The 56,917-nt window shown below is 32.2% G+C and carries 59 protein-coding genes and 1 other RNA gene (1 of these 60 cut by a window edge); 24 read left to right on the top strand and 36 right to left on the bottom strand.

All coding sequences use genetic code 11. From position 1 onward, the window contains the following. The first annotated feature begins 106 nt into the window (after positions 1-106). Both ACZ2G2_RS15765 and ACZ2G2_RS15760 read left to right on the top strand, forming a co-directional pair. Positions 107-1,642 carry a sensor histidine kinase gene (locus tag ACZ2G2_RS15765; protein ID WP_470393264.1) on the top strand — a complete coding sequence of 512 codons (1,536 nt, stop codon included), beginning with the start codon at positions 107-109 and terminating at the stop codon, positions 1,640-1,642. Positions 1,643-1,646: 4 nt separating this feature from the next. Next, entirely contained in the window at positions 1,647-2,354 is a 708-nt protein-coding gene (locus tag ACZ2G2_RS15760) for a response regulator transcription factor (RefSeq protein ID WP_101202677.1), read from the top strand. 56 nt (positions 2,355-2,410) lie between these two features. On the opposite strand, the gene miaA is transcribed toward ACZ2G2_RS15760, so the two are convergent. The 9 genes from miaA to ACZ2G2_RS15715 all read right to left on the bottom strand — a co-directional run bounded on the left by miaA (position 2,411) and on the right by ACZ2G2_RS15715 (position 12,115). Next, a complete protein-coding gene (miaA, locus tag ACZ2G2_RS15755) occupies positions 2,411-3,325 on the bottom strand; it encodes a tRNA (adenosine(37)-N6)-dimethylallyltransferase MiaA (protein ID WP_470393261.1) in 915 nt (304 codons plus the stop codon). 23 nt (positions 3,326-3,348) lie between these two features. After that, positions 3,349-4,212 (bottom strand): ion transporter, encoded by an 864-nt coding sequence (locus tag ACZ2G2_RS15750; RefSeq protein ID WP_090840510.1) that lies wholly within the window; start codon positions 4,210-4,212, stop codon positions 3,349-3,351. Positions 4,213-4,235: 23 nt separating this feature from the next. Then, entirely contained in the window at positions 4,236-6,194 is a 1,959-nt protein-coding gene (locus ACZ2G2_RS15745; RefSeq protein WP_470393259.1) for a DUF3857 domain-containing protein, read from the bottom strand. Further along, positions 6,191-7,555 (bottom strand): exonuclease domain-containing protein, encoded by a 1,365-nt coding sequence (locus tag ACZ2G2_RS15740; protein WP_090840506.1) that lies wholly within the window; start codon positions 7,553-7,555, stop codon positions 6,191-6,193. Before ACZ2G2_RS15740 ends, ACZ2G2_RS15745 begins: the two co-directional genes overlap by 4 nt. 11 nt (positions 7,556-7,566) lie before the next feature. Next, positions 7,567-8,226, bottom strand: a complete 660-nt coding sequence (locus ACZ2G2_RS15735) for a YggS family pyridoxal phosphate-dependent enzyme (protein ID WP_470393257.1) — start codon at positions 8,224-8,226, stop codon at positions 7,567-7,569. A gap of 52 nt (positions 8,227-8,278) precedes the next feature. Beyond that, the gene (locus ACZ2G2_RS15730) at positions 8,279-8,770 is read right to left on the bottom strand and encodes a hypothetical protein (RefSeq protein WP_090840500.1); all 492 of its coding nucleotides are present in this window, start codon (positions 8,768-8,770) and stop codon (positions 8,279-8,281) included. A 104-nt stretch (positions 8,771-8,874) separates the two neighbouring features. Beyond that, positions 8,875-10,113, bottom strand: coding sequence for a DUF1015 domain-containing protein (locus tag ACZ2G2_RS15725; RefSeq protein WP_470393255.1), 1,239 nt, complete (start codon positions 10,111-10,113; stop codon positions 8,875-8,877). A gap of 142 nt (positions 10,114-10,255) precedes the next feature. Next, positions 10,256-11,143, bottom strand: a complete 888-nt coding sequence (locus ACZ2G2_RS15720; protein WP_090840495.1) for a 3-hydroxyacyl-CoA dehydrogenase family protein — start codon at positions 11,141-11,143, stop codon at positions 10,256-10,258. Between the two features lie 12 nt (positions 11,144-11,155). Further along, positions 11,156-12,115 (bottom strand): Gfo/Idh/MocA family protein, encoded by a 960-nt coding sequence (locus ACZ2G2_RS15715; protein WP_470393252.1) that lies wholly within the window; start codon positions 12,113-12,115, stop codon positions 11,156-11,158. Between the two features lie 159 nt (positions 12,116-12,274). On the opposite strand from ACZ2G2_RS15715, the gene ACZ2G2_RS15710 reads away from it, so the two are divergent. Next, positions 12,275-12,916 (top strand): protein-L-isoaspartate(D-aspartate) O-methyltransferase, encoded by a 642-nt coding sequence (locus tag ACZ2G2_RS15710; protein ID WP_090840491.1) that lies wholly within the window; start codon positions 12,275-12,277, stop codon positions 12,914-12,916. Positions 12,917-13,113: 197 nt separating this feature from the next. On the opposite strand, the gene ACZ2G2_RS15705 is transcribed toward ACZ2G2_RS15710, so the two are convergent. The 6 genes from ACZ2G2_RS15705 to deoC all read right to left on the bottom strand — a co-directional run bounded on the left by ACZ2G2_RS15705 (position 13,114) and on the right by deoC (position 18,707). Beyond that, positions 13,114-15,582 (bottom strand): DUF5686 and carboxypeptidase regulatory-like domain-containing protein, encoded by a 2,469-nt coding sequence (locus ACZ2G2_RS15705; protein WP_470393250.1) that lies wholly within the window; start codon positions 15,580-15,582, stop codon positions 13,114-13,116. A gap of 204 nt (positions 15,583-15,786) precedes the next feature. Continuing rightward, positions 15,787-16,245 (bottom strand): SsrA-binding protein SmpB, encoded by a 459-nt coding sequence (gene smpB, locus ACZ2G2_RS15700; RefSeq protein WP_090840485.1) that lies wholly within the window; start codon positions 16,243-16,245, stop codon positions 15,787-15,789. A gap of 34 nt (positions 16,246-16,279) precedes the next feature. Further along, positions 16,280-16,783 carry a GNAT family N-acetyltransferase gene (locus tag ACZ2G2_RS15695; protein ID WP_470393248.1) on the bottom strand — a complete coding sequence of 168 codons (504 nt, stop codon included), beginning with the start codon at positions 16,781-16,783 and terminating at the stop codon, positions 16,280-16,282. After that, complete coding sequence (locus tag ACZ2G2_RS15690; RefSeq protein ID WP_281846697.1) at positions 16,783-17,292, bottom strand: SixA phosphatase family protein; 510 nt, start codon at positions 17,290-17,292, stop codon at positions 16,783-16,785. The genes ACZ2G2_RS15695 and ACZ2G2_RS15690 overlap by 1 nt, the downstream gene beginning before the upstream one ends. A 9-nt stretch (positions 17,293-17,301) precedes the next feature. Then, complete coding sequence (gene deoD, locus ACZ2G2_RS15685) at positions 17,302-18,000, bottom strand: purine-nucleoside phosphorylase (RefSeq protein WP_272022941.1); 699 nt, start codon at positions 17,998-18,000, stop codon at positions 17,302-17,304. A gap of 35 nt (positions 18,001-18,035) precedes the next feature. Continuing rightward, a complete protein-coding gene (gene deoC / locus ACZ2G2_RS15680; protein WP_470393245.1) occupies positions 18,036-18,707 on the bottom strand; it encodes a deoxyribose-phosphate aldolase in 672 nt (223 codons plus the stop codon). A gap of 180 nt (positions 18,708-18,887) precedes the next feature. Between deoC and ACZ2G2_RS15675 the strand changes: the two genes are divergently transcribed. The 3 genes from ACZ2G2_RS15675 (at position 18,888) to ACZ2G2_RS15665 (ending at position 21,689) form a co-directional block, all read left to right on the top strand. Continuing rightward, positions 18,888-19,505: an OmpW/AlkL family protein gene (locus tag ACZ2G2_RS15675; RefSeq protein ID WP_470393244.1), complete on the top strand. Its 618-nt coding sequence runs from the start codon at positions 18,888-18,890 to the stop codon at positions 19,503-19,505. Between the two features lie 106 nt (positions 19,506-19,611). Next, positions 19,612-21,099, top strand: coding sequence for a malate dehydrogenase (quinone) (mqo, locus tag ACZ2G2_RS15670; protein ID WP_470393242.1), 1,488 nt, complete (start codon positions 19,612-19,614; stop codon positions 21,097-21,099). 125 nt (positions 21,100-21,224) lie between these two features. Continuing rightward, positions 21,225-21,689: a hypothetical protein gene (locus ACZ2G2_RS15665; RefSeq protein WP_470393240.1), complete on the top strand. Its 465-nt coding sequence runs from the start codon at positions 21,225-21,227 to the stop codon at positions 21,687-21,689. Between the two features lie 10 nt (positions 21,690-21,699). On the opposite strand, the gene ACZ2G2_RS15660 is transcribed toward ACZ2G2_RS15665, so the two are convergent. The 3 genes from ACZ2G2_RS15660 to clpB all read right to left on the bottom strand — a co-directional run bounded on the left by ACZ2G2_RS15660 (position 21,700) and on the right by clpB (position 27,082). Then, positions 21,700-22,101, bottom strand: coding sequence for a hypothetical protein (locus tag ACZ2G2_RS15660; RefSeq protein WP_341586894.1), 402 nt, complete (start codon positions 22,099-22,101; stop codon positions 21,700-21,702). 305 nt (positions 22,102-22,406) lie between these two features. Further along, positions 22,407-24,323, bottom strand: a complete 1,917-nt coding sequence (locus tag ACZ2G2_RS15655) for a PEP/pyruvate-binding domain-containing protein (RefSeq protein ID WP_470393237.1) — start codon at positions 24,321-24,323, stop codon at positions 22,407-22,409. 149 nt (positions 24,324-24,472) lie between these two features. Then, positions 24,473-27,082 carry an ATP-dependent chaperone ClpB gene (gene clpB / locus ACZ2G2_RS15650; RefSeq protein ID WP_470393235.1) on the bottom strand — a complete coding sequence of 870 codons (2,610 nt, stop codon included), beginning with the start codon at positions 27,080-27,082 and terminating at the stop codon, positions 24,473-24,475. A gap of 266 nt (positions 27,083-27,348) precedes the next feature. On the opposite strand from clpB, the gene ytxJ reads away from it, so the two are divergent. From ytxJ to ACZ2G2_RS15635, 3 genes are read left to right on the top strand one after another with little or no spacing between them, the layout of a single operon-like run. Next, entirely contained in the window at positions 27,349-27,729 is a 381-nt protein-coding gene (gene ytxJ / locus ACZ2G2_RS15645; RefSeq protein ID WP_416381429.1) for a bacillithiol system redox-active protein YtxJ, read from the top strand. Between the two features lie 3 nt (positions 27,730-27,732). Then, the gene (locus ACZ2G2_RS15640) at positions 27,733-28,242 is read left to right on the top strand and encodes a DUF3124 domain-containing protein (RefSeq protein ID WP_090840456.1); all 510 of its coding nucleotides are present in this window, start codon (positions 27,733-27,735) and stop codon (positions 28,240-28,242) included. Positions 28,243-28,247: 5 nt separating this feature from the next. Next, the gene (locus ACZ2G2_RS15635) at positions 28,248-28,853 is read left to right on the top strand and encodes a MarC family protein (RefSeq protein ID WP_090840656.1); all 606 of its coding nucleotides are present in this window, start codon (positions 28,248-28,250) and stop codon (positions 28,851-28,853) included. 57 nt (positions 28,854-28,910) lie between these two features. Here the strand turns inward: ACZ2G2_RS15635 and ACZ2G2_RS15630 are convergent, their stop codons facing one another. Both ACZ2G2_RS15630 and fahA read right to left on the bottom strand, forming a co-directional pair. Next, on the bottom strand, positions 28,911-30,095 hold the full coding sequence (locus tag ACZ2G2_RS15630) for a hypothetical protein (RefSeq protein WP_470393232.1): 1,185 nt from the start codon (positions 30,093-30,095) through the stop codon (positions 28,911-28,913). Positions 30,096-30,212: 117 nt separating this feature from the next. Next, positions 30,213-31,505: a fumarylacetoacetase gene (fahA, locus tag ACZ2G2_RS15625; protein WP_090840446.1), complete on the bottom strand. Its 1,293-nt coding sequence runs from the start codon at positions 31,503-31,505 to the stop codon at positions 30,213-30,215. A gap of 144 nt (positions 31,506-31,649) precedes the next feature. Between fahA and glyA the strand changes: the two genes are divergently transcribed. Next, positions 31,650-32,924 carry a serine hydroxymethyltransferase gene (gene glyA, locus ACZ2G2_RS15620; protein WP_090840444.1) on the top strand — a complete coding sequence of 425 codons (1,275 nt, stop codon included), beginning with the start codon at positions 31,650-31,652 and terminating at the stop codon, positions 32,922-32,924. Positions 32,925-33,014: 90 nt separating this feature from the next. On the opposite strand, the gene ACZ2G2_RS15615 is transcribed toward glyA, so the two are convergent. From ACZ2G2_RS15615 to ACZ2G2_RS15595, 5 genes are all read right to left on the bottom strand, one after another. Continuing rightward, complete coding sequence (locus ACZ2G2_RS15615) at positions 33,015-33,215, bottom strand: YgaP family membrane protein (RefSeq protein WP_177183530.1); 201 nt, start codon at positions 33,213-33,215, stop codon at positions 33,015-33,017. 97 nt (positions 33,216-33,312) lie between these two features. Then, positions 33,313-34,866, bottom strand: a complete 1,554-nt coding sequence (locus ACZ2G2_RS15610) for a hypothetical protein (RefSeq protein ID WP_470393229.1) — start codon at positions 34,864-34,866, stop codon at positions 33,313-33,315. Between the two features lie 71 nt (positions 34,867-34,937). Next, complete coding sequence (locus ACZ2G2_RS15605; protein WP_101202656.1) at positions 34,938-35,321, bottom strand: acyl-CoA thioesterase; 384 nt, start codon at positions 35,319-35,321, stop codon at positions 34,938-34,940. A gap of 28 nt (positions 35,322-35,349) precedes the next feature. Continuing rightward, a complete protein-coding gene (locus ACZ2G2_RS15600; protein ID WP_470393226.1) occupies positions 35,350-36,108 on the bottom strand; it encodes a hypothetical protein in 759 nt (252 codons plus the stop codon). Between the two features lie 107 nt (positions 36,109-36,215). Beyond that, the gene (locus tag ACZ2G2_RS15595) at positions 36,216-37,253 is read right to left on the bottom strand and encodes a glutaminyl-peptide cyclotransferase (RefSeq protein WP_470393224.1); all 1,038 of its coding nucleotides are present in this window, start codon (positions 37,251-37,253) and stop codon (positions 36,216-36,218) included. A gap of 88 nt (positions 37,254-37,341) precedes the next feature. On the opposite strand from ACZ2G2_RS15595, the gene ffs reads away from it, so the two are divergent. The 3 genes from ffs to ACZ2G2_RS15580 all read left to right on the top strand — a co-directional run bounded on the left by ffs (position 37,342) and on the right by ACZ2G2_RS15580 (position 38,843). Next, positions 37,342-37,440: signal recognition particle sRNA small type (gene ffs, locus ACZ2G2_RS15590), an RNA gene on the top strand. A 140-nt stretch (positions 37,441-37,580) separates the two neighbouring features. Then, positions 37,581-38,381: an SDR family oxidoreductase gene (locus tag ACZ2G2_RS15585; RefSeq protein WP_470393222.1), complete on the top strand. Its 801-nt coding sequence runs from the start codon at positions 37,581-37,583 to the stop codon at positions 38,379-38,381. A 45-nt stretch (positions 38,382-38,426) separates the two neighbouring features. Then, positions 38,427-38,843, top strand: coding sequence for a hypothetical protein (locus tag ACZ2G2_RS15580; protein WP_470393220.1), 417 nt, complete (start codon positions 38,427-38,429; stop codon positions 38,841-38,843). Here ACZ2G2_RS15580 and ACZ2G2_RS15575 read toward each other — a convergent pair. Further along, positions 38,836-39,861: a hypothetical protein gene (locus ACZ2G2_RS15575; protein WP_470393218.1), complete on the bottom strand. Its 1,026-nt coding sequence runs from the start codon at positions 39,859-39,861 to the stop codon at positions 38,836-38,838. The genes ACZ2G2_RS15580 and ACZ2G2_RS15575 overlap by 8 nt on opposite strands. A gap of 232 nt (positions 39,862-40,093) precedes the next feature. Here ACZ2G2_RS15575 and fsa point away from each other — a divergent pair, with 232 nt between their 5' ends. Beyond that, positions 40,094-40,747, top strand: coding sequence for a fructose-6-phosphate aldolase (gene fsa, locus ACZ2G2_RS15570; RefSeq protein WP_090840428.1), 654 nt, complete (start codon positions 40,094-40,096; stop codon positions 40,745-40,747). Between the two features lie 89 nt (positions 40,748-40,836). Here the strand turns inward: fsa and ACZ2G2_RS15565 are convergent, their stop codons facing one another. The 8 genes from ACZ2G2_RS15565 to ACZ2G2_RS15530 form a co-directional block, all read right to left on the bottom strand. Further along, positions 40,837-41,253 carry a hypothetical protein gene (locus ACZ2G2_RS15565; RefSeq protein ID WP_470393216.1) on the bottom strand — a complete coding sequence of 139 codons (417 nt, stop codon included), beginning with the start codon at positions 41,251-41,253 and terminating at the stop codon, positions 40,837-40,839. Beyond that, complete coding sequence (locus tag ACZ2G2_RS15560; RefSeq protein WP_341586867.1) at positions 41,246-41,686, bottom strand: DUF2452 domain-containing protein; 441 nt, start codon at positions 41,684-41,686, stop codon at positions 41,246-41,248. Before ACZ2G2_RS15560 ends, ACZ2G2_RS15565 begins: the two co-directional genes overlap by 8 nt. A 35-nt stretch (positions 41,687-41,721) precedes the next feature. Beyond that, positions 41,722-42,231: a peptide-methionine (S)-S-oxide reductase gene (locus ACZ2G2_RS15555; protein WP_470393214.1), complete on the bottom strand. Its 510-nt coding sequence runs from the start codon at positions 42,229-42,231 to the stop codon at positions 41,722-41,724. Positions 42,232-42,353: 122 nt separating this feature from the next. Beyond that, positions 42,354-43,916, bottom strand: coding sequence for a protein adenylyltransferase SelO (locus ACZ2G2_RS15550; RefSeq protein ID WP_470393212.1), 1,563 nt, complete (start codon positions 43,914-43,916; stop codon positions 42,354-42,356). Between the two features lie 84 nt (positions 43,917-44,000). Beyond that, positions 44,001-44,762 carry a patatin-like phospholipase family protein gene (locus ACZ2G2_RS15545; protein ID WP_470393210.1) on the bottom strand — a complete coding sequence of 254 codons (762 nt, stop codon included), beginning with the start codon at positions 44,760-44,762 and terminating at the stop codon, positions 44,001-44,003. Positions 44,763-44,770: 8 nt separating this feature from the next. Next, entirely contained in the window at positions 44,771-45,619 is an 849-nt protein-coding gene (locus tag ACZ2G2_RS15540) for a universal stress protein (RefSeq protein WP_470393208.1), read from the bottom strand. Between the two features lie 88 nt (positions 45,620-45,707). Beyond that, the gene (locus ACZ2G2_RS15535) at positions 45,708-46,760 is read right to left on the bottom strand and encodes a response regulator (RefSeq protein ID WP_282069904.1); all 1,053 of its coding nucleotides are present in this window, start codon (positions 46,758-46,760) and stop codon (positions 45,708-45,710) included. Continuing rightward, positions 46,760-47,896, bottom strand: a complete 1,137-nt coding sequence (locus ACZ2G2_RS15530; RefSeq protein ID WP_470393205.1) for a PAS domain-containing sensor histidine kinase — start codon at positions 47,894-47,896, stop codon at positions 46,760-46,762. Before ACZ2G2_RS15530 ends, ACZ2G2_RS15535 begins: the two co-directional genes overlap by 1 nt. 126 nt (positions 47,897-48,022) lie before the next feature. Between ACZ2G2_RS15530 and ACZ2G2_RS15525 the strand changes: the two genes are divergently transcribed. From ACZ2G2_RS15525 to ACZ2G2_RS15480, 10 genes are all read left to right on the top strand, one after another. Further along, on the top strand, positions 48,023-48,406 hold the full coding sequence (locus ACZ2G2_RS15525) for a hypothetical protein (protein WP_470393203.1): 384 nt from the start codon (positions 48,023-48,025) through the stop codon (positions 48,404-48,406). After that, positions 48,403-49,482 carry an efflux RND transporter periplasmic adaptor subunit gene (locus ACZ2G2_RS15520; protein WP_470393201.1) on the top strand — a complete coding sequence of 360 codons (1,080 nt, stop codon included), beginning with the start codon at positions 48,403-48,405 and terminating at the stop codon, positions 49,480-49,482. The genes ACZ2G2_RS15525 and ACZ2G2_RS15520 overlap by 4 nt, the downstream gene beginning before the upstream one ends. Next, positions 49,482-50,744: an ABC transporter permease gene (locus tag ACZ2G2_RS15515; protein ID WP_470393199.1), complete on the top strand. Its 1,263-nt coding sequence runs from the start codon at positions 49,482-49,484 to the stop codon at positions 50,742-50,744. Before ACZ2G2_RS15520 ends, ACZ2G2_RS15515 begins: the two co-directional genes overlap by 1 nt. Further along, the gene (locus tag ACZ2G2_RS15510) at positions 50,744-51,418 is read left to right on the top strand and encodes an ABC transporter ATP-binding protein (protein ID WP_090840405.1); all 675 of its coding nucleotides are present in this window, start codon (positions 50,744-50,746) and stop codon (positions 51,416-51,418) included. Before ACZ2G2_RS15515 ends, ACZ2G2_RS15510 begins: the two co-directional genes overlap by 1 nt. Before the next feature lie 84 nt (positions 51,419-51,502). Further along, positions 51,503-51,703, top strand: coding sequence for a hypothetical protein (locus ACZ2G2_RS15505; protein WP_090840403.1), 201 nt, complete (start codon positions 51,503-51,505; stop codon positions 51,701-51,703). Continuing rightward, positions 51,704-52,597, top strand: coding sequence for a DnaJ C-terminal domain-containing protein (locus tag ACZ2G2_RS15500; protein ID WP_470393197.1), 894 nt, complete (start codon positions 51,704-51,706; stop codon positions 52,595-52,597). A 2-nt stretch (positions 52,598-52,599) separates the two neighbouring features. Continuing rightward, positions 52,600-52,896, top strand: coding sequence for a chaperone modulator CbpM (locus tag ACZ2G2_RS15495; protein ID WP_470393195.1), 297 nt, complete (start codon positions 52,600-52,602; stop codon positions 52,894-52,896). Positions 52,897-52,915: 19 nt separating this feature from the next. After that, positions 52,916-53,809 (top strand): mechanosensitive ion channel family protein, encoded by an 894-nt coding sequence (locus tag ACZ2G2_RS15490; protein ID WP_470393193.1) that lies wholly within the window; start codon positions 52,916-52,918, stop codon positions 53,807-53,809. Between the two features lie 34 nt (positions 53,810-53,843). Further along, positions 53,844-55,067, top strand: a complete 1,224-nt coding sequence (locus ACZ2G2_RS15485; protein ID WP_470393192.1) for a metallophosphoesterase — start codon at positions 53,844-53,846, stop codon at positions 55,065-55,067. A 97-nt stretch (positions 55,068-55,164) separates the two neighbouring features. Beyond that, on the top strand, positions 55,165-55,629 hold the full coding sequence (locus ACZ2G2_RS15480) for a pyridoxamine 5'-phosphate oxidase family protein (protein WP_101202637.1): 465 nt from the start codon (positions 55,165-55,167) through the stop codon (positions 55,627-55,629). 113 nt (positions 55,630-55,742) lie between these two features. Here the strand turns inward: ACZ2G2_RS15480 and ACZ2G2_RS15475 are convergent, their stop codons facing one another. Continuing rightward, entirely contained in the window at positions 55,743-56,513 is a 771-nt protein-coding gene (locus ACZ2G2_RS15475) for an RNA polymerase sigma factor (protein WP_470393191.1), read from the bottom strand. A gap of 132 nt (positions 56,514-56,645) precedes the next feature. Further along, a protein-coding gene (locus tag ACZ2G2_RS15470; protein WP_470393189.1) for a universal stress protein crosses the window boundary here: on the bottom strand, positions 56,646-56,917 show its 3' end. It continues 562 nt past the right edge of the window; the window shows 272 of its 834 coding nt (coding positions 563-834); its start codon lies beyond the right edge, outside the window; the stop codon is at positions 56,646-56,648.

The following is a 56,917-nucleotide window of genomic DNA, read 5'->3' as shown; positions in this document are numbered from 1 at the left end:
ATTTTAACGTTTTTGTTAATGTAAGGTTAAATGCAAGGAATCCTAAATGTTAAAATATTAGTTTTGGTGTGTGAATAAAAGGATATTTCTAGTATTAGTAGTTTTAATGAGTTGTTCTTTAATAGGTATTATTTTAGTACAAGCTTATTATATTAACAATTCAATTCAAAATAGTGAAAACCAATTTAACTTCAATGTAAAAAAAGCATTGAGTTATGTTTCTAAAACTATTGAAAATGAAGAACGCTCGGACCATTATTATAAGATTTCTGAACTAATTAAAGAAGGTAAAACTAAGCTAGATTCTAATGCTATTTTAAATTTTTATATTAAACAGGATAATCCTAATAGTAACCAATCTATAATTTATAGAAATGGAATTCTTGAAGAAAATTTTAAAGTATCATCATCGCTCTTTGACATAGGTTTAGATAGCTTAAATGTAAAACGAATTTTAAGCGAAAGAGAAACAAAAATAGTAGAAAACAGCACTTTAGATGGGACGCAAAATCTCACATCTATGTTATCTGAGATTGGAGTAACAACTGTCAATGAGTTTTTTCTAGAGACGTCATATTTAGATTATGCGTTTAGAAAGCCAATACATAAAAGGGTTAATACTGATCAGGTTGAAAGGTTACTGGCATTAAAACTAATTGAAGACGATATTAATATTGGTTATGAGTTTGCTATTTATAGTAATGGTTTAGCCACTAAGGTTAAGACAGAAAATTTTCATTTAGATCAAAATAAAGCGTCTACTTTTAGTGTTCCATTTTTTTTTAATGAAAACGACGATAGCAATTACAGGTTATTAGTAAATTTTCCGGAACGTAAAAAATTCATTTTATCATCAGTTTTAACGATGTTAATTTTGTCTATTGTATTTACATTAATTATTATAATTGCTTATTCAAGTGCTTTGTATCAGTTAATAAAACAACGACAGATCTCTGAAATTAAAACAGATTTTATCAATAACATGACACATGAGTTTAAGACGCCAATCGCAACAATAAATTTGGCATTAGACTCCATTAGAAATCCTAAGGTAATAGACGACAAAGAGAAGGTTTTACGTTATTTAGGAATGATTAAAGAAGAGAATAAAAGAATGCATGCTCAGGTAGAAAATGTATTAAGAATATCTAAACTTGAAAAAAATGAGCTAAACATTAGTAAGGAACGTGTAGAGTTAAACGACTTAGTAGAAGACGCTATTACTCATGTAGAGTTAATTGTAGAAGATAGAGGTGGTCATATAGAAACCCATCTTAATGCTGAAAAGTCTTCCGTATTAGCTAACGAAACACATTTTACCAATGTTTTAGTAAACGTATTGGATAATGCTATTAAGTATTCTCCAGAACAACCTAAAATTATAGTTACAACAGAATTGGCTGGTAATAATATTTTAGTACATATTAAAGACCACGGAAGTGGAATGAGTAAAGTAGCTCAAAAACGTGTGTTCGAAAAATTTTATAGAGAACATACAGGAAACATACATAACGTCAAAGGTCATGGTTTAGGATTGGCTTACGTTAAGAGAATAGTAGAAGACCATCATGGTCATATATCAGTAGAAAGTGAAAAAGAAAAAGGAAGTACTTTTACAATAAAGCTTCCCTTAATCTCGTAATATTATGGAAGAACAATTAAAAAGAATATTATTAGTCGAAGACGATCCAAATTTTGGAACTGTTTTAAAAGATTATTTATCAATGAACGATTACGAAGTTACACATGCTAAAAATGGTATGGAAGGCTTTGAAAAGTTTAAACGTGGCGATTTTGACCTATGTATTTTAGATGTCATGATGCCATATAAAGACGGTTTTACTTTAGCTAAAGAAATTAGAGAGAAAAATGCAGAAGTGCCTATAGTATTCTTAACCGCTAAGGCGATGAAAGAAGATGTGCTTAAAGGGTATAAAGTTGGTGCAGATGATTATCTAAACAAACCTTTTGATAGTGAAGTCTTATTAATGAAGATTAAAGCAATCATGCAACGTAAAGCTAACGATACAGTTGCAGATAGCAAGCAATTTGAATTTAAAATTGGAGGTTTTGATTTAAACTCTAAGCTTAGATTTTTAACATACAACGGAGGAGATCAAGTAAAATTATCTCCAAAGGAAAACGAATTACTTCGTATGTTAGCGCTACATGAAAACGATTTAATGCCAAGAGAATTAGCGTTAACTAAAATATGGAGAGACGATAATTATTTTACGTCTAGAAGTATGGATGTTTATATTGCTAAACTTAGAAAATATTTAAAATTAGACCCTAAAGTTGAAATTTTAAACATACACGGAGAAGGATTCAGATTAGTCGTTAACCAAAGTTAATAACTACTTAAGTCTACTTTTTGAATAAAAAAAATCCAGCATATCGCTGGATTTTTTTAGTTTATAATAGTTTCTAATTTAGAAATGATAGTTTCTTTTGGTGTTAGATAATCAAACCATAAAGTTTCGGGATTGCGTTTAAACCAAGTCAATTGTCGTTTTGCAAATCGTCTAGAATTTTTTTGTATTTCTGCTACAGCAAAGTCTAAAGTCCAAGTATTATCTAAATAATTAAAAATCTCTTTGTAACCAACCGTATTTAGGCTGTTAAGTTCCTTAAAAGGGAATAGTGTTTTGACTTCATCCACTAATCCATTATCCATCATAATATTGACGCGCTTATTAATTCTGTCGTAAATAATTGGACGATCAGCCTCTAAACCAATGGTAATGGTCTTAAAAGGGCGTTTATTTTTATCTTTATTTAAAAATGAAGAATAAGGTTGTCCACTACCAATACAAATCTCTAAGGCTCTAATAACGCGTTGCGGATTGTCAATTGCTATCGTATTATAAGATGTTGGATCTAATGTTTTTAGTTGTAATTGAAGCGTTTCTAAACCATCTGTCTCTAATTGTTTATTTAATTGTGGTCTAATGGCTTTATCTACTTCAGGAAAGTAGTCCAAACCTTTACTAACAGCATCTACATATAATCCAGAACCACCTACCATAATAACAACGTCATTGCTTTGGTGTAAGCTTTTCAAACAAGTTATGGCCTCTTTTTCAAAAGCACCAACATTGTAAGCTTCTGTGATTGATTTGTTGTGTATAAAATGATGTTTAGCCTGTGCTAATTCTTCAGTGGTTGGCGCAGCAGTACCAATACTCATTTCTTTAAAAAACTGTCTAGAATCGGCTGATATTATTTCTGTATTAAAGTAATTGGCTAACTTAATACTAAGCGCTGTTTTACCTATAGCTGTTGGTCCAACAATAGATATAAGATACTTGTTAGTGTGTTTCACTTTAAAAGGTCTTTAAAAGAATATTAATATAGATTGGTTCCGCAGACTTTACAGAATCTAGCATCGTCATCATGGTACTCTTCATGACAATTAGAACAACGTTGCGTGTTTAGATTTAGTTTTTTTTGTGGCGGTTGTTGTGTTTTTTCGTCATCAGACTTTTTCATGCTTCTAGAATACTCTGCAGATACAATTCCTGTAGGTACAGCAATAATACCATAACCTAAAATCATGATGATGGTTGTAATAAATTGCCCTAATGCAGTTTGTGGCGCAATATCTCCAAATCCAACCGTAGTTAAGGTTACAATACACCAATAGACACTTTTAGGAATGTTTGTAAAACCATTATCTTCTCCTTCAACCAAATACATAATGGTCCCGAAAATGACAGACGAAATTAATACTGCAAATAAAAACACAAATATTTTGACACGACTAGCAATTATAGAATCCTTTAATTGGTTAGAAGCACCTAAGTATCTAGCTAGTTTTAAAATTCTGAAAACACGAAGTAAACGTAATGCTCTTAAGGTTACCAAAGCATGAGAACCTGCAAAAACAAAAGAGATATACATTGGTATTGTTGACAATAAATCTAAAATACCATAAAAACTAAAAATGTATTTGAAAGGTTTTTTTACGGTTATGACACGTAAAATATACTCGATACTAAAAAATATAGTAATAATCCACTCGCCTATGTATAATAGCTCGTGGTATTTTGCGTCAATATGATTGACACTTTCTAGCATAACTAAAAGTATACTTGCTAAAATTAAAACAAGTAGAATGACATCAAATAGTTTTCCCGCAGGTGTGTCTGCCTCATAAATAATCTCATGAAGTTTGTCTTTCCAACCTTTATTTTGTTTTGCTGCACTCATGTGGTAAAAATACTAAATAAAGATTAGTTATTTTTTTCTAAAACTATTACAGTGTTATTTTGAATTTTAACAATGTCGTTATAAAAAGATTTTAATTCAGGATAATAATTTGTAGTGTACATCGTGTTATAAAAATGAACTCTAAAAGATAACTCTAGAATATTTTCTTTTTGTATTGGTTTAAAAACAAGTAAACCAGAATTATTAGATAGTTTATATGATTTTTCTTGAGGAGTTTCTATAATTTTATAGTTGTCACTAGATTCAATTTTTATATTGTAAATAAAATTATTTTTATACCCGAAGTCAATAGGATAGGTCCTTTTGTTTAATTGTAGCGGGTTTTTTGTGAAAATTTTAAAAATAAAGGGGTCTAAATAAATCTTGTTTCCTATGGTTGTTAATGGTCCTGATATAGACATTGTTTCAGTAAACAACGATTTGTTATTTTTGTTTATTTCAACCTCTATATCGCCAAAAGTATAATCGGGATATTTTTCTTTGAATTGTTTTAAATTATCTTGATCGTCTCTAGTATAATTCTGTCTAGCTTTTAACGCATTATAACCTGTTTTTGCGGTTGTCAAAGTTCCAGTAAATGTACCATCATCATTAAGTTTTACTATAATTTTATGCTGTATTGCTGAGCTTGTTTTTGGTTTTATATCAACCCAATGACTTCCGTTTTTAAAGTCCATTTCTCGTCCATATTGATTTAGGCATTTAAACGGGATCTCTCCAAAATTTAATGCAGAATCTGTGGCATCTAAAAAGTATGATTCGCCATCAATTTCTGCTCTCAAAATCACATAGTTGAATTCTGAAATAACAGGGTATAGTTTAGTTATAAATCCATTGTTTCTTGTCGATAATAGTACAGGGTAGGTTTGGATACCATGTTTTATTAATAGGTTATAAAGTAGCAAGTTGATTTCTGCTACGTTACCTGACTTTTGTTCAATGACTTCTTTTATGGATACATCTTTAAAAATGCGGTAATAGTTATTCCAATTGTAATTGTTTTTAACAAAGTCAAAGATGTAATTGGCTTTATCTAAATCACTTTTTTGATTTAATAATTCAGGGTCAATTAGCTTTTTTACAAGACTTTCCTTTTTTAGCTGTTTTCCAAAATCAGAATCAGTCCTTAATTCGCTATCCGTTGTTTCCCAATTTTTAGTAATGTTATTTACTGTACCATCAAATCCTTTAACAACTTTTAATTCATACTCAATTCGGGATAAATAATTTTTGGCAGAAGTCATATAATCCTCTTCTATAAAAGCAGGGATGTCTTGCATTGCATATTTTCCGACGGTGCAGTCTGCACTAGCACCATTGTTTCTTTCAACACAGCCTTTTTTTATAGTGCTTTCGTTTGCATCTAATTTAAGCTCTCCAACTAGTTTGATATTGTAGTCGTAATTACCAGGGATACTCGTGTTGTATTCGCTATAAAGTTTTGGAATCTCTTCTTGAAAGCGCCACGTATTAAATTTATAGATAAATGGACTCTCAAAAGTGTAACTATACGTTATAACGGAGCCTTCTTTAATATTTGGAAGAATAAATTTAAATATTGTGTGATTCTCGTCTGCCTTTTCTTCAAATATTTGAGAATCATCAAGTTTGATTCTAGATACCTTTCCGTCTACTATATTTGTAGTAGTGGCAATTAAATTTGTAATTTTCTCTTTATTGCCTCCAGAGTTGTATAAGTAAATTTTAACGTTGGCTTGATTGAAACCGTTACGGTTTAAAATTTTGATTTTTTTGTTATAATTTAAAATTAAATTGAAGCTTTTTTCGTCAATTTTAGCATTTCCATATTCATATAAAACTACAGCATTGGCAGTGGTATCTTGCTTAAATTCATTTAATTCTAAATCTGCTCTTGTAGTCGTTAAATCCTTGGTGTTAAATTGGTTTTGTGAGACTAAAAAATTTGTAAATAACAGGGCGATAACGACTAATGTTCTCATTCTAAATTAAGTATTTTTATGCGCTTATTTTTTCTTAAATAGCTTTGTATTATATGTTGTTGGTCTCTATTATTTTCCATTGGAGTAATAATAGATTCTAAAATTTCTAGATTATTAATTTGATAATTTAAATTGTAAAAGCCTAAACCTTTAAACACCCCATTTTGTATTAAAATAGCGCTACGCTCATCAACTTCACGACCTTGGTCTACAATAACCATGTTTTTATTTTTGTAGTTGTACTTGTCTAATAGTTTCTGTACACGTTTGTTGTAGCTCTCAGGTGTTTCTTCTTCTATACAAGCACCTTGACAATTTTTTACATCGTATTGAAAACAACTACTTTTTGTTTTATAAAGCCCGCATAATTTTTGACATAGCTCAAAATTTTCAACCATTTTTTCTAAAAAATGTTTACCGCTTTGTCTAGTGCTAAAGGTGGTAACGTGAGGCTTTCTGCCATCTGCTTTGTCTATAGTTAGATTTATGTAACCATTATGATCTATAAAACTGTACAGGGCGTGTGTAAATATACTTCTACGTAAAGCTCTGTTAAGTATAGGTTTGTTTCTCTTAATCTCTTCACTTTCTTTTAAAAGCGCTACAAGCTCGCTACCAGTAGCTTCGTAAGTCACTGTTGCGACTTGCATTTGGATTTTTTTGGATTTAGCAGTTGTACCTGTAAAATGCTGATTGACTCTATTTTTTATGTTTTTGCTTTTACCAATATAAATAATCTCACCGTCGGCTTTATGCATATAATAGACTCCGGTTTTTGATGGTAGATTTGCTATAATATCTATTAAACGCGGTTCCATTTGGAATTTTGGTTCTTTTCTAATAGACGCTTTAATTATAGTTTTATTGGTGTCTTTATTTAGTAATAATTTAAATAATTTGACCGTTGCTAGAGCATCTCCTGACGCACGATGCCTGTCTGTAACTGGTATACCAAGAGACCTAACTAATTTCCCTAAGCTATAGCTAGGCAAATCAGGAATTAAATCTTTAGAAAGTTCTACAGTACATAATGTTTCACGTTCAAACTCAAATCCAAGACGTTTAAATTCTGTTTTTAAAATGCGGTAATCAAATTTTGCATTATGTGCTACTAAAATAGTGTCTTCCGTAATTTCTACAATACGCTTTGCTACTTCGTAAAACTTAGGTGCATTACGTAGCATTTTACTATTTATACCTGTAAGATTAACCACAAAAGGTTGAATTTCACGTTCTGGATTAACTAAGCTTATAAACTGGTCTACAACCTCGTGACCATCGTATTTATAGATTGCTATTTCGGTTATTCCTTCTTCGTTAAACTTACCACCAGTGGTTTCTATGTCGACTATTGTGTAAATAAGGTGTGTTTTTAATTATAATTTCTAGCGCCAAAGATACTACTTCCGACGCGAACCATGGTGCTACCGCAGTCAATTGCTAATTGGTAATCTCCACTCATACCCATAGATATGGTTTCCAAATCTAAATGTACTGTTTTAAGTGAATCAAATGTTGTTTTTAGTACACCAAATTCCTGCTTAATTTGACCTTGGTCTTCCGTAAAAGTTGCCATTCCCATGACACCAATAACGCTAACATTTTTTAAAGCTGAAAAGTCTTCAGACTGAAGTAATATTGAAGCATCTTCTGGAGATATTCCAAATTTAGAATCTTCCGAAGCTATTTTTATTTGAAGTAAACAATCGATAATTCTATCGTGCTTTTTAGCTTGTTTATTAATTTCTTTTAGTAATTTAAAACTCTCTACACCATGTATTAAATCTACAAACTCAGCCATATATTTGACCTTGTTAGTTTGCACGTGACCAATCATATGCCATTTAATATCTTTTGGCATCTCTTGATGTTTGTCCGCCATTTCTTGGATTTTGTTTTCTCCAAAAATACGTTGACCAGTCTCATAAGCTTCCATTAAATCACTAACCGGTTTTGTTTTAGAAACAGCTACTAGTGTGACGTGATCAGGAAGGGATTGTTTTATTATGTTTAGATTTTGTTTGATGCTCATAATGTTTCCTATGGTAATATGAATTTGTTTTGAGGTTATTCACTTACTTATGTTATTCGTAATTGAAATTATTTAAGTAATATACGCCATTAATCAATAACCGATTAGCCTCATGTGATTGTTGTCGATTGTAATAAATTGAATCATTTTTTACATAAATTTCATTAAATATAGAATCTTTGTTTTTATCTATAGCCTCAGTTTTAATAAATACTAATGCCTTGTTTTTATAAAAGTATTTCTGACTAATATAAGTATCACCTTCACTTGTAAAAGAAACATAAACCAACTCATTACTTTTAATATTATGGCACTTGGTGGTTGTTTGTTTGGCGCCTGTAGTTATTCCTCTTAAAATATTTTGCTCTACACTTTTACAATCAAAGTCTTTATTTATTAATTTTTTAAAATGACTATAGTTCTTTATCTCTTTTATGTATTGGATGTTAATTGTAGTATTTGAATCAGAGTTTGTGTTTTTAGTGCTTGAACAATTAAAAAATATAATTAAAAATATTATTAGTAATAATTTAGTCGATTTCATAGCTCTAATTTAGATTCTGCGCTTTAGTCTTAATGACAAACTAAGAAATAATATAGCATCTAAATTATCTCTCATCCCTTATACCTTTTTACTACTGTCTTATTTTAAAACTCATAAATAGTAACACCACTTCTAATTTTAGGCTCTATGTATGTGCTTTTTGGAGGCATTGTTAGTCCGTCGTCAGCGATTTGTTTCATTTGATTAATTGTCGCAGGAACCATGCCAAAACCTACGATAAACTCCTTACTATCTACTTTACTCTTAAGGTTTACAATGTCTTTTTTTCCGCTAATGTAATGTATGCGAGTATCGTTACGTAAGTCCGTAATTCCTAAAATAGGTTCTAGAATTGTTTTAAAAAGGACTTGCGCATCTAATTCGTCTAAAGACGTACCAAAGTTATATTCTGTTTTTCTAAGGTATAACGAGTAAAATTCGCCATCCAAATACATACTAAAATGATGCGATTTTGATGGTTGATATGGTGTTAATCCTCTGTTTTCAATACGATATACGGTATCTAATTGTATTAAAAACTCTTCTTTAGTTAATCCGTTTAAATCTTTTACTAATCGGTTAAACTCGTGTATGCGTAATTCCGATTCGGCAATCAAATAACTCATAAAAAAGTTATATGTTTCTTCTCCTGTATGTTTTTGATTTTCGTTTTTTAGGTCTTCGCAAAGTAATTGAGACGAGGCCGATCTATGATGTCCATCTGCGATATACAGCGTTGGCATGTTATTAAATGTGGCTGTTATTGTATCTATATCTGATGGCTCTTCAATTAGCCATAAATAATGCGTGTCTCTGTAGGTTGTTGTAAACTCAAACTCAGCACGTTCTTTTTGTTTTTTTGCTATAATGTTAGAAATAGCATCGTTATCAGGATAGGTTAATAATACAGGTTCTGCATTAAAACCTACTGTTTTTAGGTAGTCTTTAAATACGGTTTCGCGAGAAGCGATTGTATCTTCATGTTTTTTAATAATGTTATTGGTATAATCTTCCACACTTGCTGCTGCAACAATACCATTAAAGACTTGAAAGTCTCTGTCTACTATTTTATAAATGTAAAAACAAGGTTTTTGGTCTTGTATAAAAACAGCATCTTCTTTAAACTCTGAATAACGGTTTTTTACTAATTTATAACGTGCTTCTCCAGAGATTTCTTTGTCGTATTTGTATCCTGGATTTACAATATGTAAAAACGAAAACGGATTATGATCCAAGCGTGCTTCTCTTTCTGCTTGTGTATAACTCTGATAAGAACGTGACGCCACTAAGCTAACTTTATCTCTAGTTGGTCTTACAGCTTTAAAGGGGAGTATTTTTGTCATGTTTTTGAGAATAAGAAGTCTTTTTAGGCAAAAGGCAAAAGGCAAAAGGCAAAAGGCAAAAAGCAAAGTAGGGAAGTAGTAAAAAAAAGGCATACGTTTTTAGCGCTATAAACACTACTAACTTATGCCTTTTTACTTTTAATTATATAAACTGTTTAGATACTTTTTCTGCTTTTCTGCTTTCTGAATAATCGTAAAAACCTTCACCAGATTTAATACCAAGTTTTCCAGCATTTACCATATTAACTAATAATGGGCATGGTGCGTATTTAGGGTTTTTAAATCCATCATACATTACGTTTAAAATAGATAAACAAACGTCTAATCCAATAAAGTCGGCTAGTTGTAATGGTCCCATTGGGTGGGCCATACCAAGTTTCATTACGGTATCAATTTCTTCGACACCAGCAACACCATTGTATAACGTTTCAATAGATTCGTTAAGCATTGGCATTAATATACGGTTGGCAACAAAACCTGGGTAATCATTAACTTCGGTTGGTGTTTTACCTAATTGCTTAGATAAATCCATGATGATTTTAGTGACTGCATCACTTGTACTATACCCACGGATAATTTCTACTAATTTCATGATTGGTACCGGATTCATAAAATGCATTCCAATAACCATTTCTGGTCTTGACGTCACAGCTCCAATTTGTGTAATGGAGATAGAAGAGGTGTTAGTTGCTAAAATAGTATCCTCACCACAAGCGGCATCTAATTGTTTGAAAATCTTTAATTTTAAATCTAAATTTTCTGTTGCAGCTTCTACTACTAAACCAGCGTATTCAACACCAGCTTCAATATTTGTATAGGTTGTTATATTACCTAAAGTTTCCGCTTTGTCAGCTTCTGTAATTTTAGCTTTAGCAACCATACGGTCTAAATTTTTGGTAATGGTATCCATTCCTTTTTTTAGAGACGCTTCGCTAATATCTATTAATTGTACTTTAAATCCTGATTGTGCAAACGTATGAGCAATACCATTACCCATTGTTCCTGCACCTATAACTGCTATGTTTTTCATTTGTATGTTGTTCTAAAATTGATCAATTATCATTGTTGCAACACGTAACGCTTCTGTACCATCATGTAATGTTACAATAGGTGTTGTGTTATTATTTATTGCATCTGCAAAAGATTCTAGCTCATCTAGAATAGCATTGTTAGCAGATATTTCTGGGTTATCAAAATAGATTTGCTTTTTAACACCTTCTGCATTTTGTAAAACCATATCAAAATCTCCAGGAGTTTCTGGCGCATCTTTCATTTTTACAACCTCACATTTTTTCTCTAAAAAATCAACAGAGATATAAGCATCACGTTGGAAAAAACGTGTTTTACGCATGTTTTTTAACGATATTCTACTTGCTGTTAAATTAGCAACACAACCGTTAACAAACTCGATACGTGCATTAGCAATATCAGGTGTGTCACTTATAACAGAAACTCCGCTGGCAGATACATTTTTAACCTTAGATTTTACAACGCTTAATATAACGTCAATATCATGGATCATTAAATCTAAAACTACTGGTACATCTGTTCCACGCGGATTAAACTCGGCTAAACGATGTGCTTCAATAAACATTGGACTATCTAATTGGTCTTTAACTGCAATAAAAGCGGGATTAAAACGCTCTACATGTCCAACTTGACCCTTAACACCATATTCTGCAACCAAAGCTCTTAAGCTTTCGGCTTCTTGTACGGTATTTGTTATTGGTTTTTCGACAAATATATGTTTGCCTTTTGCAATAGCTTGCTTGGCACAATCGTAATGAGATAGGGTAGGCGTTACTATATCAACGACATCTACAGCTTCAATTAGCCCTTCAATTGTTTTAAAATATTTGTAACCAAATTCAGCTTCAACTTTTTTACCGTTGTCGGCATCTGCATCATAAAACCCAACTAATTGAAATTTTTCTGATTGATTTAATAGTCTAAGATGAATTTTTCCAAGGTGACCAGCACCTAATACACCAGCTTTTAGCATAGTTTGTTATGTTTTATACAAAAATAAGTTTTTTTACACAGTATTTTATATGAATTTAATAATTATATATTGGATTTAAGACAAAATTATAAATTGACCGAAATCCTTTTCAGGGTTGAATTTTTGAAGTAATTTTATGCTCTAAACTAAGGACTACCATTGAAAGATACTTTTAAACATAAAGGCTTACGTCAGCAATTAGTTGCTGTTTTAAAGAATAAAGGAATTACAAACACTGCTGTATTGGCTGCTATTGGCAAGATACCTAGACATTTATTTATGGATTCTAGCTTTTTGGACCACGCGTATCAAGATAAAGCATTTCCTATTGCGGCTAATCAAACCATTTCTCAACCGTATACTGTTGCGTTTCAAACGGAATTAATGCAAGTTAAAAGAGGCGATAAAGTATTAGAAATAGGAACAGGTAGTGGTTATCAAACTGCTGTTTTATGCGAGCTTGGTGCTAAAGTGTATAGTATTGAAAGGCAACAAGAACTGTTTAAAATTACTAGCAGATTTTTACCAAAATTAGGTTACAGAGCTAAAAGTTTAATTTTTGGCGATGGTTATAAAGGGATGAAGGAAGAAGCCCCTTTTAAAAGTATAATAGTTACTGCTGGTGCCCCTTTTGTGCCAAACCCATTATTAGCACAATTAGAAATTGGTGGACGTTTAGTTATACCTGTTGGTGAAAATGTACAAACAATGACCCTTTTTGTAAGAACAGGTCAAAAGGATTTTGAGAAAACAGAATTTGGTGAGTTTAGATTTGTTCCGCTATTAGAGGATAAGAATTAGTGGTTGCTTAATTTTGGTAACACAAAAAACTTGTTTTTTTAAGATACTCGTTTTTTTTTAATATTTTATATCAGTCGTTTAACAAATTTAGTTATAATAAAGTCGTAAAGTCAAGCTCTGTATTGCATAGCAATTGATACTAATTAACTTCTATTCTAAATTAGAGAATCTTGAATTATGCATTTTGTAGGACGTAGTTAAAAGCTAAATCCAAACATAAAGGTATCGTTAACCAAACCACTTCCTTGGTAAGCACGCACATAATCTACACGTAAAAAGCGCATTTTACCCCAACCTAAATTACTTAATCCAAGCGAGTATTCGGTGTATGGTTTATTGCCATTTGTGGCTGCTGCATTAAATCCTGCAACCAAATTAAAATTAAGCTTATTTAATAACGGAATTTTGTTTAAAATATAACCCTTAAAGTTATGTTCTGCATGTATTTCGGCGTAAGCCTTATTAGTACTTAATGCGTAATACGGTAAGATTTTAAAGGCATTAATATAATTGCCATCCAGAACGACATTAGTTTGATTACCATTAAAATGGTGATAATCTACAAAAGCAATATTGTCTGCATTGTTAAAAACCCCTCCTTTTGCTAAATAGGTTAAATCCCCTTTGTTACCTAAATTTAAGCGTTGATATAGCATCCCTTTAAATTGATCAAAATTGTAGTTGGAGTTACTACTTCCAAACCCTTTTTCGTAACCTAAATATAGTGTTGGTATTTTACTATTTGGAAGGTTATATTTTCCAAAAGGATAGCTCATGTAATTTTGCCCAAAGTTAATGCGCGTGTTTACATTAAGTTTCATGATGTTGTGCGCGTCAAAAGAGGCTACACCGTTAGCTGTTGGATCTAATGGGTTGTTGCTAGTATAGTCTCTGTTGTCTTGAGGGTACCACGCCTGGTCCGTAGTGTTAAATAATGGTTTTCTGTCGTTATAACTTAAATCTGTAGATAGTTGTAAGCCATTAAGTAACTCTTGACTATAGTCTATTTGTGCAAAGGTACGATCGTAAATTTTTAAATAGTTTTTTTCTGCAGTAAGGGAATACGCGGTGTTTAGTAATTCTAAACTAGATAGGTTAGGATTAAATTGTTCTACTTTATTACCTCCCGAAAACGCTATTCTTGCTCTGTTTTTTTTGTCAAATCTATAGCTGATGTTTCCGATAGCTCTTAAGCGATCATCTGACTCGCCATAATTTATGCTAGAAGATAGTCTTAAATACTCAGGACTATCGTCCTTAAAGTATTTGCTATAGCTAGCAGATACTGTTCCATTCCAACCTTGCACAGTATTGTAAGCTAATTTACTGATAGGAGAGGAGATATTAAAATAGGTTTTTTTATAAGAGTTGTTGTAACTGTACCCTCCTAAAATATTACCGAATTTAAATTTGTTATTAACTGTGTCTACTGAGTCTAAATAGGGTTTAGACTCTCTAATTAACTGTATACTGTCTCTTCTAACATAGTCATTAGCTTCTAGATTAGTTAACGGTACAGGTCTTTTTGTGTCCCAGTAAATGGAATCTTTTTTATTGGCATTATCTTCAAAAGATAAGACTTCTCTTGTAAAGTTTTTAGCCTCAAAATTGGGGTTAAACTCGTAGTTATTATAAGCAGCAGTAAAACGTCCATCACCATTAAAACCAAAAATACCGAACTTGAAATCGAATAATTGCGTGGTTTTTATCCATGATTTTTCAGTATCGTAATAGGTAAACGTTTGTTTAATTGTAAATAAATCTACAGCAGGTATTTGTGCTTGTTGCCCAGTTAATGTAACGTCTGTACCAAACAAACTCCATTGGTCTTCTACAATATATATAAAACCACCAAATGCTTTGTCGTTTTTTCGTTTTGGGAGTAATTCAATTTTATTAATTAGATTTCCTAAGTCATCATAAAACGTTCCGACTAACTTAAACTTATAATAATTAAAGGCAAAGTCGGATATTGGAGAGACAATTTCGCTTCCTAATTGAAACGTGTTTTGGTAGAAATTAAATTCGACATCAGTCGCATTATTAAAACTAAACCCATTACTATCCCCACTTACTTTTGAAGCTATAATAGTCTCTTTGATTGGCTTAGGTGCTTGATATTCTAATTTAGATATGGTTTCCGATAAGTATACAATACCAGTTCTGGTGCTATCTAACGCTCCATCAAAATCGCCAACATCTTGACCTAAAACTTTTTCGGGTACGTCTACCATTTTTAATAGACCTCTTGAGTAAAACTCTGCTCTAAACGCTTTTAATTTATTAAGATTGTCTTTACGTTTGGCTATGGTCTGCCTCATGATGGCGTTAGCAGGATTCTCTTCTGAGTTAATCACAACCTCGTCCAAGTTGATGTCTTCTTCTGATAATACAGCATCTAATACAAACGGAAATTTATCAATAGTGACCTTCTTTTTTAAGGTTTTGTAACCTAAATATTGAAATGTAACAGTATAGTCTCCTGTTTTAGAAACTTCTAATAAATAATTACCATCATTATTTGTGGTGGTACCCGTGTATGTGTCTTCGATAAAAATATTGACGACAGCTAGAGGCGTGTTATTGTCAGATGTTACAGTACCTGTAATTTGAGAAAACGCAAAAGTGCTAACTAAACTAAATAGCGTAAGTAGAGAGTATTTCATTTAAAGTTGGTTGTTTATTAGTATAGACGCTTTTTTATTAAAAAAGGTTGCCTGCCTTCAAACATATAACTTATTGAAATTGAATATTGTTATAGAAATTATAAAGTTTTTTTTAAATAGAAAACTAAAGCTTTTGCTGTGTACCGTTTTTGTTTTAGTTGAAACCAAAGCATAAACAGGAAGCAGATTAAGAAAAAGAGGTGTTTAGTTAAACGATTTTTTAATACGATCTAGATCACGTTTGTTATCTCTATCCTTCATTGTTTCGCGCTTATCATACAGTTTTTTACCTTTTGCTAACGCAATATCTAATTTGGCGAAACCTTTTTCGTTTAAAAATAATCGCAAAGGAATGATAGTTAAACCTGAGGTATTAACTTCTTTAAGCATTTTTTTAAGCTCTTTTTTGTTTAAAAGTAACTTACGTTCTGCTTTTGGTCTGTGGTTGTAATAATTACCATATGCATACTCTTGGATATTCATGTTAATCACAAATAGCTCACCACGCTCATTAAACTCGCAAAAAGATTCGGCGATAGAGGCTTGACTGTTTCTAATAGATTTAATTTCTGTTCCGGATAAAACGATTCCAGCAGTGTATTTATCTAAAATTTCATATTGAAATTTAGCCTTTTTATTAAGTATGTTTATCTTTTTTTGCATTGGTGCAAAGCTAATAAAATTGAAGTTAAAGTAATTATAATTGTTTAGTCATTTTATGCATCCCTTTAAATGGGTCCATAATTAATTCAAAATCCAACGCATAGGAGTCTACAATTTTAAAGCCACATTTTTTATAAAAATTTAAAGCTTGTAATTGTGTGTCCATAGCTTCTAACCAGATAGAGGTGGATTGATTTGCTTTTGCGCGATTTTCTGACAGTTGCATTAGTTGTTTTCCTAGACCTAATCCTTGATAATCGTGATCTAGATACAAACGGTGTAATTTGGTTGTTGCCTCTGGTATTTGATGTACCAATCTTAAAACACCAATGGTTTTAGTATTGTATTGGATAAAAAAGTAATCGGTGTTTTTAACGTCTAATTCTTTAGTGACATGTTTAAGGTTGTATTGTGAGTTTATGTACCAATTGCAATCGTTGTTTTTCCAAAGCTGTCTGTAGGCTGGTGGATAAATACGTTGCATTAATTGCAGCAATACCTCATGCTTAGCAACGGTAACAGGACTTAAGTTTAGCATTATTTAAGATCTATAACTTGATCTGTAATTTTTCCATTAGTAATGGTTACTATAAACAGTTTGCTATTTATAGCGTCGTCAATATCTTCGTATTTTTCTTGATTTATTATGGCGTTTACAAATCTTGGTGTTGTATTACTGTGTCCAACAATTAAAACGGATTGCCCTTTGGTTTGTTTTTTAAAATCGTCATAATCTATAGCGTTTGGATTGTATGCAATTACAGGTAATTTTTTGTTTGTTGACGTCGGAAAAGCAGTTCCTAAAGTGCGTTTGTAGTTAGTAGAGTAGATGGCGTCTATCTGTATTTTTTTAAAATAACGTTTCCATTTTCTTGCACGACGTTTTCCTTTTTTAATTAGTTGTGGATTATGGTTTGTGGCATCGCTTCTATCTTTTTCTGCATGTCTAATAAAATAATACGTTGTGGTTGACGTGTTATCATCTTGTTGTGCTTGTACAGAAAAGGTAAAAAGGAATACTAAAAATAGAAGTAGTAGTTTTTTCATAAGTCAATATTAGGCTAATTCTAAAGCAATGTTTATCATGTCTTTAAAAGTGGTTTCTCGTTCTTTACTAGTCGTTTTTTCTCCTGTAACTAACGAGTCTGATATAGTACATATCGTTAATGCATTTACATTGTGTTTGGCAGCTACGGTATATAAACCAGCAGTTTCCATCTCTACACAAAGCACACCAAATTTACTCCATTTTTTGTAGGACTCAAAATCATCCGTATAAAACTCGTCAGAGGTAAAAACATTACCTGCTTTAATGGCTATGTTTTTGTTTTTTGCAGCGTCCACCGCTTTTTGAAACAATTCAAAACTAGCAGTAGGTGCATAATCGGCACCTCCAAATCTAAGCGTGTTTACTCCAGAATTTGAGGATGCTGCCATAGCTAAAACAACATCTCTAATCTTGATATGTTCTTGGTAAGAACCAGCACTACCAACACGAATCAGGTTTTTTACACCAAATTGTGTAATTAACTCATGCGCATAAATAGAAATACTAGGCACGCCCATTCCTGTACCCATTACAGACACGCGTTTACCTTGATACGTTCCTGTATAGCCAAGCATGCCTCTAACGTTATTAAAGCAAACAGGATTTTCAAAGAAGGTTTCGGCAATCCATTTAGCACGTAAAGGATCTCCTGGTAACAATATAGTTTCTGCAACATCGCCCTTTTGGGCTCCAATATGTATACTCATAATTATTTTTTAAGGTGAAATGCTTACGCTTGAGATTAGTAACTTTTATCTCCCGAAGCTTGGCCGGTTACAATTGCAATTCCGTTAGACGTACCAATACGGTCAACACCAAGATTAATATACTGTAAAGCGGTATCTGTATCTTTAATACCTCCGGAGGCTTTTATTTTTGTGTTACCGTTATTAATGGCGTTTTTCATTAAAGTAATAGCTTCTATAGTTGCACCTCCAGTTCCAAAACCTGTCGACGTTTTTATAAATTCGGCTTTAGCCTGAATTGCTAATGCACTGGCTTTACTAATGTCTAGGTCATTTAAATAGCAAGTTTCTAAAATCACTTTTAAAGTGTTGCTAGGCATTACTTTCTTTACAGCGTCAATGTCTTTATAAACAGCATCAAAATCTTCGCTTTTTAAAAGACCTATATTTAAAACCATATCAATCTCATCCGCACCATCTTTTAGGGCTTGTTTAGTTTCTTCAACTTTAGCAATAGTACTCATGGCACCTAAAGGAAAACCAATAACGCTGCAGACTTTGACAGCACTATTTTTTAATTCGGCTTTAGCCAAACTAACATAACAACTATTTACACAAACGGAAAAAAAATCGTGCTCCTTGGCTTCTTGACACAATTTTATAATATCTGTTTTAGTAGCTGTAGCTTTTAATATGGTGTGATCTATGTACTTGCTTAATGGTTTCATCTAAATAAATTAAGATATAAAGTTAATGGTTTTTGATTAAAAGGCAGGGGTTACTTTTAGTAGAATTTTATACTGCAAAAACAACAAAAAAACTTACTTAAACAATGACAAAAGTCAGCTTTTAAGCTTTTAGTCTCCCGTAATTTTGTGGTATAAAACAAACAACAAATCAATTATATTATGAAAAAAATATTTTTAGCAGTCTTAGTAGTCGGTTTATTTGGATTAAACGCGCATGCGCAGGATACAGTATCAAATGACACTGATTTTAATAAATGGCAGGCAAGATTTAGAGTGGCTGGTGTAATACCATCTCCTGGTGATGATCTTGATGGTGCAGATGTGGATATTTCTACGACCGTAGTGCCTGAGTTAGATTTTACATACTTTTTTACTAAGCATTGGGCAGCAGAACTAATTTTAGCAACCACTAAACATGATGTTGAGGTAGGTGAAACAGATTTAGGGTATGTATGGTTATTACCACCAACGTTAAATTTGCAATACCATTTTTACGCAGGAGACTTTAAACCTTATGTTGGAGCAGGTGTAAACTACACTATTTTTTATGGAGAAGATTCAGGAGATGTTGTAGGTATGGATTACGATAATTCTGTTGGTTTTTCTTTCCAAGCAGGGATTGACTACAACTTAAACGATAAATGGTTTATCAATTTTGACATTAAACAATTATTATTAAGTACAGATGTAACGGTTAATACAGGAGAGGTAATGTTACCTGTAGATGTTGATATTAACCCATTAATTATAGGTGTTGGTATTGGTGTTAAGTTATAATAATAGCTTAGGTTAAATTAAAAAGACTACAATTTGTAGTCTTTTTTTTGTTTCAGAATTAATATATCACTGGACTTATTTATATTTAAAGAAAAATTAGGATATAATGAGCAAAGCTAAACTAGATAGTAAACAAGAATACGATTTAATTTGTGTTGGAGGCGGAATTATGAGTGCAACATTGGCACTGATTTCTAAACTGCTAAAACCAGATTTAAAGGTGTTAATTGTGGAGCGTCTTAGTGAGGTGGCTCAAGAGAGTTCTGCAGCTTGGAATAATGCAGGTACGGGACATTCTGCGCTTTGCGAACTTAATTATTGCCCTGAAGAAGACGGTAAAGTAGTCATTGATAAAGCCATTAAAATTTGTCAACAGTTTGAAGAGTCTAAACAGTTTTGGAGCTATTTAGCGACGCTTGGCTTAATTGAAGATCCTGATAGTTTTATTGCTTCAGTGCCACACCATAGTTGGGTTTTAGGTAAAGAAAATGCAGATTATTTAGAGCATCGTTTTAATACCATGAAACATCATTTTATGTTTGATACTATCCAATTTACAAAGGATAAGAGTAAAATGAAAGAATGGTTTCCGTTAATTATGAATAACAGAGACGAGGATGAGGTAATGGCTGCTTCTAGAATTGATAGAGGTACAGAGGTTAATTATGGTACATTAACAAAAACATTATTCAATATTTTAGAAACCAAATTTGATACACCTGTATATTGTAATATGGAAGTTAAAGATATTGATCCAAGTCCAGATATTGATTGGACTGTAGAAATGGAAAATCTTGAAACTAACCAAAAACATAATCTAGAATCTAAACATGTTTTTATTGGAGCAGGAGGTGGTAGCTTATTGTTATTGCAAAAAGTAGAAATTGATGAAAAAGAAGGTTATGGTGGTTTTCCAATAAGTGGGGAATGGTTGGTTTGTAAAAACGAAGCCATTATAAAACAACATAACGCTAAGGTATATAGTAAGGCAGGACTTGGCGATCCACCAATGTCTACACCGCATTTAGATACTAGATATATAAACGGAAAACGCGAATTACTTTTTGGTCCATTTGCAGGTTTTAGTCCTAAGTTTTTAAAAGAAGGTTCTAATTTTGATTTGTTTAAATCGGTTAAATTTGATAATATCTCACCTTTATTAGGTGCTTTTTGGCATAATTTACCTCTAACTAAATATTTGATAGAACAGGTAACTTCTTCTCATGAAGACCGTATGAAAGAGTTACGCAAATTTGTTAAAGATGCTAATAGTGATGACTGGGAAATCTTAGTAGCTGGACAACGTGTTCAGATTATTAAAAAGGACGAATTTGAAGGTGGTGTTTTACAATTTGGTACGGAAGTAGTAAGTAGTAAAGATGGTAGTATTACTTGCTTACTTGGTGCTTCTCCAGGAGCATCTACAGCAACGTCTGTAATGTTACAGGTCTTAGAAAAAGCCTTTCCAGAACTATTACACTCTGAAGAAGGTAAGACGGTAATGGATAAAATGATTCCTTTTTATAATACTGAGGTTACAGAAGACTTGTTTAAAGCACAATTAAAAAAGAGTGCAGTAGCTTTAAAATTGTAAGTAAAAAATAAAATAGAAATTTGATAGTTTTTAAAACATATAAAATTCAAATTGTACTTCTTTTTCTTTTAACACTTGGGTGCTCTAAAACTATATCAGAAAAAAGAGTTGCGATATTTGAGGATATGCTTGGAGAGAGACAAGTAGCATCTCTTAATGCACTTGTGTTAGATTTTGAAAATAATTTAACTAAAATGTATCCTAATTTATCGGTTGATGTTGCTTATGGACAGTATTTGATTGATTTACTTTCTATTGAAATAGAGGATCCTAAAAAGTTTGAATTTCAGTCAAAGAAAACAAATAAAGAATTCCATGAAAGTGGTTTATGGAATGAAGTTTATCGCTACAGTAACTTATCAGAATCTAAAGATTCAACTAAAATATTAGAAGCTAATAACATTGGGAAGTACATGAAAGCACTTTATAAAATAAAAGGTGATGATAGTTTTATTACTAATTATTGGAATAGAAGAGAGGCTGCCGGTTTAATGCCTAATGAATTAGCTGTTCTTGGTATTATAAATTTGAGGCCAGATTATACTGATTATTTTCATAGACGTATTCTAGTTTTAGAATTTAGCTTTTAGTTAATCGAAATTATAAAATTTCAGACTTTTTCTCGTCTTCTTGTTTTATTATTTTAGACGTCCAAAGTATGGTATCGCTTAAATTTTCGAAAAGCTCAAACGGTTTGTTGTGAAATTTGTTTTCAAACCTGGAAGTTTCACGCATTTTTTCGTCAGTACTAATAACCGCAAAAGCAACTAAATTTGGAATTTCTTTTGCTGCACTATAAACTAAAGGATTAACAGTATAAGAGGCGACACGGTTGGAAATAAAAGCAAAATTTTTATTCTTGAAATGTTTTTCTATTATTTCAACAAATAATTCTGTTTCATCATCACTGATAAAAGCACCTTCTTTGACTTGTTTAATTAGAAAGTCATCAAAAACATAAATTTCGGCATTACCTATATCGTAATAATGGAATATTCCCATGTTGTTTTATGGTTTTGGTTGATAGTTCAATGTTTTCAAGGTAGTAAAAAAAAAGGGACTTTTAAAATTTAAAATTAAATTTTGGAATTAATAAAGGGCTTTATTTGTTTAAATTTTGCGTAGCTATTTGATATGCAATTAGCTATAGTAAGCTTTAGTTTTAGTGATTTTTAATAGTCTTTATAAATACATGTTTTACATCTAAAAAGGCAGTGCATAGGCTTAATATAGCTTAAAAGTCTAGTTGTTAGCCATTAGAGTTAGGGAAGTAGTCGTTATAACTTGGCATTACCATAATTTGTTACTTAATCGTTAAAATATCTTACCTGCTTTATGTATAATTCTCTATCCGCTCCATCTAGTTTAAATTCTATATCCAAGCCAAACTCTAAGTATTTCTGTTTGGATTTATACACGTTATAGTAATAGTGTTTTTTGATTTTTTCTAATTGTTCGGAGAGTGTAATTATTTCGGCTTCAGTCATCACTAGTTTACCATTGTTAAGGTTAGAGTGTGATATGATTTCGACAATACGTTTTTCGTTATATAATTTAGAAGACGATCCAGAATAGCAAATAATCTGGTCGCAGGTCACACCATCTTCAGGTTGTACAACACTAGCTTCTCCAACTTGGACATTAATAACGGTTCCTAGGTAGTTTTTTCGATATAAATTTTTGGTAATAGCAACACCATTGGCTTTCTCGTTAGGGAAGGAGCGATGCACTAAAATACCCATTGCAATGCTATTTTGGTCAATATTGAAGTAGTCTCGTTCTAAAAAGGCACGCTCATACCATAGGCTTGACCATACTTTTTTGATTGCTTTTTCAATAGATTTTTTCTTGCTACCAACAATACCTGTTTTAGAGTCGTATAATCCTGCTCCCGAAAACCCAACAATATCTTCTGCATTTGTCGAGCTTCTAAATCGTAAGCGTGTCTCGTCTCCTAAACTTTTAATTTTGGCTTCGACATTAGATATTAATTCAGGATCTAAAGGTGTCTTTTTTATTAGTTTCTGAATTGTTTTTAGTTGCTCTGTTAGTTTATTAGCATCTTGATTGATTTTGTAATCATAAATCATTTGCTTGACTAAGCTGTCTGCTCCAGACGTTTTTAGATGTGCTTCATAATAGTAAAACGGAATGGCAAATGCCGATTCCGGAATTTTAAAGGCTTCTTTTTTAGCTAAATCATATAATACACCAAAGTTAGCAGCTTTGCCACCAACGGTGTTTATTGAGTTTTGATTTAAATTGTCTGCATTAATTAAGGTTTTTATCGCTGTGTTTTTTTCTAGAAACAACGTCGATTTTTTCTGTTTTTTAGTTTTTCTTTCAAACAATTCTTTAGAGATTGGTTTGATGTAAAAGGTGTCTAAAGCCACTTCAAAAGAAACATATTGATTGTTGAAGCTTTTTAAAATATCAGATTGCATGGCTTTAGTATAAGCTGCAATTGGAATTTGTCTGTTTTTTCCTAATACCGAAATGTGACTTAATGGCGTTTGTAAAATAGTGGTTATAACGCCAGCAGTAATAGGTAATTCTAGGATAGGTTGATTAATAACAATTATATCATGTTTAGAAATATTGTTTTGTTTTAACGAATCAACAGCAACAAATTTTAAGCATCCATAACTTTTTTGAGTACTTACCGCTTGATACGTTTGGTCGCCATATAAATCTGAAGCAGATATTGTAGGAATGTCTAAAACAGCATTTAATTGTTCTAAACGTGCCGTATTTAAAAAGAAATTAAAGCTTTTAAAATACGTTGCTTTTTTGATGGCTTCGTAAAATGTTTTAATGTCTGCAATTTGCATATCATCAATAGGAGAAAGCTCTAGGTTGTAGGTGTTGTTAGCTAAATAATGATTTATGTTTCCCAATAAAAAGCGTTTGTTTTTATGCTGCGCTTTGTAGTTAGAATTATTAAATTCTCTTAAAGTTTCTGGGATCTCTAAATACCCTTTACAAAAATGGTAGTGGTATTTGTAGTTTTTACTGTTGATAAAATAGAGTTGTTGTTCTTTAATATCAAAAACGACTTTTAAAGCATCAATATTCCCATATTTATTAGTGTTTGGTGATGTTTTTAAGGCATTAAAATCGGTTTCCGAAGTTAATACACGTTTAAACTTAGTCTGAGATAAAACAAATGTTGAGGTTAATATAAAAAGAACGACGAGATGATTTTTTAGTTGGAATGTGATCAAGCTAAGTGGTTTTTTATTAGAGTAATACAATATAGAACAAAAAAAAGCAACACGCCACTTTTGTAAAGTATTGTGTTGCTTTTCAACTAACCAACCATAATTAAAACGTGCTCTTTTACGCTTTATTTTACGTTAACAGAACTTTGTGATTACAGTTCTTCTGTTACTAAATCGCCTTGATTTCTAAAGACTAATTCGCCATCAAAAGCATCTAGTAAAATAATACTGTCGGTAGTGACTTTTCCAGATAAGATTTCTTTACTTAACTGATTTAGTACATCTTTTTGAATGACACGTTTTACAGGTCTTGCTCCATATTCTGGATTATAACCTTTATCTGCTAAGTAGGTAATAGCTTCTGGTGTTGCATCAAAAGTAATCCCTTGTTTTGCAATCATTTTAGAAATACCTTTTAGCTGTAATCCTACAATTTCTGTAATATTATCTTGCGTTAAAGGTGTAAACATAATAATGTCATCAATCCTATTTATAAACTCAGGTCTTACCGTTTGTTTTAATAAGGCTAAAACATCCACTTTAGCACCTTCAATAGCCGTCTCTACATCTTTTACAGCATCAAAACGCTCTTGTATTAATTGACTTCCCATATTGGATGTCATGATGATGATGGTGTTTTTAAAATCTGCAATACGCCCTTTGTTATCTGTTAGATGCCCTTCGTCTAACACTTGTAATAAGATATTAAACGTGTCTGGATGTGCTTTTTCAATTTCGTCTAAAAGTACTACAGAATAAGGTTTACGTCTAACTGCTTCGGTTAATTGTCCACCTTCATCGTAACCAACATATCCTGGAGGTGCACCAACTAATCTGCTTACCGCATGACGCTCTTGGTACTCACTCATATCTATTCTGGTCATCGCACTTTCATCATCAAACAGATATTCTGCTAACGCTTTGGCTAATTCCGTTTTACCAACACCAGTTGTTCCTAAAAAAAGGAAGGTTCCGATTGGTTTTTCTGGATTTTGTAATCCTGCACGACTACGTCTTACAGCATCACTAACCGCTACAATAGCTTCCTCTTGACCAACCACACGCTTGTGTAATTCTGCTTCAAGGTTTAAAAGCTTTTCGCGATCGCCTTGTAACATTTTGGTAACAGGAATGCCTGTCCATTTAGCAACGACTTCTGCAATATCCTCATAAGTAACTTCTTCTTTGATTAAAGAATTTTCAGATTGTTTATCAGTTAAATCTTTCTGTAATTTTTCTAATGTTTCTTGTGCTTCTTTAATCTTACCATAACGTAACTCGGCAACCTTACCGTAATCTCCATCGCGTTCTGCTTTTTCAGCTTCAAGCTTAAAGTTTTCGATGTCTTGCTTTCTGTTTTGTATGTTGTCTACAACTTCTTTTTCGCTAATCCATTTAGCATTCATTTCGTTGCGTTCTTCTTTTAAGTTTGCTAAGTCAGCACGTAATGTTTTTAATTTACTTTCATCCTTTTCTCGCTTAATAGCTTCTATTTCAATCTCTAACTGCATCACTTTTCTATCCAGAACATCTAACTCTTCTGGTTTAGAATTGATTTCCATACGCATTTTAGCAGCAGCTTCATCCATTAAGTCAATTGCTTTATCCGGCAGGAATCTGTTGGTAATATAGCGTTGAGATAACTCTACAGCACCAATAATAGCATCATCTTTTATGCGTACTTTATGGTGTGCTTCGTACTTTTCTTTAATTCCTCTTAATATTGAAATCGCACTTTCTGTATCAGGCTCATTAACCATTACTTTTTGGAAACGACGCTCTAAAGCTTTGTCTTTTTCAAAATACTTTTGGTACTCGTCTAAAGTTGTTGCTCCAATAGCACGCAATTCTCCACGCGCTAAAGCAGGTTTTAAAATGTTTGCAGCATCCATTGCGCCTTGTCCGCCACCTGCACCAACAAGCGTATGGATTTCGTCAATAAATAGTACAATATCTCCTTCGCTATCTGTTACTTCTTTGATAACCGCTTTTAGGCGCTCTTCAAATTCTCCTTTAAATTTAGCACCTGCAATTAGGGCGCCCATGTCTAACGCAAAAATTTGCTTGTCGACTAAGTTTTCTGGGACATCACCATCTACAATTCTGTGTGCTAAACCTTCTGCAATAGCTGTTTTACCAGTTCCAGGTTCTCCAACTAAGATTGGGTTGTTTTTAGTACGACGAGATAAAATTTGAAGGATTCTCCTAATTTCTTCATCACGACCAATAACAGGATCTAGTTTTCCGTCTCTGGCTAATTTGTTTAAATTTTTAGCGTATTTATTAAGGGAGTTGTAGGTCTCCTCTTGGCTTTGTGAGGTTACGCGATCTCCTTTTCTTAATTCGTCTATTGCTGCTTTTAAACCTTTTTCTGTTACGCCTTGGTCTTTTAGCATTTGTGCTATTTTGCTCTTTGATTTAAAGACCGCTAAAATAAAGTGCTCTATAGATACGTAATCGTCATTCATTGCTTTTGCAATAATAGACGCTTCGTTTAATGTTTTACTGGCTTCACGAGAGAGTATTAAATCTGCTCCTGTAACTTTAGGAAAACTTTCTAGTTGCTTATCTAATGCTAGTTCTAATACATTAAGATTGACATTCAGTTTTTTTAAGATGAATGGTAGTACGTTTTCATCAACCTCAAAAATGGCTTTAAAAAAGTGTTCATTTTCTATTTGTTGATGGCCATAACTTTGCGCAATCTGCTGAGCGCGTTGTATGGCTTCTTGCGATTTGATTGTATAATTATCTGGGTTCATATAGTATATTTATTTGTAGTTCCGCGTAAGCGAAAACTTATGTTTATAATTGTTTACAAGAGCAGTATTTCAATTACCTTACCAATTGCAATTGCAAGACAAATTGTCGCTTAAGGCCTGTTTTAGACTGACTTTTAGTCAGTTGTGCTTTGTTTTTAATTTCTATGTAAGTTAATTAAAACGTTTCGACATATTCAATGATATGTATCATAAAAATGATATTTTTGTTTAACTTATAGCAGTTATTTTGCTAAAAAGAAATTATTATGTTTGGAAAATTATTTGGGGGTTCTAAAGAGCCAAAAGAAAAGAAAATACTTCCTTGGAAAAATTTAACGACGGTTAGTCAGTTAGATGAAATTGCTAAATTATCTTTAGGAAAAACACAGGTTATATTTAAGCACTCTACAAGATGTGGCATTAGCAGCATGGTTATGAATCAGTTTGTTGCCGCATTTGATTTGGATATTAATTTAGATTTATATTATTTAGATTTATTAAGTTATCGAGACGTCTCAAATGAAGCTGGTTTTAAGTTTCAGGTAATGCACCAATCGCCACAGTTATTGGTGATAAAAAATGGAGTAGTGGTTGCACATGCAAGTCATGGCGCTATAAATGAAATTGATTTATTTAAATTTGTTTAAATTATGAAATACGTATTACTATTTATTATTGTATTAACCGCTTTTAGTTGCGATACTAAACCTGAAGAGGTCTACGTGGCATCCAATAATTGGAAAGCTATGCAATGGAATAAACCATTAACGGACTCGTTATTAGTTTCGGGATCAACTTATTTGTCTGTTTATTCTCAAATTTATAGTGTTACGGAACACAAAACACATAATTTAACTGCTACGGTAAGCTTAAGGAATATTAATAAAAAAGATACTATTTTTATAAAAGAAGCTGATTTTTACAATACTAGTGGTGATTTAATTAAAGCGTATTTTACAGAGACTATTTATGTCAAGCCAATGCAGACTATAGAAATTGTAATAAACGAAAGGGATATTGAAGGTGGTACAGGTGCTAATTTTGTATTTGATTGGATTGCTTCTAAAGATGTTAAACCGCCTTATTTTGAAGCCGTACAGATATCTACATCAGGACAACAAGGCTTATCTTTTACTACTACAGGTGTTGAAATAGAGTAATGTTTATGAAAGAAATTTTAACGACTTTTTTGTTTTTAGTTGCAGTTATTGATCCTTTGGGGTCTATACCTGTGTATTTGGAAGCTACTAAAAATTTTGATAAAAAATATAAAAAACGCATTGCTATTAGAGCCAGTTTTGTTGCTTTTTTAGTGCTGTTATTTTTTATAGTTATAGGGCAGTTAATTTTAGAAGGAATGAATGTTACGTTAGATGCGTTTCAGATTTCTGGAGGCGTGATATTGTTTTTGTTTGCATTAACTATGATTTTTGGAGAGGGTAAGCCCGAAACAGAAAAACATGGTATTAAAGATTATAAACACGTTACTATTTTTCCTGTAGCTATTCCGTCTATAGCATCACCAGGAGCTATTATGGCGGTTGTATTGTTAACAGATAATCATATTTACAACATACAGCAACAGTTGTTAACCACAGTATTAGTTCTTGTAGTAATTGGGTTAACAAGCTTGTTATTGCTGGCAGCTAATAAGGTTCAAGAACGGATTGGGGAATATGGTATTACCGTAATTAGTAAAATTATGGGATTAATTTTAGCTTCCTATGCTGTACAAAGTATTTTAAGCGGATTAAAAGACTTTTTTGCTTAACACACAAAAAAACTCCCAAAGTAATTTGGGAGTTTTTTTATGATATTTAATTAAGGTTTAGCCTCTAAAACTATAGCTGTTTATTATATCTTTTAGTTTATATTTTAAATCCTCTCCTGTATCATAAACCATTTGTTCGTTATTAGGAAAAGGAATCTGTCTGTTTCTTAATAACTGTAAATCGCCATTATTTAGAGCCCTTTGATCACCACGTACAGTTCCAAAAGTGTTTTCAAAAACAAATTCACTGTCAATATTAAAATTATCTAATATTTGATTTTGCTTTAAATCTGTATAAACAACTCTAGCGATAACTTGAGTTGATTTTAACTGATTTACTTCAAAAAACCTAGCTTTAATATTAACAATTTTATCTTGAGTAATATCATTACCTAAACTATCTTTTGCTACATTTCCATTAGTATCTAAAACATATTCCCAACCATCTACAATATCCTTTTGACGTAATAATTGTCTTTCGGTAATATGTTCTGGAGATATATTAATACGTTGTAGTTGCAATTGCATCGCATAATCGTAGTCTATATTTGTATCAGAACTTGCGTGATATGCAGTCCAAAACTCATCCAATCCATAAGTGTCAAAATTTAATAAATCAGACTCCAAACGTTGTGGTATAATTTGACGGGTTTGATTTTCAATAGTTACCAATACAAAATCAGTTCCTTTAAAATGGGTATCATCCATTAAAGACCTAACGTCTCTATAATTTGGATTAATAGCTTCTAATGTATTTAATAAGCTATAAGCCTCACGGTAGTCGTATTTGCTATTGCTAGATTGCAGTAAGGTTGTAGCTTGGTCATATTTATATTCGGATACTTTAGCTCTGTATTCTACAATTTGGCTACTGTAATCATTAAAATCTAAGGTTATTGTTTTTCCTCCAATTTGTAATGGTAACACGCGTTTAATAGCGGTTTGACGAGACTCTAAATCTAAATACGTGTTGTAAATAGTTTCAAAAAGTTCTGGGTTACCATCCTTAGTTAAATGATTTAAATTACTGTGATCATCTGCAACAACTTTATAATACGCATCCTGAAGCATTAAAATATAGCTTTGTTTGCGTTTTTTGTCCTTGTTGTTTTCTAACTTTTTTAAAGCATTACTAATAGCTAAATCGTAATTACCAGAGTGTAATTGCTTTTCGATTTGCTTTCTTCCAACACAAGATGTTAGTACTAGAAGAAGTACTGTAATAAGTGTAAAATTTTTCATCTTTTGGGATTTTATTGGTTTCTATTTTAAGTAGTATTCAATACCTGTGCCAAACCCCAAAAAGAAACCCTTAAATTTAATAATTTAAGGGTTAATTGTCTGATATGTAATGCTTTGTTATTTCTGTTTTTTAGGTTGGAAAACGGGAAGTAATTTTGTAGATACTTCACCAAAACCAATTCTAGTACCATCTTTTTCGCAGTAACCTCTCATAATAACAGTATCGTTATCATTAATAAATTTACGCTCTGTACCATCATTAAGTTTAACAGGTTTTTCACCTCTCCAAGATAACTCTAACATAGATCCGTAACTATCTGGTGTTGGACCAGAGATAGTTCCACTTCCCATCATGTCTCCAGAGTTTATTGGGCAACCATTTACGGTGTGATGCGCTAATTGTTGCGACATACTCCAGTACATGTGCTTAAAGTTAGATTTACTCACTACGGTTTCTTTAGCTTTTTCTGGTTGTATAGCAACTTCTAAATTAATATCGTAACTCTTTTTGCCAGACTGTTGTAAGTAAGGTAATTGTTTTTTTAATGGCTTAGGACTACTTGTTTTAAAGGGTTGTAAAGCATCTAAAGTGACAATCCAAGGCGAAATTGAAGACGCAAAGTTTTTAGCTAAAAACGGTCCTAATGGCACATATTCCCATTTTTGGATATCTCTAGCAGACCAGTCATTAAATAACACTAATCCAAAGATGTATTCTTCAGCTTCATCCACAGGAATAGGTTCTCCTAAATCATTAGCATCAGTAGTAATAAAACCCATTTCTAATTCAAAATCAATTAGTTTACTAGGTCCAAAAACAGGTTCTGTTGCTCCTGCAGGTAACGTTTGACCTTGTGGTCTGTGTACAGGTATTCCTGATGGGATTATTGAGCTACTTCTACCATGATATCCAACAGGTATATGTAACCAATTTGGTAATAAAGCATTGTCAGGATCTCTAAACATAGTCCCTACATTAGTAGCGTGTTCTATACTTGAGTAAAAATCTGTATAATCACCAATTTGCACAGGTAATTGCATTTCTATTTCATCTAATCTAAATAAAACAATCTCTTTATGCTTTAAATTATTAGTTAATGCATCATTTTCAGCATCAAAAATTTCGGCAATTCTATTTCTTACTAAACGCCATGTTTTGCGTCCATCCGCAATAAAATCGTTTAGTGTGTCTTGTAAAAATATGTCTTCTGTTAAAGGGATACCTTCAAAATATCCTAATTGGTGTAACGCACCTAGGTCAATTGCTGTATCACCAATACGTGTTCCGATAGTAATAATGTCATCTCTTGTTAAGAAAACACCAAACGGAATATTTTGAATTGGGAAGTCAGAATTTTTATCGACGTGTAACCATGATTTTCTGTCTGGATTATTAGCTGATAATGGCATATATATAATTGTTGATTTGTTGTTTATAAATTCTAAGTAAATATATGTTTTTTCAATTATTTACAATGGTTATTTCTTATTTTTGATAAATATTTAACTCTAAAACATTTTTCGCTTAAGCGGAAATAACAAAAAGACATAACTATGCAACGCGACGAACAGATTTTTGAATTGATTCAAGCCGAAAAAGAACGCCAACTAAATGGTATAGAACTAATTGCCTCAGAAAACTTTGTCAGTGACCAAGTAATGGAAGCAGCAGGATCTGTATTAACCAACAAATATGCAGAAGGATACCCTGGGAAGCGTTATTATGGTGGATGTGAGATTGTTGACGAGGTAGAGCAGATAGCAATTGATAGAGCAAAAGCTTTATTTGGTGCAGAATATGCTAACGTGCAACCACACTCAGGAAGTCAAGCAAATACAGCTGTTTATCATGCAGTATTACAACCAGGAGATAAAATTTTAGGATTCGATTTATCTCATGGTGGGCATTTAACACATGGTTCTCCAGTAAATTTTTCGGGAAAATTATACAATCCGGTATTTTATGGTGTAGAAGAAGCTACAGGTGTTTTAAACTATGATAAGATTCAAGAAATTGCAACTAAAGAACAGCCTAAATTAATTATTGCAGGTGCCTCTGCATATTCTAGAGACATAGATTTTAAACGTTTTAGAGTAATAGCAGATAGTGTTGGTGCTTTGCTATTGGCAGATATATCACATCCTGCAGGTTTAATTGCAAAAGGTATTTTAAATGATCCATTACCACATTGTCACATTGTAACTACTACGACGCACAAAACATTACGTGGACCAAGAGGAGGGATGATATTAATGGGTAAAGATTTTGATAACCCATTTGGATTAAAACTTAAAAACGGAAACTTAAAAAAGATGTCTTCACTTTTAGATTCTGGAGTCTTTCCAGGAAACCAAGGTGGACCATTAGAGCATATTATTGCTGCTAAAGCAATTGCTTTTGGAGAAGCGCTAACAGAGCCGTTTATGCATTATATGTTACAGGTTAAGAAAAATGCATCTGCTATGGCAGAGGCTTTTGTAAAACGTGGATACAAAATTATTTCTGGAGGTACAGATAACCACATGATGTTAATTGATTTACGTAACAAAAACATTACAGGTAAAGATGCTGAAAAAGCATTAGTAAAAGCAGACATTACAGTAAACAAAAACATGGTGCCATTTGACGATAAATCTCCATTTGTAACATCAGGAATTAGAGTTGGTACTGCTGCAATTACAACCAGAGGTTTAAAAGAAAACGAAATGGAAGCTATCGTAGAGCTAATTGATCAAGTAATCATGAATCATGAAAACGAAGATTTATTAGACGAAATCGCAATTAAAGTTAATGCAATGATGAGTGAGTTACCATTGTTTGTAGCTTAGTCTATTATAAAATTATTTTTCGCTTTCGCGGAAAAAAAGCCAGCTGAAAAGCTGGCTTTTTTTATGTAAAATTAGATGTTAATCAAACTATTATAAATAGTCGTCAGAATCATAAGTTGAAATGTTAGTCGATTTGTAAAATGGACAAAAAGCTGTAACACTAGCAAATAAAAACATGGCTGAAATTAGTATAATAATAAAAGCTATGGGACCATCAAATTCTCCTACATATAATATCGCTACAAGCAATAAAACCACAATAAAACGGACCAGTCTATCAAAATTGCTCATATTTCTTTTTATTTTTATCATGACTAAATAATTGAGGGTTGTTATTTAATTCAAAACTAAAAGAAAAAGCTAGTGCTATTTTATTCTTTCGTTCAATCTAAAAGATGATATGTTGAAATGCACCTAAGTCCGGACTAGTGGTTCTGCTAACGCCTAAAATATCATTTGGGACTTGACTAGAAAAAGTAGTATTACCTTGACCATTAGCAGCTGAGTCTTCACCAATTTTTAAATTGTTTTCCAAAGGATTTTCAAAATCAGGAGCTTCGTTAAAAATCATGTTTTCGTAATGTGTTGCATTATCAAAATCATAATTAGGGCTAGAAAAGAAATTGCTAGAATCTTGAAAACGTAATAGACAATTGGTAAATTTAAAATTAAAAACTACTGCAGCATCTTCAATTTGGTCAATTAATAACTCAGGGTTATCATTACCATATATTATACAATTACTAAAATTAGCTTCGGTTAAATCTGCAACAAACGCAGTGTTTTCAGCATCAGCTACAAAGTTGTTAATTAGCAGCGCCGGGAATTGTCTAAAACTACTGTTCCAATAATTTGCAATAGTAGAGTGGGTGACGTTGTATTTTCCACCAAAAGTAGCTCCAAAACTAGCTTGTCCAGCATTATTTAAGACGATGTTATCTGCTTTAATCGACGTGTTACGACCTAAAATACCAAACGTACTTATATTATATATTTGTGAATTTGTAATGGTTAATTTATCAGTTACCGCATCTGCATTACCATCGGATAACACACCAACTGTGGCATTTTTAATAGTCGCATGATTAATAGTATTATTTTGACTGCCTTCAAATAACCAAATGGTTCCCCATTGTCCAGGGACATCACTAAATAATGGTTCTAATCGATCACCTTCAAAAACAACTTCGTTTTCTAGTAATTCAGGATCAGTACTTAAAGCACCATTTACGTTTAAAGTAGCACCTTCTGAGACCAATAAACCTGAGTTAGCATGAAAATGAATTCGTGCTCCCGCATCTATAGTTAGTGTTTCTCCTGCAGGTACTGCAGCATAACCGTAAATGACATAAGGTTTTTCGTTAGTAAAGTTTAATTCTTCAGGTAGTAACTCGCGACCTTGTATTTCTGTAGCGGTTGGTGTACCGTCAATAGTTAAGGTTAAGGTTTCAATAATACCTGTTGTGTTATTTTTATCAGGATAAATAAAGTTAGCATCTTTAACTAGGGTTACTAAATCTACATCCTGTAGATTGTTTCCAGAATCAAATATTATTTTATCTGTGTAAACAAACTCGTTATTAGTAAGTGGTGTTGTATCTGTGTTGTAAGTTGTTTCAATAAAAATAAACAGACTGTCTTTAGCTAATAGTTGTACGTCTGTAAAGCTTTTGCCTGCTTGACCATCTACATTTAGTCGGTACCCAGAGTTTTCTCCGTTTTGTAATTGTACAGTAGGTATTGAGATGTCATCATTACTAGTATTGTAGACCTTTAGATTATAAGTGCTTGAACCTATATTTGCAAAAATAGTATCTAAATAAATCGTGTCTTTAGAGAATTCTAAACCTCCAGAACTCGCCTGGAATTCAAAATCCTTTCGGCAAGAACTTACCATTAAGATAAACCCAATACAGCAGATAAAATATAGCGTACGCTTCATAAAATGTAATTGTAACTTTGATTGACTAAAATATAACTTTTTTAAAGGCTAATTAGTATGTGACTTTAAAATTATTGAAAAAGAGTAATGATTTCTGGTGTGATTCTAGCCGGTTTATTATTTTCCGTGTGTATCAGGCACCATTTAGTTTCGGAATAGGCGCAAATTTTCTCATCCACAAGTATTTCTACCACTCTAATAGAGGTTACACCTTGACAGGATTTAACGTAAGTATTTAAGGTTACGGTTTGTCCTAACACAATTTCTTGTTTGTAATCGATATGATGCGAAATTAAAACCCAGAAATACTGATCTAAAATCTGTTTTGTGGCGTGAGTTACCCAATGTGCTTTAGCAACTTGGTTTACCCATTCAATATATTTTACGTTATTGACGTGGTTTAACTCGTCAAGATCGTTAGGCGTTACTGTTAACGTTTGGCTGTATGATTTCATTAGTTATAATAAGCCCTAAAAGTAATGTTTATTGTTTGTTTTTAGCATTAAAAGTATCCACTAACTGTTTAAAATCTTCACCTGATTTTATAAAAATCTCCAATAAATAGACCTCCTTGTTTTCTTTTAATAACTCACTATCAATTGTTTTAGCTTCTAAATATTGCAAAAATAAATTAATATTATCTTCATGTATATTTAGAGTATTGGTCAATAATTTTTTGTCAAATAATTGAGACGTTTCAATAAGTGCTTCTAAATCTTGTAAAGTTATTGCAACAAACGGTGGAGCTACATATTTGTCTTTGTTTTCAAATAGTTTTGCTATTAGGCCAATAACTTGTATAATATCTATTCCGCCAGTGGTAGGTTGTTTAGAGTAGAGGTGAGGATTGTTTTTTCTATCCTCTGCAAACTGATTTTTAAGGGTTACTTGAACCGTTTCAATATCAGCCAAAGTTTCTTTATGGGGCGTGATAAGTTGTACTTCGTCTAAATTATTAAAAATTTGTTTAAGCTCGATAACTACACTTTCGTTGAAATGATAATCTTTTAAAACTAACTTTTGCTCATCATAAAATAAAGAACTGGCATGAAGCGTATCTCCAATTTTTCCTGCTATTGAAAACCTTCCGTTTACATCGGAAGTAGTCATTTGTTTTGAAGATAGGTTTGTTATTTTAATGTTTTCTAAGGTAGAAATAGAGTCGTAAACACTACCATTTATTGTTTGTGCGGACACAAAGCAGCTTGCCAAAAAGACAATTAAAAGCGTAAGATTCTTCAAGATTTGGTTGGTTGATTAGTCTCAAATTTAGATTTATCGCGGACATGATAAATTTAATTAAGAGACTTTAACAGCTAATTTATAATCTTTTAACTTTTTGTTTTGGATTAGTTTTCTAAAATTTTAACCTCAAATAATTTATCCCAACGTTTTCCAGTTAAGAAAAACGTTTGTGTTTCTGGATTGTAAGCAATACCATTTAAACAATTTTCGTTAATTGAAAAATTAGGAATTTGTTTTGTTAAGATTGTACAGTCAATAACCGCTTCTACAGCACCATTTTTAGGATTGATTATAGCAATTCCGTTTTTCTCCCAGATGTTAGCGTATAATTTGTTGTTAGCAAATTCTATTTCGTTTAATCTTCCAATTTTTCCTTTTGTAGTGCATACTTGTATGTGATCTTCTTCAATTAGCGTATCTGGATTTAGGCTCCAAATTAAACTAGTACCATCACTTTTATATAGTTTAGTTCCGTCGTTTGCAAATCCCCAACCCTCTTTACTTTGACCATAGTTAAAGCTGCTTTTCTTTTCTAGGGTAGTGGCATCATAAGTAAACCCTTTTTGACCTTGCCAAGTTAAATGGTAAACGGTATTATTAAGTACAGTAATACCTTCTCCAAAAAAGGCGTCAGGAATAGCTGTTTCAGTAATAACGTCACCGGTTTTATAATCTATTTTTCTAATTTTAGATTCGCCACGTTGTCCAGTACTTTCAAATAGCACTCCATTGTTAAATTCTAAACCTTGTGTAAAAGAAGTGTTGTCATGCGGAAACGTATTAATTACTTCTATAGATAAAAACTTTGGTGCTACTGCACTTAATAACGCAATGGTTTTTTTGATTTCTGCAGTTTCACCATCAAAATTAATAGTTGCTTTTAAGGTATGCTCTCCTAATTTAAAATCGGAAAGTGTTTGTTTAGCCTCAATATTTTTTCCGTCTAACTGATAACTTACAGAAGAAATCTGGATGTTTTTAGGTTTTTTTAATGCTACTTCTAGCGTTTTATCAATACTAATTGTACCGTTTTGGGCATTGGTAGTCATAGAAAAACTCTTTTTTTGCGCTTCGACGTTGTCACCACACGAAAAAAGTGTTGTTGCTAAAAATATGATTGTAAGGTATTTAAATGCTTTCATTTTGTAAACTTATTTGTTAGCAAGTTATTTATTAAAATTCATTATAAAAAATGATTGCGAGAAAATAAAATGTGTGTATCTTTGCACCTGGCAAGTCCTACACAACTAGCTCCTGTTGAATCCTCCAGGTCGGGAACGAAGCAAAGGTAAATGGTCGTAGCAGTGTGATGTAGGTAGCTTGCCTTTTTTTGATTACTCTAAATCCTTTTATAAAAAGAGATTTAAAAACATAAAATAAAGATTTGTTAGTTAATTCTAGCAAATCTTTTTTGGTTACAGTCGTTTTGTAATTCAACTTTTTTACTTTTAACTTTTAAAATTATTTACATGTCTAAAGTCGTATTAATTACAGGAGGTTCTTCTGGAATAGGAAAATCTATAGGTGAGTTTTTAACCGAAAAAGGGTGTATTGTCTATGGTACCAGTCGTAATCCGTCTAATTATACCAACAGTAAATTTAAGTTGGTCGCTTTAGATGTAAATGATACGGTTACTATTGCAGCAGCTGTAAAAGCAGTGATTGCAGCAGAAGGGAAGTTGGATGTGTTGGTTAACAATGCAGGTGTTGGTATTAATGGTGCTATTGAAGAAATTCCGCAAGATCAAATCCAACATAATTTTAATACTAACTTTTTTGGACCTATAAATGTTATCAAGGCAGTGTTGCCTCAAATGAGAGCACAACAGTCAGGTTTGGTTATAAACATTACATCCATTGCTGGATATATGGGATTGCCTTATCGTGGTATTTATAGTGCTAGTAAAGGTGCTTTAGAGCTTGTTACGGAAGCGTTACGTATGGAAACCAAGGATTTTGGAGTAAAGTTTACCAATATTGCTCCAGGTGATTTTGCAACTAATATTGCTGCAGGACGTTATCATGCTCCTGTTTTAAAAGACTCGCCATACACTAAGTACCCAAACGTACTTAAAGATATTGATGATCATGTTGATAATAGTAGTTCTCCAATTGCTGTGGCTAAAAAAGTGCATCAAGTAATTAATACTAAAAATCCTAGAATACATTATAAGGTTGGTGCGCCGATGCAAAAGTTTTCTATTATTTTAAAGTTTTTGTTACCTGATACGATGTATGAGAAGCTTTTACTTAATCATTATAAGCTTTAGTCTTTGGTATATTTATTGCTACTAGTCTTTTCATAATTAATGATTATGAAAAAACATATATTACTTTTATTCTGTTTAAGTATTATAGCCTTTACAAGTTGTGAAGATATTTTGGAATGTGTAATCAATCGAAGTCCTGAATTACCAGATAAATCTTTTACGGTAGGTTATCGACAGCAGATGTATTATGATGAATTTGATGCTGAAATTAAAAACGAACCAAGAGATAATAATTATGATTACTATTTTGAACTTGTTGGAGATTTACCAGATGGTATAGATCTGTACATAGATTATAGAACCGTCTCATTTGAAGGTGTTCCACAAAATAGAGGCGTGTTTGAGTTTACGTTATACTTAGATGTAGATCCACCTATGTATTATGATGAAGAAACTGGTGATTATGAGGATTCTATGTGCTCCTATTCTACCTCTAAAAACTATACCATTACTATTAATTAATAATAAAATGCTGGTTTGGCGTACTGCTTAAATACGTGTTGTTTATGATTAGTGTACAATTAGCCAGATCTAAAGAGAAGTTAATCCAACCATAATAATCTAGACCATCAATATTTACAGTGACTATAATATAATCTGAATTAAAATCTACTGCTGATAAAAAGGACTCTAAATATGTAGATTCCCAGTGATTATTGTTTTTATAAGGAGCTTCATAATCTTTATATGTAGCTATAGTAGCTTCTGTAAGTGGTCCTCCTGTAAACTCTGTATTGTAAGGCGTATTATCTCCTTCTAAAATAAAATCGCCAAAAAATGTGCGTCTTAAAATTTTGTTTTCAGGCTGTGCACTATTTAATATAATAGGAGAACTTTCTAGGTTTGGTGTTGCGGTTGTATTAGTTACAGTTGAGTAGTCAATAACAAAGTCATTTATACCATCATTATTTACATCAATAGCTATTGGATTTTGTTGACCAAAACAGTTATTAGACGCTATGTATGGTTCTTGCACATAAAAATTTGAAGGTAAAATATCTATCCAAAACTGTTTTTGTATAAAATTACCAGATGCAGCATCTGTATAGTTTATTTCACCAACTAACTTAGTGTCTTCTACCCATTCTTGTAACAGGAAGGTCATAGTTTGTTGTGTCTCTGATACTATTGTATATGGGCTATATAAGTCTTTTGACGTTGTGTAAGCATGACTAAAAGTTAAGCAGTCTGCTGTTTTATCAAACACATAATATTGTTTTGAAGCACACTCAAGTCCGCAAGAAAAGTAATAAAAAAGTTCTACAGTATTGACTGTATATTCTACATACCAATCTTTTTCTTCTATTCCATTATTCGTATTAATTGGTGTTGTAATATTGACTGTTGTCAATCCTAAATCTTGAGTTACACATACTATGTTTTGTGTTAGTTCAGTATCTATTTCTGTAAAGCCTAGAGGCTCGTTATTACAACTAAATAATGTTAATAATACGAAAAGAGATAGAATTGATTTTTTCATGGTTATTTGGTTTTTAGCTATTACAATTATACTGCTTTTTTGAATAAATGTTAATATCATTTGATATCATTATTTTACTTGCTAAAGTTAAATTGTAACTTTGCATTGCGTTAAGGATGGAAGTGGCATCCTTTTTTTGCTGCCACAAATGGCAAAAAAAGATATAACGGACAGCCTGACCCTTGTGGTAACGCCCAAAATAATTATATACACAACTTAAATATATTTTAGAATGAAATTTTTTATTGATACTGCCAATTTAGACCAAATTAGAGACGCTCAGGATATGGGTATTTTAGATGGTGTTACTACTAACCCGTCTTTAATGGCTAAAGAAGGGATTACTGGTCATGATAATATCATGAAGCATTATGTTGACATTTGCAACATTGTGGATGGTGATGTTAGTGCGGAAGTAATTGCTACTGACTTTGAAGGTATGGTTAAAGAAGGTGAGGCGCTTGCTGAATTACATGATCAAATCGTGGTTAAATTACCAATGATTAAAGATGGTATTAAGGCTTGTAAATACTTTAGCGATAAAGGCATTAAAACTAATGTAACGTTAGTGTTTTCTCCTGGTCAGGCATTATTAGCTGCTAAGGCTGGTGCAACTTATGTATCTCCTTTTATTGGACGTTTGGATGACATCTCTACGGATGGATTAAACCTGATTGCAGAGATTAGACACATCTATGATAACTACGCTTTTGAAACTGAAATTTTAGCTGCGTCTGTACGTCACACAATGCATGTAATTGACTGTGCTAAATTAGGTGCTGATGTTATGACTGGTCCTTTAAGCTCTATTGAAGGGTTATTAAGACATCCTTTAACAGATAGCGGTTTAGCTAAGTTTTTAGAAGACTACAAAAAAGGAAACTAATTTTGTACTGATTAAATAGTTAGCAATTTGCTGTACTATATAATATTATAAAAAATCCCAAGTGTTATGCTTGGGATTTTTTTATGCTTTTATTTTACTACCGTTATTAGATTAATAATAAAAAGTAGCGTCCAAATTGCTGTTCTAATCCAATTTTTAGACACTAAATGGGCTAATGTTTTTTCTGTGCTTTTTCCGTTGTTAATTGTGTTGTGTAACGGAACAAATATTGCAAATGTCGCTATCCACGCACTGATAGTTAACGCGGTTCTAATATAAATAGACGTATCTGCTTGCATAAATACTAGATATAAATAGAGTATAAGCTGTCCAAACATTAACGGGATAACAATACCAGCTATTCTTACCGTGTATTTGGCGTGCCATTTTATTAATGACTCTTGATTGTGATATTTAAAACTTGGATAAACAATAAGCTGAACCATCCAAATTAATACCACTAATCCAAAATCGAAGAGTAGACTTATAATACTAAGATTATTCATTAGTAATTAGATCTTGGCCAATAATTTCTTGGTCTATTCTTTTCCAGATATGCTCAGAATTTAAGTAAAAACTACCTATAAAGTCAAAATTGCATTGTTCTGGAGCAATAATGGACAAAAAGGGTTGTCCTTTTTTATCTCTGTATAAATGATAGGTGTCTCCAATTATAGGCTGAAAACTAAACTTAGCATTATAGACTAGATTGTTATATTCTAGTTCTGCCATCATTTTCTCGTATTCGGCTTTTAGTTCTAAATACTTGGCTTTAATTTGCTGATTGGCTTTATGTACGTTTTTGTTTTTCCAAGTAACGTTTTCCGTTACTTTTATGGCTGGAGCACCAACATTTGTTGCATACGGTTTTAATGATGCATCGTATTTTTGTGTCTCTTGGTTAAAGACAATATTATCAGGTTTTTTAGTGTCTGACATCCTTTTTCTTTTTTAACAAAGATACTAAATAGCTACTAGCTAATAGATTTACGCTGTAGGTTATCCGTTAAATGTTTGCTAAACTTTGCTTGTAATAACTTAAGTTTTGGGTTAATGTAAGTTTGACAAAAGGGTTTGTTTGGATTGTTTTTGTAGTAGTTTTTAAATTGTGCTTCTGACGGTTTAAAGTCTTTAAAAGGAAGTGTTTTTGTAATAATAGGTGCTTCAAATTCTGATTGTAAATTAGCTAGGAGTAAAGCTGAATCTTCTTTTTGTGCTTCTGAGAAATAATAGATAGCCGATCTGTATTTTGTACGCATGGAATGATTAGAAGTGCTTTTGTGCGTATATAAATGAATTTGAATTAAGATATCAATCGTAATTAGTTCTGGATTGTAATGAACGATTACTGCTTCCGAGAAAGTTGTGTGGTCTTTAGTAGAAGCTATAAAGCCTTGTTCTACTTTTTGAACACCTTTTAAGGCTTGAAATACCGCTTCTGTGCACCAATGACACCCACCTCCAAATGCTATTTTATTGTTCATTGTTTTAAATAGGGTTTTAAAACTGCTTCTCGTTTTAGGTCAAACTCTCCGATTTAAGCTAAAGCTGAAATTCATCGCTCTTTAGCTAAAGAGAGGAGTTAAAAATTACATATTTATAAAAACTAAGAGCTACATGACAACATAGAACAACCTACTTTATGTCTTGCCCATTCTGGTCGTTTTGCAAACCATTTTTCGTGTTTTGGTTGCTCTGCATAAGGTTGTTTTAATAAGTTAAATAAGTCGTCAATAAGTTTGTAATCATCTTTGTTAGCATCATCTATAGCTAATTGCGCCATGTAATTACGTAACACGTATTTTGGGTTTACGCTGTTCATGTTTTCTTTTTTCGCTTTCGCTGAAATTGGGTCGCGTTCCAAACGGTCTGCATAACTCTCAAACCATAAGTTCCATCTGTCTTTTATAGCTTCGGTTACTGATTTTATGTCGTAAAACGACTCACGAATAATTTGTAACCCGTTAGTCGGATTTACACCATCAAAATCTGATAGATTACGGAAAAAGATAGTCATATCTGTTTCTGTTAACTGCAAACAGTCTTCTAGTTCTTGAATAAGATTGGCATCTAATTGCTCTTCGGATGACAATCCAATTTTACTACGCATCATTTGTAGGTATTGGATGTCTTTCTGTTCCGCATAATTTGCTAACACCGCTTCTAAACCTTCTGCTTCTTCAATTAATGGATATAAGGCATTTGCTAATTGGTATAAATTCCAAAGGACAATATCTGGTTGCGCGCCATATTGGTAGCGTTTGTTTTGATTATCTGTAGTATTTGGCGTCCATCCAGGCTCAAAACCTTCTAGCCATCCATAAGGTCCATAATCGATAGTTAATCCTAGGATTGATAAGTTATCGGTATTCATTACACCATGCACAAAACCAACACGTTGCCAATGGATAACCATGTCTAAACTTCGCATAGCTACCTCGTTAAAAAACTGAACGTAAGCGTGTTTGCTTGGTGTACCTAAATGCGTAAAATGGGTGTTTATAGTATAGTCTACAAGTGTTTTTAAGGTTTCTGTATCTTGTCTTGAGGCTAAAATCTCGAAACTTCCAAAACGTAAAAAACTTGGTGAAATTCTAGACACAATCGCACCTTTTTCGTAATCAGGATTACCGTTATACATGACGTCACGCAAGACTTGGTCTCCGGATAGCGCTAAGCTTAAAGCGCGTGTGGTTGGTACACCTAAATGATACATAGCTTCGCTACATAAATACTCTCTAACAGAGCTTCTTAAAACTGCTAAACCATCTGCTGTTCTAGAATATGGTGTTTCTCCAGCACCTTTTAATTGTAGTTTCCAGTTTTTGTTATTGTGTTCGACTTCAAATAAATTAATAGCACGACCATCACCTAATTGGCCAGCCCAATGTCCAAATTGGTGACCACCATAACACATAGCGTATGGCGTGGTGCCTTCCAACACAGTATTACCCGTAAACACGTTTAAAAACTGTTTTGTTTTAGCATCGTTTTCTGACATACCTAAGGTGTTCAACATCTCTGGAGAGACATGAACTAATTCTGGTTTTGCAGTCTGTTTTGGTGTTACAAAACTATAACATGCTTTAGTGACTTGACGTCTACTATTGTCTGTTATTGGATCTGCGGGAAGTTGTGAGGTAAATGTGTTTTTTATGTTCAGTTTCATGTAAAGCCTTTATATAACAAAGATACGGAATTGCTTGTCATAATAAGAGTCGTACATTTTAGGGAATGTTTACTAATTACATAATTAAGTATTAGTCTGCTTATCTTTTAGGGCGGCTTTCATGCTGTCATAACCAATTTTATAAATAGCATCGATATTTCTTTTATCAAAAAGCGCAAACTGACTTAAGGCATGAGGTGCCACTAAAATATCACAATCGGAAAACTTTTGTATATCAGCTTGTACTGCACCTATAGTAATGGAGCGTTCAATAATATTATGAAAATGTTTTAATTGCGCTTGTGTTTTGGTTTTGTATAAGTTTAAATAAACACCAATGACTTGATCGCAGTTTTTTTGTAATAACTCTACAGGAAAGTTATTTAACACACCACCATCTACATATAATCCTTGTTTCATTTTTATTGGCGAAAACAATCCAGGGAATGAAGCAGATGCCAAGACTGGTTTGATTAACTCTCCATCCGTAAACACCTCTGAATCGCCACTTAAAATATTAGTAGCAGTTATAAAAAGTTGTTTGTTTAATGCGTTAAAATTATCTTCAGGAAACTGTTTTTTAAAGTAGTTGTAATATTTTTCGGCATCAATAAATCCAGGCTTACTAACTGCAAATTTTTTGTAATTAAAAAGCTGAATTGTTTTTAAAAAGTCCAACATTTTTTCGCAAGAAAAGCCATAAGCGTATAATGCGCCAATAATAGCACCAGCACTTGCGCCTGCTATGTGTGTTGGGAAAATACCGTGTTCTTCTAATGCTTTTATAGCGCCAATATGTGCGGCACCTCGCATACCACCACCAGAAAGGACTAAGCCTATATTCATGTTGTAAATTATTCGTGAAGCACTAAAAACGGAATATCCGTTTGATAGCTTATTTCTTCTATTTTAGAATGAAAAAATAGTTGCTGAAAGTAATTAAGACTTTTGGCAATCATTACAATCATATCTATATTTTCACTTTTTACAAAGGTATTAATTCCATTTTCTATTTTTGTATGCGTTAAAAAATGAAATTGATGAGGATATGTACTAAAATAGTCTTCTAAAAAGTCTTTGTTTTTTTCTTGATCTTTATTTAGATTGACTTCTTTTTTGTTAATATTTACAATGTTTAATGTGCCATTAAACTGCTCTAAGTTTTCCAAAATAGGCGCTAAGGTTGTTATTCCATAAAATTGTAATAAGTCCGTTGGAAATGCAATTTGGTCTAATGATTTAAAAGTTGCGTTTTCTGGAACAACTAACGTATTGCATTTTACTTTAGTTATTATGTCCGCTGTATTACTACCAATAATTAGCTTTTTTAATCCAGAAGCACCTTTGGTACCCATTACTATAAGGTCTATTTTTTTTTCTAAAACTTGTTTTCTAACCGCGTCTATAAAAAAATCAGTATCGTTGATTGTAAAAAAAGAATGCTTAGGATTGTTAGAAAACTGAATTGCTATTTTTTTTAGCAGCCCATTTAATTTTTTTCTAGCAGGTTTTGTTTGTACTTCTTCTGTTATTAATGGTTCTATGTTGTAACTATAGTCTATATCTGTAATAGCAACTTCTGTTATTGGGTTAACATGAAGTAAGTAGAACGTACACGTTGTGTTAGAAAAATAGCGCAGCGCATAGGCGATAGCATTCCATGAATTTTCAGAAAAATCTGTAGGTAGTAATATAGATTTCATTTTAAATAGGTCTTATTCAAACAAATCTATAGTTATCAAGCAGTTTAAAAAATGATAAAAATCATATCTACTTTATTTTAGTATAATTTTAGCAGACCTCCTTAAGTTTTTCAACATCAACAATTCTAATATTTCGGCCTTCTATAACTATCAAACCTTGCTTTTTAAAACTAGATAAGGTTCTAATCAAAGTTTCGGTAGCAATACCAGCAACACTGGCTAGATCACTTCTAGATATTTTAATAGCCTCGTCTGGTTTACAATTTAATTTGTCAGCAAACTTTAAAATGGTAGTCGCTGTTTTTTTATAAACCGAGCTGTATGCCATTTCTAAAAGCTGATTTTTCACACCAGTAATATCATCCGTTAGCAATTGGATTAACTCTAAGGTTAATTTATGATTGGTGTTTAGTATGTTTTTAAGTTCGTTTTTAGATAATCCGACTAGGGTAGCATCACTAATAGTGGTTGCAGTTTCTTGATAAGGAATGTTTTGTGTAAACGAGGTATACCCAAACAAATCATCTTCTTTATGTAATGCTGTGGTTAGTTCTTTTCCATTTTCATCTAATTTATGACACTTTACAATACCTTTTGTTATTAGATAAATGTAGTTGGAGTTTTTTCCTTCGATGTAAATGTGCTCGTCTTTAGAAAAATCAAAAATCTCACCATTGTCATCAAAAAAGTTTTTTAAATCGTTTAAACTTCTTAGTTCGTCCTGGTTGTCATCGTTTTTAGATGCTTGCTGATTTCGTCTGTCTTTTAAAATAGCAGCTTTTGCTAATCGACTTTCAATTGCGCTAATAATTTCGTCTTCACTAAATGGTTTTGTAATATAATCATCCGCACCCAAATCCATGCCTTTTCTAACATCATGTCGTTCCGTTTTTGCAGACAAAAAGATAAACGGAATATGCATAGTACTATCTTGTTTAGACAAACCTTCTAAGACACCATAACCATCTAATTCTGGCATCATGATATCGCAAACAATAATATCAGGCAAAGTGGCTATTGCAGCCTGTAAACCTAATTTACCATTGGCAGCAGTAGTTACATTATAATCGGATAGTTCTAAAAGCTCTTTTGTATTTTCTCTTAAAACAATATCATCTTCAATTAAAAGTATGGTTTTCATTAGTTGGCTTTGTTAGGTATTATAATAGTAAAAGTGGATCCTGAATTTTCGATACTTTCAAAACTTATAGATCCTCCTAAATTTTCTAAATGCGTTTTTACAATGTTTAAACCAATACCAGTCCCTTGATCTAGTAAAGCGTTTTCGGCTCTAAAATAACGATTAAAAATATTTTTTTGATCATTTTTCGGAATCCCAATTCCGTTGTCAATAATCTTAAAAGTGGTGTGCGTCTTATCCTGATTGACTTGTAGCTCGATAGTGGTGTTTTCAGGCGAGTATTTTATAGCATTATGCACCAAATTAGACAACGCTAATTCTATCGTTTTTTCGTCTAATATCAATGAAATGTCATCAATATTTTCAGGGTATTTTATTTTCTGACCTTCTTTTAAAAGCATATTAGCATTGTAAACCACCTCGTTTACAACTTTACTTAATCTAAACTCGGTAAACTTATAATTAACCTTTCCAGATTCTAGTTTCTCAACAGACAGGAAGTCGTTTAAAATATTATTTAGGTATTGTACTTTACTATTTATGGTATTTATATGCTTGTCTCTTTTGTCTTGTTGCTCTGCTAGTTTGTATTTACTTAATAGCATGGACGAGGTTAAAATTCCTGTTAAAGGTGTTTTAAATTCGTGAGATACTAGCGATAAAAACTTGGTTTTTAAATCGTTTAATTCTTTTTCCGTTTCTAAAGCTTCTCTAAGTTGTTTAGTGCGTTCTTCAACGGTTTTTTCTAGTTTATCTGTATAGTTTTTACGTTCGGTAATATCTATAACTAAGGCCATAACGTATTTTTTGTCAGCCACGCTAAATGGATTTAAACCGACTTCTACAGGAAATGTACTACCATCTTTTTTAACAGCAAAAAGAGCACGTCCTTTACCCATGGTACGTTTTTCACTGTTTTTGTAATACGAATTAAACTGCTTACCGTGTCCTTTGTGATAATTAGAAGGGATTAATGTTTCTAATGGTTTGGTGTTTAATTCGTCTTTATCATAACCAAACATGTCTTCTGTAGACGAGTTTACGGCTATAATGGTTTGAGTTTCATCGACTATTAGAATGCCTTCTGAAATTGCTTCAGATAAAATTTGAAAAATGTCCTGGTTATTCTTAAACATAAAGGGCGCTTGTGGTGTAAAATAAAAATTCAAAATACAAAAAAAAAGGCACTATTACTGTATTAACTGATTAATATCATGTGTTAGGTAATGCATTAGGATTACTTTGGATGTTAAATTAATGGGATGAAAAATAAGCAAGATAGTACGACGCTATTCTATAAAAATCTTGGAGAATTATTTTATGCTATAGCTAATGCAGATGGCGTTGTAGAAGCTACAGAAATTGAGACTTTAAAAATGGTTGTGAAGCAAGCGTGGTTGCATTCTAATAATGCCAATATTATTGTGGCTATGTTTGATTGGTTACATGATACAAAAGCGCACGAGGCTGAGGTCTGTTTTGATAACTTTTTGAGCTATATGACAACCAATAAAGTCCTTTTTACACCCAAAACAAAAGCGTTGGTATTACAAACAGCAAATGCTATTGCGAGTCGTTTTTCTGGTAGAAATAAGTCCGAATTAATACTATTAGCTAAGTTAGATATCGAATTAAAAAAGATATGAAAAAGTATTTGTTTTTTGTAGCCATTTTATTTTTGTGGTCTTGTAAAAAAGATACAGAAAAAACACGTCCTACAACCCAAGATTTAACGGAGTCTGTATATACATCTGTAACAATACAACCCGATAGTTTATATCAAGCTTACGCTAGTGTTGCAGGTATTTTAGATCAAAATTTAGTAGAAGAAGGTGATTTAGTTACAAAAGGACAAGCCCTCTCTCAGATTATTAATAACGCACCAGTTTTAAATACGCAAAACGCAAAACTAGCTTTGGATTTGGCTAAAGAAAATTACAATGGGAGTGCGGCTATTTTATCAGGAATTTTAGATGAAATTGAAGCTGCTAATTTGAAATATAAAAACGATTCGGTTAACTTTTTTAGACAACAAAATCTTTGGAATCAAAACATAGGTTCTAAAGCTGATTTTGATAACAAACAATTAAATTATCAATTATCAAAAAACAGCTGGACATTACTTAAAAACAAATATAACCAAACTAAAAATCAGTTAAACACCAATGTTAAACAAGCAAAAAACACCTATCAAACCTCTTTAATTAACACTAAAGACTTTACTGTAAAAAGTGCTATAAATGGTAAGGTGTATGCCCTTTATAAAGCCTCTGGAGAGCTTATAAATACTATGGAACCTATAGCTTCCATTGGAAGTGCTTCTACTTTTATTATTGAAATGTTGGTTGACGAAGTGGATATTGTCAAAATTATTAAAAATCAGGACGTATTAATAACATTGGATGCTTATAACGGTAAAGTATTGGAAGGTAAAGTGTCCAAAATTTATCCTAAAAAAGATGAGCGTAATCAGACCTTTAAAGTCGAAGCTGTTTTTGTAAATCCTCCTGATGTATTATATCCGGGACTTTCGGGCGAAGCAAATATTGTTATTTCAAAAAAACAAAATGTGCTAACCATCCCTAAAAGTTATATCACAGGTAATAATCAGGTGCAAACTGATGCTGGTTTAGTAACCATTACTACAGGTTTAGGAGATCTTGAAAGTATTGAGGTTTTAGACGGTATTTCCAAAGACACATACATTTATAAACCAGAATAATGGTAAACTGGCCTGTCATACTTGATATTGCAAAAAAGCAATTGTTAACTAAGTTTAAATCTACTGCTATTGCGGCTTTAGGAGTCACTTTTGGTATTGGTGCGTATATTACTTTGGTTAGTTTTATGACTGGATTAAACAATATGTTAGACGATTTAATTTTAAATCAAACCCCACATATACATGTCTATAATGAAATTGAACCTTCAAAACAGCAACCTGTAGATATTTATGATGCTTTTAAAAACAGCTTAAATGTGGTGCATTCTATCAAACCAAAGTTAAGTCAGAAAAAAATCCACAATGCTACACCTATTATAAATTTTTTAAATGAGAATGAAGATGTAAAAGGAGCGATTCCGCAAATAAAAACACAAATATTTTATATCGCAGGTTCTATTGAAATTGCTGGTAATTTAACAGGAGTACAACCTACGGAAGAAGCTAGATTATTTAATTTTAGAGATTATATTATTGAAGGTTCTCCTGAGAAACTCAAAAATACTGAAAACGGAATATTATTAGGATCAGGTATTGCCAAAAAAATGGCGTTATCGGTTGGTGATCGTATTCAGATAAGCACAATAAGAGGTGATGTTTTTCCTTTAAGAATTGTTGGTCTTTACCAAAGTGGTATTTCGGATGTTGATGCTATTCAAAGTTTTGTTAATTTAAAAACAGTGCAACGTATTTTAGGCGAAGCACAAAATTACATAACAGATATTAATGTCAAGCTTTATGATATTGAAAAGGCATTGCCATTATCTAAAAAAATAGAACAGCAATTTAATGTAACTGCTATAGATATTAAAACCGCTAATGCACAATTTGAAACCGGTACAGATGTCAGAAATCTTATTACTTATGCGGTTTCTATCGCGTTATTGATTGTTGCAGGTTTTGGTGTGTACAATATTTTAAGTATGCTTATTTATGAAAAAATGAATGACATAGCTATTTTAAAAGCAGTCGGTTTTTCAGGCAATGATGTGCAGTATATTTTTATGAGTCAAGCCTTAATTATTGGAATAGTTGGAGGTCTTTTAGGACTGTTAATCGGTTTGATTTTTACTAATATAATTAGCACCATTCCGTTTAAAACGGACGCATTAGCAAAAGTAGAAACGTACCCTATAGATTTTAGTATCTGGTATTATGTTATAGGGTTTTCGTTTGCAATTATTTCAACTTTTTTTGCAGGCTATTTGCCTTCGCTTAAAGCTAAAAAAATAGACCCAGTAAGAATAATAAGAGGACAATAATGGAGACCGTTTTAGAAGCAAAAAATATAAACAAATACTTTAAAAAGCCAGTGTCTTTTCACGTGCTAAAGGATATTAGTTTTAAAATTAATAAAGGTGAATTTGTTTCCATAATGGGAAAGTCTGGTTGTGGGAAATCTACGCTATTGTACATTTTGTCTACCATGGATACAGAGTATGAGGGTGAATTGTATTTGAATAACGAGTTAATAACAGGAGATAGCAGACAAAAATTAACTGTTATAAGAAACAAACACATTGGTTTTGTATTTCAGTTTCATTATTTATTATCAGAATTTACAGTATTAGAAAACGTGATGTTGCCTGCTAAAAAGTTAGGCGAAAAAAGCATCAAAGCCATAGAAAAAGATGCGCTTGAGAAACTAAGAATATTAAATATTGAACATTTAGCACATAAACGTGCGTCTCAAGTATCTGGAGGCGAAAAACAGCGTGTCGCTATTGCGAGAGCGCTGATAAATAATCCATCAATAATTATGGGGGATGAGCCTACTGGTAATCTAGATAGCCATAATGCAGATAATGTGTTTAATATCTTTAAAAAGCTAAGTGTGGAAGAGAATTTATCCTTGTTAATTGTAACCCATGACGAAGATTTTGCAAAACGTACTGATCGTATTATCACGATGGAAGATGGTAAAATAATTAGCTAACTATTAACACCTTAAAACTGATTATTATCATTTTATTCTTGTAACTTTAAAAGTACATTTATAAGAATTAAACCCATTTAGGATATGAAAACAGAGCAGGAATTAATAAAAGAAATTACTGATTTAACTTTTAAAATTGAGAAAAATTATCCAGAGTTATATGCGCTTTTGCAAGAAGATCCAAGCACGATTCCAAGTATGGAGCATCCAGAAATAAATCCTACGGTTTTACAAGATTATTTAAACACATTAAAAGAACATATCGAACATCATAAATCAAAATAAATGGCAGTTGTAGATTATTATAAAACATTGGGACTCTCCAAAACAGCGTCCGAAAAAGATATAAAAAAAGCATACCGAAAACTAGCACGTAAGTATCACCCAGATTTAAATCCGAATGATAAAGATGCTGAACTAAAGTTTAAAGAAATTAATGAAGCCAATGAGGTGTTGAGTAATCCTGAAAACCGTAAAAAATACGATCAATATGGAGAGCATTGGCAAAACTCTGAAGCTTACGAGCAGTCAAAACGCCAGCAACAACAGCAACAACGTGCATATCAAGGTCAATCTGGTCAAGCGGGCGGCTATAGTCAGCATGATTTTGAAGACATCTTTGGTAACATGTTTGGTGGTCAGGCGTCAGGAGGGCAACGCACTTCAAGATTTAGAGGTCAAGATTTTAATGCAGAGTTACAGTTGGATCTAAAAGATGTGTACGAAGACCATAAACGTACGCTGACTGTTAACAATAAAAATATCAGAATTACTATTCCTGCAGGAGTAGAAAACGGGCAAACTATTAAGATTAAAGGACACGGTGGTAAAGGCACAAATAACGGACCAAATGGTGATTTGTTAATTCAGTTTTCAATTACTAATACTACCGCCTTTAAAAGAGATAAAGACAACCTATATGCTACAGTAGATTTAGATTTATACACCGCATTATTAGGTGGCGATTTGATGGTAGATACCTTTGACGGTAAAGTTAAATTAACTATTAAACCAGAAACTCAAAACGGAACAAAGGTTAAGTTGAAAGGCAAAGGGTTTCCTAAGTACAAAAAAGCAGGACAGTTTGGAGATTTGTATATCACATACCAAATAAAAACGCCGACAGAACTTACTGATAAAGAGAAAGCATTATTTACCGAACTTCAAAAATTAAGATAATTATGGAAGTAACAGATTTAATTTCTATAACCACTTTTTGCACGCATTATGATGTGCCTACAACGTTTATTAACCAGTTAGAGGATTACGAACTAATAGAAATTGTAGTTTCAGAGCAAGACCAATATATTAAAGTAACGCAAATTAATGAAGTCGAAAAAATGATGCGTTTGCATTATGATTTAAACATCAATTTGGAAGGCTTGGATGCAGTATATAATTTATTAAAACGTGTCGAAAACTTGCAAAGCGAAATAACATCGCTTAATAATAAATTAAGGCTTTATGAGGATTTATAGGCTATATCAAGATTAAATAATGGACACCATACAACACTTGTTTCAGGACTATCCGTTTGTGAATAGTATTATTAAATATACTATAATAGTAGTTTTTGTTTTGCTAGGCGTTCAGTTTGTTAGAGCCTTTTTAAAACGAAAGATTGCCAATGCTTCAGTGCGCTACAAGTCTCAAAAAGGCGTTGAGTTACTAGGTTATTTTATCCTTGGTATTTTTACTATTCTATATTTTACGGGAAGTATAAAAGACTTTACAGTAACCTTAGGTTTGCTGTCTGCGGGATTAGCATTTACATTACAAGAGTTAATTTTAAGCATTGCAGGTTCTGTTTATATTTTTATTGTAAAAGTGTATGAGCCTGGAGATCGTATTGAGATTAACGGTATTAAAGGAGACGTTATTGATGTGGATAGTATTTACACCACCATGATGGAAATTGGACAATGGGTGCAAAGTGATAATTATACAGGGCGTATTGTAAAACTGAGTAACGCCTTTGTGTTTAAGGGTCCTGTGTATAATTACTCTAAAGATTTTCCTTTTATTTGGGACGAGTTTAATTTACCAATCCGTTATGGTTCTGATATAGAGTTGGCTAAAAGTATAATTATTAGCGCTGCAACAACAACGTTAGCGGAGTATACTAAAGCTTCAAAAGATAAATGGACAGAGGTCGTGTCTAAATATTATGTAGAAGATGCAATGGTAGAGCCGACGCTAGCAACAACGTTAACAGATAACTGGATTCAATTTAATTTGCGTTATATCGTCGATTATAAAAAAAGGAGAATCACTAAACACCTTTTAAACGATCTGATTAGAAAAGATATCGAAGCTACCAATGGTAAAGTTGTTTTAGCTTCAGCAACAGTAGAACTTATTAAAATCCCTGAAATAGAAATTAAAAAATAAAGCGTTGTAAACGTTTAAAGGACTTAAAATCAGTATGCGTAGTCATTCCATTTATAAAATATTACTATTGTGTTTTGCTATTTTAGTTATTGATGCTTTAGCGTTTTATTGGCTGCAATCTGTAACACAACTTATGTCGTCTCAGGTTTTAGTAACAACAATCAATGTTGTGTTTTGGCTGTTTACTATTGGTTTAATTACTGCCATTATCATACTAAAAGTAAGACTAGATCATGTGGCTGTAAAGAAAAAGCAACGCCTTATTTCTTCGTTATATGGACTGACAGTGTCTTCTTTTATTCCTAAAATAATATTTGTAGTTGTTATTTCTATTTTACATTATTCAAACTATATTATCTCAGAAAAACAGTCGCTTATTATCATTCCTTTAATAGGTTTAATTGCTGGGTTTTTGCCATTTTTTGTTATTGCTTATGCTATTTTTAAATCGGCGTATCATTTTAAAGTACATCATGTAACCCTTACATTTAAGCAGTTACCAAAAGCGTTTAACGGATTAAAAATAATACAAATTTCCGATTTACATTTAGGCAGTTTTAATTACCGCTACCATCTTTTGGATAAGGCTATAAAAAAAATAAATCACGAAAATGCAGATTACATATGTTTTACAGGAGATTTGGTAAATAATTATGCTTGGGAATTAGAAGGATGGGAAAATACCTTAGGAAAATTAAAAGCAAAAAAAGGGAAATACGCCATTTTAGGAAATCATGATTATGGAGACTACAGTACGTGGCAAACCGAACAAGAAAAAGCAGCTAATTTTGAAACTATAAAACAGTTTTTTAATACGATCAATTTTAAGCTTTTATTAAATCAAGCGGATATAATTGAACATAATACAGACAAAATAGCCATTTTAGGTATTGAAAACTGGGGCAATCCACCATTTAAACAATATGGCGATTTACAAAAAGCCTTACACCAAGCGGAAGCCATTCCGTTTAAAATCTTGTTATCTCATGATCCAACGCATTGGACGGAAGAAGTTTTAGATAAAACCAACATTGCTTTGACTTTATCAGGCCATACACATGGTATGCAAGCAGGTATTAGAATTAAAAAAAAGGAATGGAGTCCAATAAAATACAAGCACAAACATTGGGCAGGTTTATACCAAGTTAACGGACAATATCTTTATGTTAATCGTGGTTTGGGTTGGTTGGGTTTTCCTGGTAGAGTTGGGATGCGTCCAGAAATTACCTGTATTGAATTAAAATCTACAACTGATTAATATCATAGTTTTTAACTGCAATTTTAAATAATATTACTTCAGTTGCAAAACAGACAATGCGCAACCAAAAGCTAGTATAACCTTAAATCAATCACGGATGTTTAAAAATTTAGAAACCAAAGAAATCGAGTATGTTTTAGAAAATAATTATATAGGTCAGATCGGTTATATCTATAATAACAGACCATTTGTAGTGCCTATTACTTATTATTTTGACAAAGAATCTAATGCTATTATTTGTTATTCTGGAGATGGGCATAAAATGAGTGCCATGCGTAAACATCCAACCGTATCCTTATTAGTATCTGATGTGGATACTGTTACCGATTGGAAATCTGTATTAGTACATGGGGTTTTTGAACAGCATTTTGGAAGTGATGCTAAAGCCTATTTGCATAAATTCTCATTAGGAATTAAAGCTGTGATATTAGAAAAGGAGCATAGCAAGGCTAATTTTATCAGCGATTTTTCTAGTAAGATTTATAAAGACAATGTGCCGGCTGTATTTATTATTAAAATTGAGGACATAACAGGGAAAAAACGATTAGATTTTAGAGCGTAATTATCACAATCACAATCTCAATCACAATAACAGCCACAATCAAAATCAAATTATAAGCATAAAAAAAGAGCTAATAAATAATAGCTCTTTTTTTTATGTAATATAGTAACGTATTAGTTTGATAAATACCTATTGTAAAGACTAACTTGTAAAGCGCGTTTAGCATCTTTTAAAAGCTGCTTCACATCGTCTAACGTTTGTTGTCTTATAGATGCAATTTCTTCTAGTGTTAGTTTTTCGTTAGTATATAACTCAAAAACATGACGCATAGCTGCAGGTAAATTACCAACCACAAAACTGGTGTGTCGTTTTACAGTGTCTTTATTGATTTGCTTATCTATTTTAGTAATAAAATCGGCTTCATCATTTTCAATAAAAACAGGTTTTAATTCGTAATCATTATGGTTGTAAGACGGATCTGTTAATTCTTCAATTAATAAAAAATCGCCATCTGCATCTTTGGTGTATTTTTCTTCCATAGCATCCCATTCTGGTTTAGAATACGTATCAATGTTTTTAAAAAACAACTCATTAAATTCTTCTTCCACTTTAATGTCTTGCATTAGTTGATCTGTTTTTTGATACAACCAAGCATAAAAATCAGAAGCCTGTTTAACCTCGTCAATATGATCATAAATTTCAATAAAAAGCTGATCGATAATATCATCACCTTTATATTTTCCTTTACTAAAGTGTCCGTTACTTATAAATACATTTAAACCTCTATTTATATAATTCCTTAACGTTGGTAGAATCTCTAAAACTAAAGCGTTAAATGCTGTTTTATCACCTTTAGTTTTAAAAGCTACCAAATTAGTATACGATTCTTGTATAAATAGACGGTATTCTTGTTTGTTTTGGTAATTACTAGTGTTTGATTTCATAAGGTTATGGTTTACTTTAAAGATACAGTTTTTATCAAAATTAAAATTACAAATAAGAAAAGTTTAACCTTTTAAAGGCGCCCTTTAAGTCCCGTAATTGTTGTGTTTTATAGGATGTTTTTTTGTTTTAAATTACCCAATAGCAGGGATTACTAAAAGCGGAATGGTAGGATAGGACACCACGTTTTTAATCACCGGTTCGTTAATAAGGTTTTCAATAAAACTATGCTCGTAATTAATTAGGGTTAGAATATTAATAGCTTCATCTTTAATAAAAGTATTAATCGCTTCGGTCTTATTAGTCACGTCTTTTATCCAATTAAAGCTGTGCGGATAATCTCCTAAATTAGCCTGTAACATGGATAAATTATAGTTTTGAGCATCCGTAAGCGTTTTGTCTTTAC

This window comes from Olleya sp. KKT75 (assembly GCF_055635485.1).
Note: the sequence above shows the minus strand (reverse complement) of the source record. Positions and strands in the feature narration are given on the sequence as shown.

What these genes read in the sequence shown, in the direction of transcription:
- ACZ2G2_RS15505 (WP_090840403.1), top strand. Translation starts at nt 51,503, where the DNA reads ATGAAAACAGAGCAGGAATTAATAAAAGAAATTACTGATTTAACTTTT.
- ACZ2G2_RS15690 (WP_281846697.1), bottom strand. Translation starts at nt 17,292, where the DNA reads ATGAAAAAACTACTACTTCTATTTTTAGTATTCCTTTTTACCTTTTCT.
- ACZ2G2_RS15765 (WP_470393264.1), top strand. Translation starts at nt 107, where the DNA reads ATGAGTTGTTCTTTAATAGGTATTATTTTAGTACAAGCTTATTATATT.
- ACZ2G2_RS15480 (WP_101202637.1), top strand. Translation starts at nt 55,165, where the DNA reads ATGTTTAAAAATTTAGAAACCAAAGAAATCGAGTATGTTTTAGAAAAT.
- ACZ2G2_RS15640 (WP_090840456.1), top strand. Translation starts at nt 27,733, where the DNA reads ATGAAATACGTATTACTATTTATTATTGTATTAACCGCTTTTAGTTGC.
- ACZ2G2_RS15490 (WP_470393193.1), top strand. Translation starts at nt 52,916, where the DNA reads ATGGACACCATACAACACTTGTTTCAGGACTATCCGTTTGTGAATAGT.
- ACZ2G2_RS15675 (WP_470393244.1), top strand. Translation starts at nt 18,888, where the DNA reads ATGAAAAAAATATTTTTAGCAGTCTTAGTAGTCGGTTTATTTGGATTA.
- ACZ2G2_RS15730 (WP_090840500.1), bottom strand. Translation starts at nt 8,770, where the DNA reads ATGAAATCGACTAAATTATTACTAATAATATTTTTAATTATATTTTTT.
- ACZ2G2_RS15610 (WP_470393229.1), bottom strand. Translation starts at nt 34,866, where the DNA reads ATGAAGCGTACGCTATATTTTATCTGCTGTATTGGGTTTATCTTAATG.
- mqo (WP_470393242.1), top strand. Translation starts at nt 19,612, where the DNA reads ATGAGCAAAGCTAAACTAGATAGTAAACAAGAATACGATTTAATTTGT.
- ACZ2G2_RS15545 (WP_470393210.1), bottom strand. Translation starts at nt 44,762, where the DNA reads ATGAATATAGGCTTAGTCCTTTCTGGTGGTGGTATGCGAGGTGCCGCA.
- ACZ2G2_RS15735 (WP_470393257.1), bottom strand. Translation starts at nt 8,226, where the DNA reads ATGAGCATCAAACAAAATCTAAACATAATAAAACAATCCCTTCCTGAT.
- ACZ2G2_RS15660 (WP_341586894.1), bottom strand. Translation starts at nt 22,101, where the DNA reads ATGGGAATATTCCATTATTACGATATAGGTAATGCCGAAATTTATGTT.
- ACZ2G2_RS15495 (WP_470393195.1), top strand. Translation starts at nt 52,600, where the DNA reads ATGGAAGTAACAGATTTAATTTCTATAACCACTTTTTGCACGCATTAT.
- ACZ2G2_RS15530 (WP_470393205.1), bottom strand. Translation starts at nt 47,896, where the DNA reads ATGTTTAAGAATAACCAGGACATTTTTCAAATTTTATCTGAAGCAATT.
- ACZ2G2_RS15555 (WP_470393214.1), bottom strand. Translation starts at nt 42,231, where the DNA reads ATGAACAATAAAATAGCATTTGGAGGTGGGTGTCATTGGTGCACAGAA.
- deoC (WP_470393245.1), bottom strand. Translation starts at nt 18,707, where the DNA reads ATGAAACCATTAAGCAAGTACATAGATCACACCATATTAAAAGCTACA.
- smpB (WP_090840485.1), bottom strand. Translation starts at nt 16,245, where the DNA reads ATGCAAAAAAAGATAAACATACTTAATAAAAAGGCTAAATTTCAATAT.
- fahA (WP_090840446.1), bottom strand. Translation starts at nt 31,505, where the DNA reads ATGCCATTATCAGCTAATAATCCAGACAGAAAATCATGGTTACACGTC.
- ACZ2G2_RS15525 (WP_470393203.1), top strand. Translation starts at nt 48,023, where the DNA reads ATGAAAAATAAGCAAGATAGTACGACGCTATTCTATAAAAATCTTGGA.
- ACZ2G2_RS15485 (WP_470393192.1), top strand. Translation starts at nt 53,844, where the DNA reads ATGCGTAGTCATTCCATTTATAAAATATTACTATTGTGTTTTGCTATT.
- ACZ2G2_RS15580 (WP_470393220.1), top strand. Translation starts at nt 38,427, where the DNA reads ATGAAAAAACATATATTACTTTTATTCTGTTTAAGTATTATAGCCTTT.
- ACZ2G2_RS15535 (WP_282069904.1), bottom strand. Translation starts at nt 46,760, where the DNA reads ATGAAAACCATACTTTTAATTGAAGATGATATTGTTTTAAGAGAAAAT.
- ACZ2G2_RS15500 (WP_470393197.1), top strand. Translation starts at nt 51,704, where the DNA reads ATGGCAGTTGTAGATTATTATAAAACATTGGGACTCTCCAAAACAGCG.
- ACZ2G2_RS15630 (WP_470393232.1), bottom strand. Translation starts at nt 30,095, where the DNA reads ATGAAAAATTTTACACTTATTACAGTACTTCTTCTAGTACTAACATCT.
- ACZ2G2_RS15585 (WP_470393222.1), top strand. Translation starts at nt 37,581, where the DNA reads ATGTCTAAAGTCGTATTAATTACAGGAGGTTCTTCTGGAATAGGAAAA.
- ACZ2G2_RS15715 (WP_470393252.1), bottom strand. Translation starts at nt 12,115, where the DNA reads ATGCTAAAAGCTGGTGTATTAGGTGCTGGTCACCTTGGAAAAATTCAT.
- ACZ2G2_RS15760 (WP_101202677.1), top strand. Translation starts at nt 1,647, where the DNA reads ATGGAAGAACAATTAAAAAGAATATTATTAGTCGAAGACGATCCAAAT.
- ACZ2G2_RS15635 (WP_090840656.1), top strand. Translation starts at nt 28,248, where the DNA reads ATGAAAGAAATTTTAACGACTTTTTTGTTTTTAGTTGCAGTTATTGAT.
- ACZ2G2_RS15565 (WP_470393216.1), bottom strand. Translation starts at nt 41,253, where the DNA reads ATGAATAATCTTAGTATTATAAGTCTACTCTTCGATTTTGGATTAGTG.
- ACZ2G2_RS15745 (WP_470393259.1), bottom strand. Translation starts at nt 6,194, where the DNA reads ATGAGAACATTAGTCGTTATCGCCCTGTTATTTACAAATTTTTTAGTC.
- ACZ2G2_RS15615 (WP_177183530.1), bottom strand. Translation starts at nt 33,215, where the DNA reads ATGAGCAATTTTGATAGACTGGTCCGTTTTATTGTGGTTTTATTGCTT.
- ACZ2G2_RS15575 (WP_470393218.1), bottom strand. Translation starts at nt 39,861, where the DNA reads ATGAAAAAATCAATTCTATCTCTTTTCGTATTATTAACATTATTTAGT.
- ACZ2G2_RS15515 (WP_470393199.1), top strand. Translation starts at nt 49,482, where the DNA reads ATGGTAAACTGGCCTGTCATACTTGATATTGCAAAAAAGCAATTGTTA.
- ytxJ (WP_416381429.1), top strand. Translation starts at nt 27,349, where the DNA reads ATGTTTGGAAAATTATTTGGGGGTTCTAAAGAGCCAAAAGAAAAGAAA.
- clpB (WP_470393235.1), bottom strand. Translation starts at nt 27,082, where the DNA reads ATGAACCCAGATAATTATACAATCAAATCGCAAGAAGCCATACAACGC.
- ACZ2G2_RS15560 (WP_341586867.1), bottom strand. Translation starts at nt 41,686, where the DNA reads ATGTCAGACACTAAAAAACCTGATAATATTGTCTTTAACCAAGAGACA.
- ACZ2G2_RS15605 (WP_101202656.1), bottom strand. Translation starts at nt 35,321, where the DNA reads ATGAAATCATACAGCCAAACGTTAACAGTAACGCCTAACGATCTTGAC.
- ACZ2G2_RS15475 (WP_470393191.1), bottom strand. Translation starts at nt 56,513, where the DNA reads ATGAAATCAAACACTAGTAATTACCAAAACAAACAAGAATACCGTCTA.
- ACZ2G2_RS15665 (WP_470393240.1), top strand. Translation starts at nt 21,225, where the DNA reads ATGCTTGGAGAGAGACAAGTAGCATCTCTTAATGCACTTGTGTTAGAT.
- ACZ2G2_RS15540 (WP_470393208.1), bottom strand. Translation starts at nt 45,619, where the DNA reads ATGAAATCTATATTACTACCTACAGATTTTTCTGAAAATTCATGGAAT.
- deoD (WP_272022941.1), bottom strand. Translation starts at nt 18,000, where the DNA reads ATGAGTATACATATTGGAGCCCAAAAGGGCGATGTTGCAGAAACTATA.
- ACZ2G2_RS15695 (WP_470393248.1), bottom strand. Translation starts at nt 16,783, where the DNA reads ATGCTAAACTTAAGTCCTGTTACCGTTGCTAAGCATGAGGTATTGCTG.
- glyA (WP_090840444.1), top strand. Translation starts at nt 31,650, where the DNA reads ATGCAACGCGACGAACAGATTTTTGAATTGATTCAAGCCGAAAAAGAA.
- ACZ2G2_RS15720 (WP_090840495.1), bottom strand. Translation starts at nt 11,143, where the DNA reads ATGAAAAACATAGCAGTTATAGGTGCAGGAACAATGGGTAATGGTATT.
- ACZ2G2_RS15750 (WP_090840510.1), bottom strand. Translation starts at nt 4,212, where the DNA reads ATGAGTGCAGCAAAACAAAATAAAGGTTGGAAAGACAAACTTCATGAG.
- fsa (WP_090840428.1), top strand. Translation starts at nt 40,094, where the DNA reads ATGAAATTTTTTATTGATACTGCCAATTTAGACCAAATTAGAGACGCT.
- ACZ2G2_RS15595 (WP_470393224.1), bottom strand. Translation starts at nt 37,253, where the DNA reads ATGAAAGCATTTAAATACCTTACAATCATATTTTTAGCAACAACACTT.
- ACZ2G2_RS15510 (WP_090840405.1), top strand. Translation starts at nt 50,744, where the DNA reads ATGGAGACCGTTTTAGAAGCAAAAAATATAAACAAATACTTTAAAAAG.
- ACZ2G2_RS15705 (WP_470393250.1), bottom strand. Translation starts at nt 15,582, where the DNA reads ATGAAATACTCTCTACTTACGCTATTTAGTTTAGTTAGCACTTTTGCG.
- ACZ2G2_RS15550 (WP_470393212.1), bottom strand. Translation starts at nt 43,916, where the DNA reads ATGAAACTGAACATAAAAAACACATTTACCTCACAACTTCCCGCAGAT.
- ACZ2G2_RS15725 (WP_470393255.1), bottom strand. Translation starts at nt 10,113, where the DNA reads ATGACAAAAATACTCCCCTTTAAAGCTGTAAGACCAACTAGAGATAAA.
- ACZ2G2_RS15520 (WP_470393201.1), top strand. Translation starts at nt 48,403, where the DNA reads ATGAAAAAGTATTTGTTTTTTGTAGCCATTTTATTTTTGTGGTCTTGT.